Source organism: Phaeospirillum tilakii, assembly GCF_042683125.1.
GTDB classification, from domain to species: Bacteria; Pseudomonadota; Alphaproteobacteria; order Rhodospirillales; family Magnetospirillaceae; genus Phaeospirillum; species Phaeospirillum tilakii.
In genome coordinates this window covers 1-56,964 of record NZ_JBHUIY010000024.1, presented here as the reverse complement: position 1 = coordinate 56,964, position 56,964 = coordinate 1, and the positions used below count along the sequence as shown (strand labels likewise).

The following is a 56,964-nucleotide window of genomic DNA, read 5'->3' as shown; positions in this document are numbered from 1 at the left end:
GGCCCTGACCGCGCATCAGGTCGAGGACTGGCTGGTGGAAGCCGGCCCCGGCCGGGTCGCGGTCGAGGGCGAGGTCCGCTTCGCCCCCACCCCCGGCCCGCTGGTGGTGTCGGGCCGGCTGGAACAGGTCCGCGTCGCCGGTGCGCTCGATCTTGCCTTCGCCACCCTCGACCTCGCCCCGCTGGCCGGAGCCGGGCTGGCCCCGGTGGCCTGGGGCAGCCTGCCGGCCGGGCTGGCCGGGGTCGAACTGGTCGCCGCCGGCTGGCCGCACGGCCATGAACGGCTGCACGCCGCCGCCGGCCGCGCCCAGCTGTTCCGCGATTACGACCAGGAAACCTACACCTCGCTCGGCCATGCCGGGGCCGACGGCCGCTTCCTGTGCAAGGTGATGGCGCGGATCGACGCCCATCCCGGCATGTCGGGCGGCGGGGTGTTCCTCGACGGCGCCTTCGTCGGCATCGACAACGCCAACGGCCCGGCCGACGACATCCCCGACCTGCGCTTCACCCCGGTCTGGGCGGTGTGGGACGCCTACCGCAAGCTCTACCCCGACCGCGCCGCCACCGTCGCCTTCGCCGGCCCGCTGCGGCCGGACCAGACCGCGATGCCGCTGTCCTGCCGGGGCGAGCCGGAGATTTTCTTCCCCGCTCCCTGACGTTTCGCGCGCTTTCCGCTTGGGCGCCGACGCGGTATGGGCGAAAAAAGGAAAGGGATCCAAGGGCCTTCCGGCCCTTGGCGGGTGCGGGCGGAGCCCGCGCGGACGGGGGATCGGCGTGACCGGAATCAGTGCGGTCTTGTTGGGCATCACCGGCCTGCTGGCGCTGGTGACATTGCTGGTGCCGCTGGCGGCGCGGGCCAATGTCGCCTTTTCGCTGGTGCTGGCCGGAGCGGGGATCCTGCTCGGTCTGGTCGGCGACGCGGCGGCGCTGCCGGGCGGGCTGGTGCTGCCGCCCGAGGCGCTGATCGAGATTTTCCTGCCGGTGCTGCTGTTCGAGACGGCGGTGGCGATCGACGGCCGCCGCCTGCTCGACGATCTCGGCCCGATCCTGCTGCTGGCGGTGGGGGCGGTGCTGATCTCGACCTTCCTGATCGGCTGGTCGCTGGCGGCGGTGGCGCCGGTCGGGCTGGTGGCCTGCCTGCTGCTGGCGGCGATGGTCTCGACCACCGATCCGGTCGCGGTGGTGGGGATCTTCCGCGATCTCGGCGTGCCGCACCGGCTCAGCCTGCTGATCGAGGGCGAAAGCCTGTTCAACGACGCGGCGGCGATCGCCCTGGTGGCGCTGTTCCTCGACATGCTGACCGGCGGCCGCTCGCCCGACGCCCTGGCCGGGGCGCTGGCGTTCGGGCGCGGCTTCCTCGGCGGGCTGGCGGTGGGGGGGCTCGGCGGCCTGCTGGTGTGCGGCGGCCTGACCCTGCTGCGCGGCCAGCGTTTCGCCGAGATCACCCTGACCGTCGCCGCCGCCTATCTGGTGTTCCTGGCCGGCGAGCATGTCCGGGTGTCGGGGGTGGTGGCGGTGGTCACCGCCGCCTTGGTGATCGGCTATTACGGCCGCACCCTGGTCACCGCCGAGACCTGGTCCAGTCTGGTCGATGTCTGGCGCCAGCTCGGCTATTGGGCCAGCGTGCTGGTGTTCCTGCTGGCGACGATGCGGGTGCCGGGGCTGCTGGCCGGGATCGGCGCCGGCGACCTCGCCTTGCTGGCGGTGGTGGTGGTGGCCGCGCTGGCAGCGCGCGGGCTGGTGCTGTTCGGGCTGTTCCCGCTGCTGACCCGGCTCGGCTGGGCCGAGCCGATCGCCCCCGGCCTGCGGCTGGTGGTGGTGGCGGGCGGGCTGCGCGGGGCGATCTCGCTGGCCCTGGCCCTGGCGGTGATCGAAACCCCGGCGGTGCCCGAGCCGGTGCGCCATTTCGTCGCCGTGCTCTGCACCGGCTTCGTGCTGTTCACCCTGTTCGTCAACGCCCCGCTGCTGCGGCCGCTGATCCGGCTGCTCGGGCTCGACCGCCTGTCGCCGGCCGATCAGGCGATGCGCCGCCGCGCCATCGCCACCGCGATCGGCGCGGTGCGCGACCGCCTGCGCGCCGCCGCCGGCGAATACGGCCTCGCCCCCCGGCTGGCCGAGGAGATGGCCGCGGGCTGCTCCGCCCGCCTTGCCGCTCTCGAGGCGGCCGAGCCGGCCGGCCCGGCCCTGGGCGACGAGACCCGGGGCGCGCTGGCGATGCTGACCGCGCGCGAGACCGCGCTTTATCTGCGCCATTACCGCGAGGGGGTGGTGTCGGGGCGGATCACCCGCACCCTGCTCGCCAACGCCGCCCGGCTGGAGGACGCGCTGAAGACCGGCGGCGTCGCCGCCTATCTGGCCGCCGGTACCGCCTGCCTCGGCTTTTCCCGGCCGTTCCGCCTCGCCTTGGCGGCGCAGCGCCGGCTCGGGCTGGGCGGGCCGCTGGCCGGCGAGATCGCCACCCGCACCGAGACCCTGCTGATGACCCAGGCGGCGCTGGGCGAGATGCGCGCCTTCGCCGCCGAACGGCTGCCCGGTTTCGGCGGCGCGGCCCCGGCCCGCGCCGTGGCGCGGATCCTCGACCGCCGCGCCGCCGGGGTCGAGACCGCCCTGGCCGCGCTGCGGCTGCAATATGCCGATTTCTCCAAGGCGCTGGAGCGCCATTACCTCGAACGCGCCGCGCTCCGGATCGAGGCGGCCGAGTTCCGCCGCCTGCGCGCCGAGGGGGTGATCGGCCAGGAGGTGTTCGTCGATCTGATCGCCGATCTCGGCCACCGCGCCGCCCGGCTGTCGCGCCGGCCCAAACTCGATCTGCGGCTCGACCCGGCGGCGCTGGTGGCCCGGGTGCCGGCCTTCGCCGCGCTGGATCCGGCCCAGCGCGCGGCGCTGACCCGGCTGCTGCGGCCCCGGCTGGTGGTGCCGGGCGAGCGCATCCTGCGCCGGGGCGAGCCGGGCGACGCGATGTATTTCATCAGCTCCGGCGCGGTCGAGGTGCGGTTGAAGCCCGATCCGGTGCGGCTGGGCAGCGGCGAGTTCTTCGGGGAAATGGCGCTGCTGGCCCATGCACCGCGCAATGCCGACGTGGTCGCGCTCGGTTACGGCATGCTGCTCGGGCTCAAGGCCCGCGATTTCGACGCCCTGCTCGCCGCCGGGCCGGCCCCGCTGCGCCGCCAGATCGGCGAGACGGCGCGGGAGCGGGGTGGGGGGAGAGGTTAGGAAGGACGCGGGCTTTGCCCGCACCCACACGCGGGCTTTGCCCGCACCCACCAGGAACCTGAGGTTCCTGGACCTCCCTGAAGGGGGGGCTACTCGTTGGGGGCGCTGTTTTCCGTCTTGCGATGCACGCAAAACCGGTGCAGATAATGTTCCTCTTTCTGAGGGAGGCAGGCGATGACCATCACCATCCACTGCCCCGTTCGCGGGGCCTAAGCCCGACCTTCACCTCACGGTGGTTCGGGCATCAACGGTTCGGGCCGACATATTCGTCGGAACGACCGAATGATCATGCCTGTTTCCACGAGGAACCATGGGCAATTCTGACTTTTGCGAGCGCGGATGCGCCATCCGTGTGGTCGCTGGCCTGTCCACTTGGGTTGAGGGCGAGGCCCTGCGCCAACTCGACGCCGTATCCCGTTACCCCGGCATGGTGGCCTGTGTCGGCCTGCCGGACATCCATCCCGGGAAAGGAACGCCGATTGGTGCCGCCTTCCTGTCCCAGGGGGTGCTTTACCCTCATCTGGTCGGGAACGACATCGGCTGTGGGATGGGGCTATGGATGACCGAATTCCCCGTCCGGAAGGCCAAGGCGGACAAGCTGGCCGCCAAATTGAATGGCCTCGACGGCCCCATCGACGACAGCGGCGAAAGCCAGCGTAAAAAGCTGGCCGACGCCGGGCTGCCCGAGGACTTCGCGCACGCCCTGGGCACGGCGGGCCGAGGCAACCATTTTCTTGAACTGCAACAGGTTCACGCTGTGGTCGACGCGGCGGCCTTTTCCGCCCTTGGTCTGGACCGGGAGTACGTGTTTGCCCTCGTCCATACCGGGTCGCGTGGTTTGGGCGAGGCGATCCTCTGGCGTCACGCCCAACACCATGGCGCCCAAGGCTTGCCCGAGGATTCGGAGGCCGCCGCCCTCTACCTTGCCGACCACGCCCAGGCCGTGGCCTATGCGGAACTGAACCGCCGCGTCTGCGCCGAGCGGCTGTTCAGCGCCATCGGCACCGAAGGGCGACGGATTCTCGATTCCTGCCACAATCAGGTGTCCCGGTCCGGTCGGCAGGGACAGAGTGGCTGGCTGCACCGGAAGGGCGCCAGCCCGGCGGAAGGTCCCGCCGCCATCATCCCGGGGTCGCGGGGGGACATCAGCTATCTGGTGGCTCCCGTCCCGGGCCAGGAGGACACCCTGTTCTCCCTGGCCCACGGGGCAGGCCGGAAAATTGCCCGCCAGGAAGCCAAGGACAGGCTCCAGCACCGTCACAGGCGGGGGGATCTGGGCACGACCCCCCTTGGCGGCCGTGTCGTCTGTGGAGACGAGCGGCTGCTGTGGGAGGAGGCGCCGGATTGCTACAAGCCCGCCGCCTCGGTGGTGGCGGCCTTGGTGGAAGCGGGCCTCTGCCGGGTCATTGCCACCCTGGCCCCTGTCGTCACCTTCAAGACCTCCCTGGAACCGGCGGACGAAAGGCGCCGCGCCAGCCATGACCGGCGCGAGCGGCACCAGGCGCGCGCCCTGAAGGAAGGTGGCTGGCGATGATCTGGGTCTTGCTGTCGGCCGGGCGTGGCCCCGGCGAATGCCAGTTGGCGGTGCGCGGCCTGACCACCGCCTTGTGCGCCGAGGCGGCCCAGGCGGGGATCGACGCGGAATTGCTGGAAACCGAGGATGGTCCCCACGGCCCGGTTTCCGCTTTGCTGGCCTTGAAGGGAGGTGAAGCCGAAGCCTTGGCCCGGGACTGGGAAGGAACCGTGCGCTGGACGTGTCCCAGCCCGCTGCGGCCGGGGTGGAAGCGCAAGAACTGGTTCGTCGGCGTCTCCCTCCTGGCCCCACCCCCGGCCGGCCCGGCATGGGACGAACGGGATCTGCGGTTCGACACCTGCCGCGCCTCGGGCCCCGGCGGACAACATGTCAACAAGACCAATTCCGCCGTCAGGGTCACCCATCTCAAGACCGGACTCACCGCCTTCGCCCAGGAGGAGCGAAGCCAGCACCGGAACAAGGCCCTCGCCGTGGCCCGGCTTGCCGCCCAATTGGCCGAACGGGACGAAAAGGTCAAGGCCTCCGCCAACCAGGACCGCCGCAATCGCCATGACCAGTTGGAGCGGGGAGGCGAGCGGCGCGTCTATGCCGGGCCTGACTTCCGTCGCATCGGTTGATACCGGCCGCCCTTTGCCATGATCCGTTCGGCGGCCGGCCAGCCCGCGCGGCGCTTGAGCGTCATCGTCTACGCCCGCGCGGCGCTTGAGCGTCATCGTCTACGCCCGCGCGGCGCTTGAGTATCGTCTCGGCCTGACCTGACCCGACGGGTCAGGTCAGGGGCCGGGCGGTATAATATCCGTCTGGGAGCGTCAGCGGGGTGTGGGTCACCTGTTCGATCAGTTCGCCGGCTTCGGCAAGCGCGTCTGTCTGACCAAAGAAGTACACCGTGCCATCCAGAATCCCCAGACGGCGTCCCGGCTCCGCATGTTCCCCTGCCAGATAGAAATGCCATTCAAACATCAACCCGAAGAATATCATCAGGGAAACGGCTTCATGATTGTTCGCCGCGTCGCCAGAATCGACCAGAATAATCCTCTGGCGTGTGATATCCCATCGTTCTCCAGGCGCGAGAAAGATAAAGCTTACCGTATCAATCTCGACATCAAGCGGTAGAGTTGAGTTGTCGAAATGAATCAGAACCCATCCATTCCTCGCGACCCATTTTGAAAGATGGCGGGCCAGAACATAAAGCTCAGATTGACCTCGGCCCGGGTGAAATTGGATATGTCGAGACAAGACGCCATCCATCTCGGCAAGCTGATTCCACCCGCCAATACGCAGGCCAACGGAGATGAGCAAACTCTCCGCTTTCTCCCGAGAAATAAATAAAATTTTATCCCGCGTTGAGCTCATTTTTCAGTCTTTATTTCTGAATTAAGGCGGCGCGGGGTTCCCGGGCATCATCGTGGACCGAATGCCCAGATGGCGACCTGGGGGATGCAAGCACGGGGGAGAGAGGATGACTCCTCGCACGTCACCCTTCGGCTAAAATCGCGTCACGCAACGTGGAAAATTTCTGAACAGCAGAATCATCCCCATCGCTCAATAAATCAAAAAAATATTTCTCCCTGAACTCGTCCGGCCATATATTAATTCCGTCTCCTTCATTCGATATGCGCCATCTTGAGAATATTCTTCCGTCTTTTATTTCAAACAGATCTATTGGCTCTGTCGCTATTACGCCGGAATCATTGACGATCTTTACGAAGAGTCCCTGGCCAAAATGTTTTGAATCCAGATAAAAGCTTAGGCCGTAAACATCGTAGGACTTTCCGACGGTAATATCGTGGCTTGGGTGAAAAGATAGATTGTCAAGAGCGCCGGAGAGGCATCGATTTGATAGGCATCTCACTTTCACAATAACACCGCTTCATTTTGTTGAAATGGATTTCCGCCAAATCAAATTTTTTGATTATTTGTGAAAATGCCGAGCCCCGCTCGGGCCGTCTTGTTTGGCCCGAGTGGACTCGGCTCCGGCGCGGCTCGGGGACGGGCGCGGGTTGTCGCCGTTCATCCCTGATGCCGCTATTTCTTCTCCGGCAGGTTCTTCTCCGGCAGGCTGGCGCGCTCGACTCCCTCGTGGAACGGGATCGGGATGCCGTCGCGGCTGGTGTCGCCGCGGCTGAGGTCCTTCAGCGCCGGATGCAGCCGGGTCAGCGCGCCGAAATTGGCCGCGATCGCCCGCATCAGTTCCTCGACCTCCTCGGCCGGCAGCCGGGTGGTCACCAGCAGCGTCTTCAGCCCCAGCGCCGGCACCTCGGTCTTCTGGCCGTCATAGGTGCCGCCGCGCAGGGTGAAGCGGGCCAGCCACGGCGTCTTGCGCAGATAGGGCTCGATCGCCTTGTCGCGGATCGGCACCAGGGTGGCGCCGCATTCCTCGATCGCCGACTGCACCTCCGGCATCGGGTGGATGCCGGTGAACACCGCCGCGTCGATGTTGCCCTCGCACAATTGCGTCACCTGCTCGGCCAGATCGAGTTCGACCAGCACCGACAGGTCGCCCTGCGAGATTCCCGCCGCCTCCAGCACCGTTTCCGCCATCATCCGCTGGAACGAGCCGGGCCGGCCGAGATTGACCCGCTTGCCCTTGAGGTCGGCCAGCCGCTCGATCCCCGATCCCGGCCGCGCCGCCACCACCGCCACCTCGCCATGCAGCGCCATCAGCGCCTTGAGGTCGGGCAGGGGGCCGGCCTCGCGGAAGCCTTCCTCCCCCTTCAGCGCCAGCAGCGCCGCCCGCGACTGCACCAGCGCCAGATCGACCTCGCCGTTGCGCAGCGCGGTCAGGTTGGCGGCCGAGCCCGACGACGGCATCACCGCGCAGGTCCGTCCGTGCGGCCGTTCCTTGTTGATCACCCGGCACAGCGCGCCGGCCACCGGGAAATAATAGCCGGTCACCTCGCCGCCGCCGATCACCAGCGGTGCCGGCTCGGCCGCCCGCGCGGCCGGCAGGGGAGCGGACAGGACGGCCAGCGCCAGCACGGCCGCGCCGGCCAGGATCGAACCACGTCGCGACAGAATGCAATCCTCCAGTAGCGGGGGACCGATCATAGCCCGCCCGGTTCCCCCCCGGAAGACCCGATCGCCGCGAAGAGAAACGCCGGGGTTCGACACGCCAGGGACAAGGAAAGGGCGTCAACCGCCCGGTGGCCCCTGGCCGGCGGGAGCGGAGCCCGCCTCCATTCCTTCCGCCGCCGCCGGGATCATGGCGTCGGTGCGGCGAAAATGTGACGGAGATCACAAAAAGGGGTTGCCATCGGGTTTTTGGATTGACACAATCGGCCCTGCCAATAACCGGAGGGAGGAGACCGGTGCGGACCAAGACCATGCTTCCCGCGGCCCTGACCGTGGTCGCGACGATGGCCCTGGCAGTGCCTCAATCGGCCGAAGCCGCCATGCAGTGCGTCACCTATGCCCGTGACGCCAGCGGACTCAATCTCAAGGGCGACGCCTGGCGCTGGTGGGATGCCGCCGCCGGCGTTTACGAACGCGGCACCGCGCCACGCGAAGGGGCGGTGCTGGTGTTCAAGCGCCAGGGACGGATGTCGCACGGCCACGTTTCGGTGGTTCGCCGGACGATCAACAGCCGCGAGGTGCTGGTCGATCACGCCAACTGGGCGCCGCATCGCAGCCCCGGCCGTGGCCAGATCGCCGAATCGGTGCCGGTGATCGACGTTTCCCCCCGCAATGACTGGTCGCAGGTGCGGGTGTTCTACCGTCCCGCCGGTGAACTCGGCACCCGGGTCTACCTGACCCAGGGCTTCGTCTACCGCCCCGGTTCGTCCTCGCGCCGGGCCCTGCTGCCGCAGGCGGCCAGCCTCACCCCCGCCGCCCCGGCGGTGGTCGAGCCGGCCCCCGCTCCGCGCGCCGAGCCGGTCGCGGTCGAGGCCGCCGCCGCCCCGGTCCACCCGGCCGCGACCCTGCCGGTCATCGCCGCCCCGGCCGCGATCGCGGCGCCGGTCAAGGCCGCGCCGCCGGCCCCGGTCAAGACCGCCGCCCCGGCGCCGGCCCCGACTCCGGTGGCGCCCGCCGTGGTCCCCGCCGCCCCCAGCCGGGTCGATGTCTCGCGCTGGGCCGAGCAGGCCTGATCCGTCCCGCCGGACGCCCGCCTGATCCGGCGGGCGTCCCGGCCTTTCCCCCGCCGTCCGTCCCCTCCATCCGCGCCGCGCCGGTTGCCCTGGCGCGGTGATTTTCGCGTCTTCGTTCCGCCCCCGCCGCCGGCCGCCGCCCGGTCCGGCCCGCTTTTCACGCTTTGTGCCTTTGCGAAAACCGGCATTCGCGCTATCTATTACGGCCCGAGTGGGTAGGGTCGGAACGACCCCGTGGGAGAGAATGCCGTCCATGCCTGGTGCTCAGAACCGACCGATCGCCGTCGTTATCGCGGAAAAGAACCCGCTGTTGCAAAGCAGTCTGGTCAAATTGCTGGAAGGCGACGAGCGGTTCGTCATCGCCGGGGTCGCCAATGACGGCCAGCGTTTCCTTGAACTGCTCGACAAGCTGTCGTTCCGCGTCGGCGTGATCGGCTGGGAAATGCCGACGGTCGATGGACGGGGCGTGCTCCAGTCGCTGCGCGGCCGGCCCGAGGCGCCGCGGGTGATCGTCTATACCGGCAGCGCCAATCCCGACGTGCCGCGTCAGGCGATGACCCTGGGCGCCGCCGGGTTCTGTTCCAAGCGCGAACCGCCCGAGCAACTGGTCGACACCATCATCGCGGTGGCCGGCGGGCGGATGGTGTTTCCCTTCATCGACGTCGCCAGCCTCGCCAGCGATCCGCTCGCCGGCCTGACCCCGCGCGAGCGGGAATTGCTGGCCGCGCTGGCCGGCGGCCTGACCAACCAGCAGATGGCGACCCAGCTCGACATCTCGCTCAACACCGTCAAGTTCCACCTGAAGAACCTCTACGACAAGCTGGCGGTCGGCAACCGCGCCCAGGCCGTGGCGTTTTTTCTCAAGGGCCGCGAGCCGCGCTGATCGTCGGCGGTTCGCTTCCGGTTCATCTCGGGTGGGCTATCCTGCGAATTCCGTTTGTGGAGAACCGAAGATGACCCATGACAAAAAGACGCGATTGCTCCACCGCCTGCTGGCGGCTGGGGTGATCCTTCAGTTGCTGCTGAGCCTGGTGATGGTCCACCCCAGCCCGAGCCATGCCGGCAATTTCTTCTTCACCATCCATGAGTTCCTTGGCCTCGCCGTCGCGGCGGTGCTGGTGGCGCACTGGGCCTACATGCTGCCCAAGTACCGCGCCACCCCCTATTACCTGTTCCCCTGGACCAAGGCCGAGGACCGCGCCGCCCTGATCGCCGACGCCAAGGCCACCCTTGAGTCGCTGCGTGCGCGCAAGCTGCCCGAATCCGACGTCCCCACCCCGCTGGTCGGCGCGGTGCAGGGCATCGGCCTGATCGCCGCCAGCGCGATGGCGGTGACCGGCGTGCTGATGTTCCTCTTCGCCGGTCCTGACGGGCTCGGCCTGATCGGCGGCCTCGCCAAGGGGATCCACGAACTGGTCGCCCCGGTGCTGTGGACCTACCTGATCATCCACGTCGCCGCCGGGGTGCTGCATCAGGCGTTCGGGGCCCCGCTGCTCTCGCAGATGTTCATCAACAAGGACTGACCCGCCGGCCGGTTCCCCGCGCGGGAACCGGCCTCGGCTCCGGTCGTGACGCCCCCGGCCGGGGGCCGGGAGGCTGCCCGGCCCCCGGTTGTCGTCTCCGCCTCCCGCCCTCCCCGATTGTGAGCGGATCCATTGGCCCGCCCCCCCCGGCGACGCTAGCCTGGGACCCTGGTCGCGGCAGGGAGTGCGCAGCGGATGGCGGTTCGGGTCCGGTTCTGGGGGGTGCGGGGCTGTGTCCCCAGTCCAGCGGCCGATCATCTCGGCTATGGCGGCAACACCTCCTGCTTCGCCGTCACCATCGGCTCTCGGCTGGTGATCTTCGACGCCGGCACCGGCCTGCGCCCGCTTGGCGCCGCCATCGCCGCCCACGGCCCGGCCGAGGCCGACCTGTTCCTGTCGCATTATCATTGGGACCACATCGCCGGCCTGCCGTTCTTCGCCCCCGGCTACGATCCGTCCTTTCGCCTGCGGATCCACGGCCCCCGCCTCGACGGCGATTGCGGGCCGCTGGCGGCGCTGGCCCGCCAGATGGAGCCGCCCAATTTCCCGGTCACGCTGGGGCGGATGGGCGGCATCGCCGCGATCGAGGAGTTCGAGATCGGCACCACCCTGACCCCCGCCCCCGGCCTGCGGATCGTCACCGCGCCGCTCAACCATCCCGGCGGCGCCTGCGGCTACCGGCTGGAGGCCGAGGGCCACGTCATCGCCGTCGTCACCGACACCGAACACCGCCCCGGCGCCCCCGATCCCGCGGTGCTGGCCCTGATCGCCGGCGCCGACCTGATGCTCTACGACGCCACCTACGACGATGACGGTTTCAGCGACCGCGTCGGCTGGGGCCATTCCACCTGGCAGGAAGCCATCCGGCTGGCCCGCGCCGCCGGAGTCCGCCGGCTGGTGCTGGTCCATCACGATCCCGACCGCGACGACCGCGCCCTCGACGCCGCCGCCGCTGCCGCCGCCGCCCAATGGGACGGCGCCGCTTTCGCCCGCGAGGGAACCGAAATCATCCTCGACTGAGGCACGCGTCCGGCAACGAATGACGCGGGCTCTGCCCGCGGACCCGCCGGGGCGATGCCCCGGACCCCCTTCTTTTTTGTTACATCGCGGATTGGCGGGCGGCAGCCCGCCTAACCTTCGGATCAGGCGGCGGGAAGGTCGATCCAGAACACGCTGCCCTGGCCGGGGACGCTTTCGACTCCGACCCGTCCGTTCATCGCCTCGACGATGCGGCGGGTCAGGGCGAGGCCGATGCCGGTGCCCTCGGTGCGGGTATATTCGGCGCCGAGGCGGTTGAACGGGGTGAACAGTTCGGCCAGCCGTTCCGGCGGGATGCCGCAGCCGGTGTCGATCACCCGCAGCCGCAGCCGGTCGGGGGCGAGGGCGCGGGTTTCCAGCCGGACCCGGCCGCCGGGATGGTTGTATTTGACCGCGTTGGACAGCAGGTTGACCAGCGCCTGCTTCAGCCGGGTCGGATCGGCCAGCACCGCCGGGGTGTCGGCGGCGATGCCCTGTTCGATCGCGACCTGCCGCCGCTCCGCCTCGGGGCCGATCAGTTCGAGGCAGTCGCGCACCGGTTCGTCGAGGCCGATCGGTTGCAGCGTCAGATCGATCTGGCCGGATTCGATCCGGGCGAGGTCGAGGATCTCGCTGATCAGGTCGAGCAGATGGCGCCCGGCCGAATGGATCGCCCCGACCCGGTCGCGCTGGGGCGCGGTCAGCTCGGGATCCATCTCGATGAACTGGGAAAAGCCGAGGATGGCGTTGAGCGGGGTGCGCAGCTCGTGGCTCATATGGGCGAGGAAGGCCGATTTGGCCCGGCTGGCCTGCTCGGCGGCGTCGAGCGCGTCGCGCAACTCGCGCTGGTGGGTCAGTTCGGGGGTGTAGTCGCTGAAGATGTTGAAGCGGAATTGCGGCCTTCCGTGGCTGTCGAACACGCTGCCCATGTGGCCGAGCGAGGTGAAGCGCGAGCCGTCGGCGCGGCGGATGTCGAGCAGGCCGCACCATTCGCTGCCGTCGCCTTCCTCGGCCCCGATCGACACCAGATCGGGCGGGGCGGGGTGGACCAGCCCGTGCGGCCGGCCGATCACCGCCTCGCGCCGGTAGCCGGTCAGCCGCAGGAACGCCTTGTTGACGAAGATCAGCCGCCCCTCGGCGTCGGAAATCGCGATGCCCTGGCCGGCGGAATCGAAGATGCGGCGGAACAGGCCAAGGTCGGCATTGGCCTGTTCGCGCTCGGTGACGTCGATGATCGCCCCGACCGCGCGCACCGCCGCGCCCCGGGCGTCATGGAACACCCGCGCCCGCATCAGGACGTGGCGGATCTCGCCGTCGGGGCGGCGCAGGCGGAAGGTGGCCTCGCCCTCGCCGGTCTCGCGGGTGTGGCGGCGGAAAGCCTCGAACGCCGCCCGGTCGTCGGGGTCGAGCAGGTTGGTCAGGAACGGATCGAGTTCGGGGACATAGCTGGCCGGATCGCGCCCGACGATGGCAAAGGCGGTGTCGGACCAGATGATCCGTCCGGTGACCAGATCGAAATCCCAACTGCCCAGCCCGGTCAGACGCTGCGCCTCCTCCAGCCGCAGCCGGGTTTCCCACGCCTGATCGCGGATGCGGTACAGCTCGCTGCTGTCGCTGACCACCGCGACGTAATGGGTCAGGCGGCGGCGGCGGTCGCGGATCGCGCTGATCGAGGCCAGCAGCGGACGCTCGCCGCCGCCGCGATGGCGGATCCAGATCTCGCCGCGCCAGCCGCCCGGGCCGCGCAGGCTGGCCAGGATCCGGGCGTAGAACCCCTGGCTGTGGCGGGCCGCGCGCAGGATCTGGAGCGACTGGCCGGGCAGCTCGGCCGGGTCATGGCCGGTGATCCGGGCGAAGCCGGGATTGGCGGCGATGATCCGCCCGGTCAGGTCGGTCACCACGATGCCGTCATGCGACTGCTCGAAGATCTGCAACACCACCCGCCGGCTGCGCTCGGTCCAGCCATGGAACAGATGGAGGAAGGCCAGCACGGTTGCGGCCAGACCGGTGAAGCCGATGGCGTAGAGCACCGCCTGCCGGGTCCAGCCCGACAGGAATTCGCTCGGCGCCCGCCCGATCACCAGCACATAGGGCAGCCGGTCGAGCTTGCGGTAGACGAACTGCCGCCGGATTCCGTCGAGCGGGGAGGGGAATTCCAGCACCCCCTCGGTGCTGCCGGCGGCGAGGGCGGCGACCAGTTCGGGACAATCGATCCGCTGCCCCAGCCGTTCCGGCAAGGCCGGCAGCCGGGCGAGGAAGTTCATCTCGGTGTCGAACAGGGTGATGGTGCCGGCCCGGCCGACATCGAGGGTGGCGAACAGCGCCTGGAAATACTCCGCCCGCAGGCTGGACAGGGCGACGCCGAGAAAATGGCCGTTCGGGGCGACGACCGGGCGGGCCAGCGAGATCTGCCATTGGCCGCTGAAGCGCGAGCGGATCGGCGGCGAGGCGATCAGCCCGGACTCGGGATGGTCGCGCAGATACTGGAAATAGGGCCGGTCGCCGATCAGCACCCGGGCGGACACCAGGGGCTCGCGCCCGGTGAACACCTCAAGCCCGCGGGCGTCGGTCACCCGCAGCCCGTCCTCGCGCACCTCGGGGACGAAATCGGCCCAGGCCTGGAGGATCGCCCGCGCCTGACGCGGGTCGGTCCGTCCCGGCGCGGCCAGGATCGGGGCGAAATCGAGCGCGGTGTGGTTGAGCACCACCTCGATCTTTTCGGTCGAGGACAGGATGTGCCGTTCCAGCAGCCGGGTCAGATTGTCGGAATCCCGCCGGGCGATCTCGTAGTTCTGGTGATAAGAACGGACCAGATCATGCGCCAGCAGCCCACCGAAGCCCGTCAGCATCAGAAGAATGCAAATCGCCGAGGCGCCAACCCGCCAATCACGGTGGTATATGCTTGGGATGTATCGCAATTTCGTAGGTTTGACGGCGAGGGCGGTCCGCGGGGAGGGGTGGGATCAACCTAAGGGTGCAATGTACGCTATCATCTTTCCATTCCGTCAACAACGCGGGAAATTCGTCCGTTCCCGGATCGATCCTGTGGCATAAGGACGCTCCACTCCAGGGGAACCGAGACGGCATGATTCGCTTTGAGTCCATCAGCAAACAGAACAGCCACCGGATTCTGTTCTTCGAGGCCTCGGCCGTGCTCAATCGGGGCGAGAAGGTCGGGCTGGTCGGCCCCAACGGCGCCGGCAAGACCACCCTGTTCCGGATGATCGCCGGCGACGAGGCCCCCGATGACGGCCAGGTCTCGATCGAGAAGCAGGTGACGATCGGCTATTTCAATCAGGAGGTCGGCGAGATGTCCGGCCGCAGCGCGGTGGCCGAGGTGATGGACGGGGCCGGGCCGGTCAGCGCGGTGGCAACCGAGCTGGCGGCGCTGGAGGCGGCGATGGCCGATCCCGACCGCGCCGACGAGATGGAAAGCATCGTCGAACGCTATGGCGAGGTTCAGGCCCGGTTCGAGGAACTGGGCGGCTACGAGCTGGAGGGCCGGGCGCGCGAGGTGCTGGCCGGGCTCAGCTTCAGCCAGGAAATGATGGAGATGGATGTCGGCCGGCTGTCGGGCGGCTGGAAGATGCGGGTGGCGCTGGGGCGGATCCTGCTGATGCGGCCGGACGCGATGCTGCTCGACGAGCCGAGCAACCACCTCGACCTCGAAAGCCTGATCTGGCTGGAGGAGTTCCTCAAGGGCTATGACGGCGCGCTGCTGATGACCTCGCACGACCGCGAGTTCCTCAACCGGATCGTCACCAAGATCATCGAGATCGACGGTGGCACCCTCAACAGCTATGCCGGCGATTACGAATTCTACGAGCGGCAGCGGGCGCTGAACGAGAAGCAGCAGCAGGCCCAGTTCGACCGGCAACAGGCGATGCTGGCCAAGGAGATCAAGTTCATCGAGCGGTTCAAGGCGCGGGCCTCGCACGCCGCCCAGGTGCAGAGCCGGGTCAAGAAGCTCGACAAGATCGAACGGTTCGAGCCGCCGCGCCGCCGCCAGACGGTGGCGTTCGACTTCCCGCCGGCGCCGCGCTCGGGCGAGGACGTGGCGGTGCTGCGCGAGGTCCACAAGGGCTATGGCAGCCGGCGGATCTATCAGGGGCTCGATTTCAAGATCCGCCGCCGCGAACGCTGGTGCGTGCTCGGGGTCAACGGCGCCGGCAAATCGACCCTGCTGAAGCTGGTGGCCGGCGCGGCCGAGCCCGACCAGGGCAGTGTGACGATCGGCGGCAGCGTGCGGATGGGCTATTTCTCGCAGCATGCGATGGACCTGCTCGACGGCGACGCCACCGTGTTCGAATCGCTGGAATCCTCGTTTCCGCAGGCCAACCAGGGTTCGTTGCGGGCGCTGGCCGGCTGCTTCGGCTTTTCCGGCGACGATGTCGAGAAGAAATGCCGGGTGCTGTCGGGCGGCGAGAAGGCCCGGCTGGTGATGGCGACGATGCTGTACAACCCGCCGAACTTCCTGGTGCTCGACGAGCCGACCAACCATCTCGACCTCGACACCAAGGAAATGCTGATCCGGGCGCTGGCCGAGTATGACGGCACCATGCTGTTCGTGTCGCACGACCGCCATTTCCTGGCGACTTTGTCGAACCGGGTGCTGGAACTGACCCCGGACGGGGTGCATCAATATGACGGCGGCTACAGCGAATACGTCGCCCGCACCGGCCAGGAAGCCCCCGGCCTGCATCCCTGAGGCTTATGCCGATGAGCGAAGAGGACGACATCACCCTGGCCCCGGTGGCGGCGGGAGAGTGGCCAGCGTTCAAACGGGCGTTGCAGGCCGCCTTCGCCCCGGCGGCGATCGCGGCATTCGGCCCGCTGGACGAGCCGATTCCGTCCGACGCTGACCTCGACGGCGCGCGGGCGGCGCCGGGCGCCGAGGCGCTGCACATCCGCCAGGGCGGCGCCCTGGTCGGCGGCGCGGTGGTCGGCATCGACGTGACGACGCGGCACAACACGCTGGATTTCTTCTTCATCACCCCGGCGGCGCATGACCGGGGCCTGGGTCTGGCGGCGTGGCGGGCGATCGAGCGGCGCTATCCGCAGACCCGGGTGTGGCGGACCCACACCCCCTATTTCGAGAAGCGGAACATCCACTTCTACGTCAACAAATGCGGTTTCCGGATCGTGGCGTTCTACAACGCCCATCACCCGGACCCCCACCGCCCCGACGGCGACGATCCGCCCGGCCTCGACGAGGCGTTCCTGTTCGAAAAGATCATGTGACGGGGTGGCCACGGCGCTTCTTCTCCCGCCGCCAAAGCGCCCCTCACCCTGAGATGAGGCAGGGCTGCCGCCCCGCACCCTGCCGGGAGGCGCCGCCTCCCGACCTCCGGTTTTTTCTTCAATCACTCGGGGGATGACGGAGTCGTTCCTGTTCCGCCCGCAGCTTCGCCGCCCGCTCGCTCCAGCCCAGCCTCTCCGCCGCCGTCGCCGCGCGGTCAAACACCGCCAGTGCCGCTTCGGTCTCACCGCGCGCCGCCAGAACCTGACCGAACAGCGATCCCACCTCGACTAGGCCCGTCGCGACCCCGGTCTTCTGCACTAGGGCGAAACTCTCGGCCAGATCGTCGTGGATCGCCTCTGCATTGCCCTCGGTCAGGCCGTTTTTCTTCATTAAAAGTCGGGCCCGATTGAATCGGACATTGGAGAGGCCGTCTATGTATCCTAGCCGCTGATAGACCGGCAGTTCTTCCTCCTGGCGGATCTTCAACGCGGCATCGAGCTCGCCGCGGGCCTGAAGGATGTCGGCGATCTGGCCCATCGTCACCGCGCGCTCCCGCACGGCGCCGAGGCGCTCAAACGCCGGAAGCATCTCCTCCTGGCGGATCTTCAGCGAGGCATCGAGCTCGCCGCGGGCCTGAAGGATGTCGGCGATCTTGCTCATCGTCACCGCGCGCTCCCGCACGTCGCCGAGGCGGTCAAACGCCGGGAGCATTTCCTCCTGGCGGATCTTCAGCGCGGCATCGAACTCGCCGCGGGCCTGAAGGATGTCGGCGATCTTGCCCCTCGTCACCGCGCGCTCCCGCACGTCGCCGAGGCGGTCATAGACCGGCAGTTCTTCCTCCTGACGGATCTTGAGGGCGGCATCGAGCTCGCCGCGGGCCTGAAGGATGTCGGCGATCCGGCCCATCGTCACCGCGCGCTCCCGCACGTCGCCGAGGCGGTCATAGACCGGCAGTTCTTCCTCCTGGCGGATCTTGAGGGCGGCATCGAGCTCGCCGCGGGCCTGAAGGATGTCGGCGATCCGGCCCATCGTCACCGCGCGCTCCCGCACGTCGCCGAGGCGGTCATAGACCGGCAGTTGTTCCTCCTGGCGGATCTTCAGCGCGGCATCGAGCTCGCCGCGGGCCTGAAGGATGTCGGCGATCTTGCCCATCGTCACCGCGCGCGAGCGCACGTCGCCGAGGCGGTCATAGACCGGCAGTTCTTCCTCCTGGCGGATCTTCAGCGCGGCATCGAATGCGCCGCGGGCCTGAAGGATGTCGGCGATCCGGCCCATCGTCACCGCGCGCTCCCGCACGTCGTCGAGGCGGTCATAGACCGGCAGTTGTTCCTCCTGGCGGATCTTCAGCGCGGCATCGAGCTCGCCGCGGGCCTGAAGGATGTCGGCGATCCGGCCCATCGTCGCTGCCCGCGAGTACTCGTCGTCGAGAGCGGTGAAGGCCGGGACGGCATGGTCCCGCAGGATCGCCAGAGCCGCCTCGTATTCTCCCAACCCGGCCAGCAGATCGGCCTGTTCAAGCCGCAACGCGGCGATCAGGGCGGGGTTGGCGTCGTCGCCGGCCCCGTCGAGATAGGCCTCCAGTTCGGCCAGACGAACCCGCCGCTCCGCTGCGGTGCGGTTGTCGAATTCGGCCCAATGCGGCAGCGGAGCCGATGCTTCCCCCCCGATGGCCGCGCTGGGCGGGACCGGGCTGTCCTCCAGGAAGCGATCGACTCCCGCCCGCCACGACCAGACGTCCGGGGCCAGGGTGGCCAGATCGCGGACCTGGAGCGGACGCAGCCAGAACAGCACCGGCACCGGCACCGCCCGGGCAAAGGCTTCGCGCCGGCGGTTGAGGCCGCGCAGCCGTTCCGCCGTTTCCGTCGCCTGCAACGGATCGAGCCAGCTTTCGAGACCGAACAGTTCGACGCAGCCCGCCCCCGCCGCCGCTGCGACGATCGCCTGTTCCAGGCTCGGCCAGTCGGGATGGTCGGCCGGGTCGGCCCGCAGCCGCCGGGGGGTGGCGCCGCCTTGTTCGATCGCCGCCGCGACCCGGTCGCGGCTGGCGGCATGCTCGAATTCCAGGATGAACAGGCCCCAGCGCCCGCGATGGGCCGCCAGTTCCTTGCCCAGCCGGCGGAAGGCCGACCGCAGCCCGTCCGGCAGATCGGCGCCGGCCTGGAACCAGCGGTCCAGGTCGATCTCCTCCGTCATCGGTCGCTCAGCCCGCCGCCCGCAGGTAGGCGGGCAGCAGGCGGACCACCGGATGGGGCTGGCGCCAGCTCCCGCTGTTGTATTCGAGCAGCGCCCCCCCCTCCACCAGCCGGGTCACCGCCTCGCTGACGCCGAGATTCTGCGGCTGCCGCGCCGCTTCGACCAGGATCGGATAGTCTTCGGCCAGCACCCAGGAGCGATATTCGCTTGCCAGTCGTTGCGCGGCGGCCTCGACGCTGGCCGAGTCGAGTACCGCCCCTTCGGCCTCGATGCAGGCGAAATAGAGCAACCGCAACAGGTCGCGCAGATGGCCGCCGGAAAATTCAATCAACCGGTCGAGGGTTTCTAGCGAATCGAACAGGCGGTAATGGCACCGTTTCAGCACCACCTGGCGCATCGCGGTGAATCCGGCCTCGCGCCGGCTGTTGGCCGCGTCGAACTCGTGGAGCTTGACCATCGGCAGCACCAGCGAATCGAACAGGTCCAGCCGCGCTCCGGACGATTTGAGGGCCATCGGCGCGGTATAGACCGCGATGCAGCGCACCAGCACCAACTGGTTGACCTCTTCGACGAAGAAGCGCCGCCAATCCTCGCCACGGAAACGGTCGGCGCCGTCGATGACGAACAGGATCTCCTGGCCCTTGCCGGCAGCCCGGATCTTGGCGGCGGCATTGGTGATCAGCAGGTTGAGCGCGGCGACGAAATCGCCATAGCTGTTGCGCATCACCGTCCGCAGGGTTTCCCGATAGGAACTGCCGACCTTGACCGAAGTGGTGAAACGGGCCAGCAATTTGGCAATCAGCGGCAGCCCGGCGCCGGCACTGGCCTCGAAATCGATCCCGGCCTTCAATTCGCCCAGTTCTTCATGGGTCAGCACCCGCTCGGCGAACCAGTTCCTCAACCGGTTCAACACCACCGGTTCGACCCCGATCCCCTGCTCCTCCAGCTTGTCGACCAGCTTCTGCGCCACCGCCAGCCAGACATCGCTATAGCGGGCGTCATGCGCGTCGATCAGTTCGAGCAGATCGATCCGCACCACCCAGTAACGGTGCGGATCCTCCAACTCCTGGCACATCCGGCTCAGTTCGGTGCTTTTGCCGCAGCCGACATGGCCGAAGAACAGGACATGCTTGCCCTGGCCCGGCGGCAGGAACCCACCGCTGTGTTTGTCGTAGCCGAAGGTGGCGTGGAAATGGCGGACGAACTTCTCTGCCCGCGCCTCGGCGGTCGGGACGTAGCGGGGATCGCCCGGGGCCAGCGCGTCGCGGTAATCGACCCGGCTGCTGACCGCCAGCAGTGAGGCCGGCGCGGTTTCGAACGCCTCGCGCGGACCCTCGGGAAACAATATGGTCGGATCGATCATCGGCTCACCCTGGCACACACCCCCGGCGACCCTGGGCCGCCCGGTCGGGATCGCCGGTACTCTATCACGGCCGCGTCGGCCGCGCGCGCCGGTTTGCCGTCCTCCGCGATCCACCGACCCCGGAAACGGCGAAGGCCCCAGCGGGATTACCGCTGGGGCCTTCAGAATGGCGCGCCCGGAACGACTCGAACGTCCAACCCTCAGATTCGTAGTCTGATGCTCTATCCAATTGAGCTACGGGCGCCTGTTCCCGCCGAAATGTCCCGGCGAGGTGGCGGAACTTACACAAAGGCCGAGGGGCGCGCAAGCAAAAAAAACCGCGCCCGGACCAAGACGCTCCTACCCCAAACGCTATGGAGTCCTTTGCTCCTTACGTACCACCAATCGAAAAGCGGGCTTGTGGCGACAGGGGCGTTTGCGTAGAATTCGGCCCAAAGTTTCCGGGGGAGCTGGGGGTAGGTTTCGGGCTGCTTCCGGTTCAGCCCCCGGTGGTCTGTGTCCAAACCGGCCAACCTGTAAGGATCTGCTATTCCAATGGCTCTGAACAAGACCCACGCCGTTGCGCTGTGCGCGGCTCTGCTCGCAGGCGGATGCTCCTTCGCCGAGGATTCGCTGTTTCCCGCGACGGACGCGACCGCGGCCAGCAAGGCGGGGAACCGTGGCGGAGCCCCCGGAGCCGCGACGGCCCCGGCCGGCGGCTACGATACCCTGGCGGTCACGCCGGGTTCGGCCACCGGCACCTATGTCGGGGTCAAGGTCGCCGCCTTGCGCAACGACCTCCAGGGTCTTCAGGGCACCCTGGCCCGCCAGAACCAGGCGCTCCAGCAGATCCGCGGCGAGACGGTGCAGGATTCCCAGCGCTATCACGGCACCGTCGCCGCCATCAATGCCCGCCTCCAGGTCGGCACCACCCCGGGCAACCCGATCCTGGCCCAGCAGTGGAACGCCGCCCAGGGCGAACTCGACCGCATTTCCGAGGACATCCTCAAGATGAACCGGCTGGCCAACGAGGTCACCGCTTCCTCGACCATGGCCGGCTATCTGCTCGAATCCGTCCGCGCCGCCCGCCTGCTGTCCGGCGCGGTCGACGAGGACCACCGCCAGCTCAGCGTGCTGGAGGACGAGACCAACCGCACCGTGGTGATGGTCGAGCGTCTGCTGACCGAGCTGACCGACGATGCCGCCCGCCAGCAGCAATATGTCGCCTCGGAAAAGCAGAGCCTCAACACCCTGGCTCTCGGCATCAAGAACGGCGCGCTGTTCAGCGGCAGCCTCAGCTCGGCGCCCTCGATCGCCGGCTTCGTCGAGCCCGCCGCGCCGGCCCGCGCCAGCTATGCCCCGTCCGAGCCGCCGCTGGTGATCATCCGGTTCGACAAGCCCAACGTCAATTACGAGCCGGCGCTGTATGCCGCGGTCAAGAGCGCGCTCGACCGCCGCCCCAACGCCGTGTTCGACATCGTCGCGGTGTCGCCCGACAACGGCAATACCGCCCAGCAGACCCTGGCCGCAGGCAATGCCCGCCGCAACGCCGAATCGGTGCTGCGCTCGCTGACCGCGATGAACATGCCGCCCAACCGGGTCCGGCTCAGCTCCAGCACCAGCCCCAACGCCTCGGCCAACGGCGAGGTCCAGGTCTTCGTCCGCTGAGGACATTCCCACGGATGCGCGGATCAAGTCCGCGCATGACGTGATCCTCCCCACTCAAAAAAATGAGGGGCTTGGGGAGCTGTGCTCCCCAAGCGGGGTGCGGGGCGGCCGCCCCGCCTGCTTTCGCCTCACCCCGCCCGGATCTCGGCGATGAAGCCGCCGACTTCCTGGGCCAGTTGGTCCGACGCCTGTTGCAGGGCGGTGGCGGCATCGGTGACCTGATCCGACATCAGCTTGGTTTCCTCCGCCGCCGCCGAGACATTCTCGACGTTTTCGGCGGCGGTGGCGGTGCCGTGCGCCGCCTGTTCGACCGAGCGGGCGATTTCGCCGGTGGCGGCGCCCTGTTGCTCGACCGCCGCCGCGATCGCCGCCGACACCGCGCTGATGGTCTCGATGGTGGCGGAAATCTGGCGGATCGCCTCGACCGCCGCGCCGGTTTCGCTCTGGATCGCCTCGACCTGGGCGCCGATCTCCTCGGTGGCGCGGGCGGTCTGGTTGGCGAGATGCTTGACCTCGGTCGCCACCACCGCGAAGCCCTTGCCCGCCTCGCCGGCGCGCGCCGCCTCGATGGTGGCGTTCAAGGCCAGCAAATTGGTCTGCGCCGCGATGTCGTTGATCAGCGCCACCACCTCGCCGATCTTCTGCGCCGCGTCGGCCAGCCCGCGCACCATCCGGTCGGTGGCGCCGGCCTGGCTCACCGCGTCGTTGGCGATGCCGACCGCCTGGGTGACCTGACGCGAGATCTCGCCGACCGAGGCCGACAATTGGTGGGTGGCGGCCGACACCGCCTGGACGTGGTTGGTGACCTGATTGGTCATCGCGGTGACGCTGCTGGCCTGGGTCATGGTCTGGCGGGCGTTGCCGGACAGGGTCTGGGCGTTGCCGAGCAGCGAGCCGGCCGAGATCTCGATCAGATCGACCACCCCCTTGACCCGGTCCTCCAGCGAGCCGGCGACGCGGGCGAGGTCGGCGCGGCGGTTTTCCTCGGCCTGGCGGTCATATTCGGCCTTTTCCAGCAGGGCATAGCCGAGCTTGGCCTTCAGCGCCCGCAGCACCGCATGCAGCGGATTGAATTCCTCCATCGCGGCGGTGGGGATCGGGTGGCGCAGATTGCCGCTGGCGATGGCGTCGCAATGGGCCTGGGCCTCGGCGATCGGCCGCCGCACCCCGCGCATCAGCCACAGCGCCAGCACCGTCATCACCGTCACCGCCACCACCAGCGTCGCCAGCATCGCGGCGATCAGCCGGCCGGATTCCTGGGCGGCGGCGGTCTGGAGATCGCGGGCCTCGCGGTTCTGCTGGGCGATCAGGGCTTCGAGTGCCTCGCGCGCGGCCTGATAGCGCGGCGCGATCGAGTCGGTCAGGGCGCGGGCCAGCCCGGTTCCGTCGCCGGCGCGGGCCAGCGCCAGCGCCGGCTGCACCGTGCCCACGCGCAATTGTTCGCGCCGTTCGGTGAAGCGGTCGGCCAGCCGGCGGGATTCGGCCGACATCGGCCGCGCCAGCACCGCGTCCCACAGCCGGGTGGTGGCGGCGATGTTGTCCTCGATCCGGGCGATCCGGCCGGCGACCGGGGGGGTGGTCTGGCCCTGCAATAGGTCGAACGCGGCCTGGGTCAACTGGATGTCGCTGTCCTGCATCCGGCTGGCGAGATCGGCCAGGGTGGCGGCAACCTCGGTGTTGGTGGCCGACACCCGCTCCAGCCGGTCGGCATTGTCGGCGATGCCGAGCGCGCCCAGCCCGCATTCCAGCACCAGCAGCAGCACGGCGATGCCGAGGGTGGTGCCGAGCCGGCCGAGGATGCTGGCGCGCCAGCGGGCGAGGCGGGCGCCGAGCCGGCGTGAGATCACCCGCCCGTCCTCCAGCCGCAGCCCGGCGGCGCGGCCGGTGCGGAACAGGGCGTAGGCGGCATCGGCCTCGGCGATCTGGGCCCGGCTCGGCTTGGCGCGGATCGAGATGAAGCCGACGATGCGGTCATCCTCGACGATCGGGGTGACGTTGGCGCGCACCCAGTAGAAATCGCCGCTCTTGGTGCGGTTCTTGACCAAACCTTCCCACGGCCGGCCGGCCTTGATCGTCCGCCACATGTCGGCGAACGCCTCCTTCGGCATGTCGGGGTGGCGGACCAGATTGTGCGGCGCGCCGATCAGTTCCTCTTCGCTGAAGCCGCTGACGGTGACGAAGGCCTGGTTGACGAACACGATCCGCCCGGAGGGATCGGTCTTTGACACCAGCAGATCGTCGTCGCCGAGTTCGATTTCCCGGGTGGTGACCGGGCCGTTGTCGCGCATCGCGGGGGCCTTTCTGACGGACGGGCGGGAGCGCGCCCAGGCATATTCGTTGGAGATATGTCGTTTCCGTCCGGGACGATCAATGGGGGGCGGCAAAAACGCCGTCCCGCCGGCCCGCAGGAAACCGTGGCGGCGGCGGCCGGCCTCCTGCTATAGCAGGCCGATGAGCGACGTTCAGACTGTCACCGTCACCGCCGACGAGGCCGACCTTCGCCTCGACCGCTGGTTCAAGCGCCATTTCCCCACCGTCGGGCATGGTCTGCTGGAAAAATGGCTGCGCACCGGGCAGGTGCGGGTCGATGGCGGCCGGGTCAAGGCCAATCACCGCCTTGTTGCCGGCCAGAGCGTGCGGGTGCCGCCGCTGCCGGCCGAATCCGCCCCGCCGCCCGCCGCCGCGCCGCGCCCCCCGGTCGATCCGCGCGACGCCCAGGCCCTGCGCGACGCGGTGCTGTACCGCGACGCCGACGTGATCGTGCTCAACAAGCCGGCCGGGCTGGCGGTGCAGGGCGGCACCGGCATGGCCGACCGCCATCTCGACGCGATGCTCGACGCGCTGTGCTTCGAGCTGCCGGAGCGGCCTCGGCTGGTCCACCGCCTCGACAAGGACACCTCGGGGGTGCTGCTGCTCGGCCGCACCGCCCAGGCCGCCGCCAAGCTGACCGCCGCGTTCAAGAGCCGCGCCGCCCGCAAATGCTACTGGGCGCTGGTGGTGGGGGTGCCCAACCCGCGCCAGGGCCGGATCGACGCCCCGCTGGCCAAGCTCGGCGGCAAGGGCATCGAGAAGATGGGAGTGGACGAGGAGGAGGGGCTGCGCGCGGTGACCTATTACCGCGTGGTCGATTCCGCCCTCAAGCGCGCCGCCTGGCTTGAACTGGAGCCGCGCACCGGCCGCACCCACCAACTGCGCGCCCATTGCCTGCTGCTCGGCACCCCGATCCTCGGCGACGGCAAGTATGGCGGCAAGGAGGCGATGATCGAAGGCATCGGCCTGTCGCGCAAGCTGCACCTGCACGCCCGCGCCCTGCGGCTGCCCCATCCCCGCACCGGGGCGCCGTTGCAGGTGATGGCGCCGCTGCCGTCCCATGTCGCCGCCAGCTTCGAGGCGCTCGGGTTCAATGCCGGCGATGCCGGCGCGCCGTTCGTCGCCTTCGACGCCGAGTAGACGCGGGCTCCGCCCGCACCCGTGAGGCAGCCAGCGGCTCCTGGACCTGCTTCGATGGTCGGGCACGGCAAGGACAAGGGAAAGGGATCCAAGGGCCCCCGGCCCTTGGCGGGTGCGGGCAGAGCCCGCTTTTACCCCTTGCCGGCGGCGGCTTTCGCCCCGGCGCGGGCCAGGGCGTCGGCGCGTTCGTTCTCGGGGTGGCCGGCATGGCCGCGCACCCAGTGCCAGTCGATGCGGTGGCGCGCCGCCGCCTCGTCGAGGGCGCGCCACAGATCCTCGTTCTTGACCGGCTTCTTGTCGGCGGTCTTCCAGCCGCGCGCCTTCCAGCCGCGCAGCCACTCGGTCATCCCTTTCTTGACGTATTCGCTATCGGTGTAGAGATCGACCGCGCAGGGGCGGGTCAGCGCGGTCAGCGCCGCCAGCACCGCCTGCATCTCCATCCGGTTGTTGGTGGTCAGCTTCTCGCCGCCCGACAGTTCCTTCTCGGTGCCGCGACAGCGCAGGATCGCCCCCCAGCCGCCCGGGCCGGGATTGCCCGAGCAGGCGCCGTCGGTGTAGATCTCGACCCGATCCTCGCTCATGGCGCGATGCCGTAGCCGCCGGGGCCGGTCAGCCCCTGGTGGAAGCGCAGCTTGCGCAGATATTCGAGCGGGTCCTTGCGCTTGACCAGGGCGCCGGCCGGGGTGTTGAGCCAGTCATAGGCCCGGGTCAGCAGGAAGCGCAGCGCGGCGCCACGCGCCAGCAGCGGCAGGGCGGCCAGTTCGGGCTCGGACAGCGGGCGGCGCTTGCGGTAGGCCCCCAGCATCAGCCGGGCCTTGGTGGCGTTGAAGGCGCCGTCGGTCTCGAAGCACCAGGCGTTGAGGCAGATCGCCAGATCATAGGCCAGGATGTCGGTGCAGGCGAAATAGAAGTCGATCAGCCCCGACACCCGCTCGCCGCCGGCGTCGGTCGGCAGGAAGAACACGTTGTCGGGGAACAGGTCGGCATGGATCAGCCCGACCGGCAGGTCGCTCGGCCAGGAGGCTTCGAGCAGGTCGAGTTCGTCGGCCACCAGCGGGGCGAGGCTGGGGTCGATCTGGCCGGCGCGGGGGCGGATCGCCTCGAACAGCGGCCGCCAGCCGGCCACCGACAGGCTGTTGGGGCGGCGGCCGCCGAAATCGGCCCCCTTCAGATGCATCTCGGCCATCGCCTCACCCAGGGCGGCGCAATGCTCGGGGCGGGGGCGGGCGTGCCACACCCCGGCCAGGAAGCTGACGATGGCGGCGGGGCGGCCGCACAGGCTGCGCAGCGCCCGCCCGTCCCGCCCCGGGATCGGGGTGGGGCAGGCGAGGCCGCGGGCGGCGAGATGCTCCATCAGGCCGAGGAAGAACGGCAGCTCGGCCGGATCGACCCGCTTCTCGTAGAGGGTCAGGATGTAGCTGCCCCGGTCGGTCTGGAGCAGGTAATTGCTGTTCTCGACCCCCTCGGCGATGCCCTTGCAGGACACCACCCGGCCGATATCGTACTCGCGGGCGAAGCTGTCGAGCTCGTCGTCGGGGACCTCGGTGTAGACCGCCATTTGTCGCTTATTCCGGGACCGACAGCGACTGGGGCAGCTTGAAGGTGACCATCTCGGTGGTGACGCGGACCTCCTCGATGGTGACGTCGAACCGCTCGCGGGCGGCGGCGACCACCTCCTCGACCAGCAGCTCGGGGGCCGAGGCGCCGGCGGTGATGCCCAGCCGCTCGACCCCGTCCAGCTCGTCCCAATGCACGTCGGCGGCGCGCTGGACCAGCACCGAGCGGGCGCAGCCGGCCCGGGTGGCGACCTCGACCAGCCGGCTCGAATTCGACGAATTGGGCGAGCCGATCACCATCAGCGCGTCGCAGCGCGGGGCGATGGTCCGCACCGCCGCCTGCCGGTTGGTGGTGGCGTAGCAGATGTCCTCGCGCTTGGGCGAGATGATGCGGGGGAAACGCTGTTGCAGCACCTTGATCACCTCGGCGGCGTCATCGACCGACAGGGTGGTCTGGGTGATGTAGGCCAGCTTCTCGGGGTCGATCGGCTCGACGGTGCGGGCCTCCTCGGGATTGCCGACCAGCAGCACCGCGCCGTCCGGGACCTGGCCGATGGTGCCGATCACCTCGGGGTGGCCGGCATGGCCGATCATGATGATCTGGCGGCCCAGTTCGTGATGCAGCTCGGCCTCGCGATGGACCTTGGTCACCAGCGGACAGGTGGCGTCGAGCGAGGTCAGGCCGCGCCGGCGCGCTTCGAGCGGCACCGTCTTCGGCACGCCGTGGGCGGAGAACACCACCGCCGCGCCGTCGGGCACCTCGTCCAGTTCCTCGACGAACACCGCGCCCTTGCGGGCCAGTTCCTCGACCACGAAGCGGTTGTGGACGATCTCGTGGCGGACATAGACCGGGGCGCCGAATTTCTCGAGCGCGCGCTCGACGATGTGGATGGCGCGATCGACCCCGGCGCAGAAACCGCGCGGGCTGGCCAGCAGCAGGGTCATCGGGCGTTTGGGCTGGGTGGTGTGGTCAGGACTGGTCACTGGGGCTCCCCTCGGCGGGCGTCAAGCCGGCTTGTGCCGGACTGGTGCGTTCACTACAGTCGGGGCGAAGGTTTAACAGATCCTGGTCCGTCGAAGGAAGATTCGGCATGCGCGAACCCGCCGCTCCTTTTCATCTCCCGTCGCCCTGGCGGCTGGTGCCGCCGTCGCCGTGGCGGCTGGTGCCGCTGCTGGCGCTGGTGGCGCTGGCCGGCTGCGCGTCGCTGACCAACAAGAAAGAGCCGCCGCCCTGTCCGCCGGTCTACATCCTGGGCGACACCCAGCACGTCACCAAATACCGCCAGGGCGCCGGCCGCGACCTGACCGACGTTGAACTGGAGGCCGAGGTGGTCGGCTTCAAGGGCGAATGCCATTATGACGACAAGGGGGCGATCGTCGATCTCGGCGTCAGCTTCCAGGTCAAGCGCGGCCCCGGCGCCGCCGGGCGCGATTCCGAACTGAGCTACTTCGTCGCCATTCCCAAATTCTATCCCGCCGAATCGGCCAAGGCGGTGCTGACCACCCCGGTCCATTTCCCCGACGGGGTCGAGACGGTGCGGGTCGATGACGAGGGGGTGACGATGCGGATCCCGGTGCAGAACCGCGAAGTGATCGACCAGTACGAGATCTATGTCGGCTTCCAGACCACCCCGGAACAGCTCGAACTGAACCGCAAGATGCGGCGATGAGCGCCGCCCTGGCCGCCGCCACCGTCGCCGCCGCGCGCGAGGCGGTGGCGACGCGGGGCCGGCCCCGGCTGCTGCTGTCGGGCAGCCTCGATCCGGCGCTGGCCCGCGCCGTCGTCGCCGCCTTTCCGCCGCTGCCCGGTCTGGTCGAGACGCTGGCGCCCGATCCGCTGCTGATCGAGGACCTGCTCGGCCGGCTCGACGAGGATTTCGCCGCCCTGGTGGTGCAGACCCCCGACCCGTTCGGCGCCTGCCGTCCCCTCGACGCGCTGGCGGCGGTCTGCCGCGTGTTCGGGGTGGCGCTGATCGTGGTGGTGGCGGAAAAGCGGCTGCTTGAGCGCGACGGGCCGCCGCCGGCCGATCTGCTGGTGGTGGCCGAGGATTCCGCGTTGCCGGACGGGGCCACGGCAGAGCAGCTGGCCGAGGCGACCGGGGCGTTGGTGGCCGCGCTGCGCCGGATCCCCGGCCTGCGCGTCGTCACCCGCGCGCCGTTCGGCACCGTCGCGGTTCATCTCGGCGACGACCGCTCGGCCGATGCGGTGGCGCCGGCTATCGTCGGGCTCGCCGCGACTCCGTTGCGGCGGCTGTGGCCGGAATGGAGCGAACTCGACCCGGTGCTGGCGCTGCGCCTGACCGCGCTCGGGCCGCTGCCCGATCTGACCCCGCTGCGGCGGTGATCGTCTGGTCGCGGGCTCTGCCCGCACCCGCCAAGGGCCGCAAGGCCCTTGGAACCCGTTCCTTGTCCTTCGCGCGGCCAGCGCCCGCGCTCACTCCCCGGCGCGGGCGAGGCGGTTGCGGCCGGCCTGTTTGGCCTGATACAGCGCCTGATCGGCCCGGCGCAGCAGCGATTCCATGCCCTCGCCGGCGACATGGGCGGCCAGACCGGCCGACAGGGTGAGCTGGCCCAGGCTTTCGCCGGTGCGGCGGTTGGTCAGGGTGCGGGTGGCGACCCGCTGCCGCAGCGCCTCGACCAGGGCGGTGGCGTCGGCGAGGTCGGTGTCGGGCAGGATCAGGGCGAATTCCTCGCCGCCATAGCGGGCGGCGCTGTCGCGCGGGCGCAGCCCGTCGAGCAGCATCCGTCCGATCAGCTTCAGCACCTGATCGCCGAGCGGGTGGCCGTGGCGGTCGTTGAAACGCTTGAAATGATCGAGGTCGATCATCGCGAGGCACAGCGGCCGGCCGCCATACTCGGCCTGACCGACCGCCTGGGCCAGGGCGGCGTCGAAGCTGCGGCGGTTGGCGAGCTGGGTCAGCGCGTCGGTGGCGGCGTCGGCCTCCAGCGCCCCCAGCGCCTCGCGCAGCCGGGCCAGTTCGCGGGCCGAGGCGGCAAGGTCCTGTTCCAGCCGGCGGCTGGTGGCGGCGGCGGCGCGGCTTTCGGTCCGCAGGATTTCGGCCAGTTCGGCCAGCAGGGCGGGCGAGGGCGGCGGGTCGAGCCGGGCGGCGGCGGCCTCGATCGCGGCGGCATGGCCGGCGGTGCCGGTGACGGCGGTGGCGGCGGTCTCGCCCAGGCGGCGGAAGGTCTCGTCGGCGCGCTGGCTCAGTTCGCGCAGGGCGCCGCGCTCGGGGCCCTGGGCGGCGAAACGCTCGAACAGGGCGTCGTTGACCTCGGGGCCGAAGCCGTCGCCCCGGCGCAGGATCTCGTTGATCGCCTCGGTCAGTTCGGGGTTGCGGCCGCTGACATAGGCGTACCACACCGAAAAGTTTTCCGGCTGGGGCGGGATGTCCTGGCGGGCCATCATGCCGAGCGCGGCATCGGCGCAATGGCGGGCCTGATCAAGCGGGTCGGGTAATCGGGTGTCGGCCAAGGGGGGCCTCGTGACGCGGTCGCGGGGGGGACGGGACAGGGCGGCGGGGCGGGGTCAGTTACACTGGCCGAGCGAGCCCTCCGCACAGATGTGGGTACCGTCGATCCATTTCGCTCCCGACAAATCGGCGCCGAGCAGTTCGGCGGCGGAAATCTTCGCGCCGCTGAGGTCGGCGCCGCGCAGGGTGGCGTGGAAGAAGCGGGCCCGGCGCAGGTCGGCCCCGGCCAGCGAGGCGCCGTCGAGATCGGCCTTGGTGAAATCGGCGTCGCTGAACACCCCGCCATCGAGGCGGGCGCCGCGCAGTTTGGCGCTGACGAAGCGGACCCGGTAGCCATCGGCGCGGGTCAGGTCGGCTCCCGACAGGTCGGCGCGCTGGAAGCTGGTCTCGCGCAGGCGGGCGCCGGTCAGGCGGTGGCCGACGAAGCCGCGCCCGTCCATGTAGCAGCGTTGCCAGTCCACCCCCGGCGCGGCCGGGGTGGTGCAGTCGGCCGCCAGGGCCGGCGCGGCGGCCAGCGCCAGCAGCAAAGCGGCGGCGAACGCCACCCTCACCAATGCATCCACCCGCCCAGCCACAGCCAGGCGACGGCGATCGCCATCGTCACCAGGGTCAGCGGCACCCCGGCGCGGGCGAAATCGCCGAAGGACAGCCGGGCGCCGACGCTGGCGGCGCGCTCGGCGACGATGATGTTGGCGAGGCTGCCGACCAGCAGGAAATTGCCGGCCAGGGTGGTCAGCAGGGCCAGCCCGGTCAGGGCGCCGGGGTCGGGGGTGTGCCACACCGACAGGATCAGCATCACCGCCGGGACGTTGCCGATCGAGTTCGAGGCGGCCAGCGCCAGCGGCAGCATCGAGCCCAGCGTGTCGGGGAACAGGCCGCGCTCGGCCAGATCCTCGACCCACTGGCGGGCGAGGTCGGTGTCGGCAAAGGCACCGGTGACGACGAACAGGCAGGCGAACAGCAGCAGCAGGTGCCAATCGACCGAGCCGATCATCTCGCGCGACGACATCCGCCGGCTGGCCAGCAGCAGGCCGGCGATCACCATCGCCCCCACCTCGCGCGGCAGCGGGGCGGCGAACAGCAGGGCGAGGCCGGCCAGGGCGCAGACGCCCTTGGCCGCCTGCCAGCGGTGCAGCCGGCGCCCGGGGGCGGCGGCGAGGCCAGCGGGCGGGACCGGGGCGGCGTCGAGTTCGGCCCGCCAGATCCAGGCGATGGCGAGATGGACCACCAGCAGCGACAGCGCCGCCGGCACCGCGCAGGCGGCGAGGAAGTCCCAGAAATCGAGTCCGCCGACCTGTCCGATCAGGATGTTCTGCGGATTGCCGATCAGGGTGGCGGCGCTGCCGGCATTGGCGCCGCCGACCAGCCCGAGCAGATAGGGGCGGGGGTCGAGGCCCCGGCGGCGGATGCCCTCGGCGACGATCGGGGTCATCGCGAAGCAGACCACGTCGTTGGCCAGCACCGCCGACAGGCCGCCGGCGGCGAGGATCACCAGCCCGAGCAGCCGGCGCGGCGAGCCGGTGCCGGAGGCCACCCGGGTGGCGACGGTCTCGTAGACCCCGGCGAGCTGGAACTGGGCCGAGACGATCATCATCGCGAACAGCAGCAGCAGGGTGGGGACGTCGATCGAGCTGCCCATGGCGCGGACGCCGACCTTGCCGGAAACCAGCAGGGCGACGACGGCGACCAGGGCGATGCCGGTGCGGTCGATCTTGAGGCCGGGCACGCTGCCGAAGGCCATGCCGAGATAGGTGAGGACGAAGACGGCGATGACGAAGCTATCCATGCCTTGGTTATCGCCCGTCCCTCCGGGACGATCAAGAGGGGTTCGCCACACCCTCCCGTGCCGCCGCCCCCCCCGGTGGCGGGAGAGGGGGGCTGACGGGACGGCATGCCGGCCAGGGCGGCCGCGCTGCTATCCTTGGCTGTGGCACTTCCAGACCAGGACGCCCGGCGCGGCGCGGGAGGGAACGATGGGTGAATTTCTGAGCGGACCTGATTTGTCAGAGGCGATCCGGGAGATCCGGCGCCAGCGGCCGCTGTGTTGCGCGGTGGCCTATTGGGGGCCGCGCGCGCGGAACTATTTCCGGGCGAAGGACCTGACCGGGGTGCGGATCGTCTGCGACCTGGGCGCCAACGGGACCGATCCCAACACCATCGCCGCGCTGATGGCGGCTGGGGCCGAGGTGCGCGACCGGCCGGAATTGCATGCCAAGGTCTATCTCGGGGGCGGCAAGGCGATCGTTGCTTCGGCCAACGCCTCGGCGCGCGGCCTGGAGGAGGGGGGCTTCGCCGCCAGGATCGAAGCCGGGGTACGGCTGACCGAGTTCGCCGAGGTCACGGCGTGGTTCGAGCAGGTTTTCGACGATTCGCGCCGTGTCGGCCCGGAGCTGATCGCGAACGAGAAGGCCCGGCGGAGCCTTTTGCCCGCGGCGGCTCCCACCAAGGCGCTTCCCTTTGGCCGGTATCAGATTCCGCCCGATTTTCCGGAATGTCCGATGTTCTGTTGGTATGACGGGAGAGAGGAGGGGAGGAAAGACAGGACGGGCGAACGCGCTGGCAATTTTTCAGAGGAGGCGGTGCGGGATTTTTTCGGCGAATACCCCCCTGAATACATCTCTGCATTAGCCAATCGCCTTGACATTGATACAATTCCTTTTAACGATTTTCACAACGCCATTCAGTTTAAGTCTGGCTCTTTTCTTTGGCTTGTTAAGGATGGTGACGAAATATCAGGCAATGATTGTTTCTTTTCACATAGTTTACCGGGATGCTTTATTTTTCCGAAAGCGAAATTATTCAATGGTGAGTGGACTGATGCTCTTTACTCCGTCGAGAACCGGGGGCTTGATCCCTGGGACGCCACCGACCCGATTTTTCGGGCGGCCTTGCTGAAAGTTCTGGGGACGGATGAATTCAAACCGCTGATTTCGGATTATGACGGTCCGTGGGGTACCGTTGAAAGACTGGCCCTGGTCAAGAAACTGTGGCCGGCGGTGCAGAAGGAGTATCTGCGGCCGACCGCCTGATGACGGCGCGCCCGCCCCCCCCTTGTTAAAAACAAAGGGGGTCCGGGGCATCGCCCCGGTTGGGTTTGGGCGAAAGCCCAATGAGACCCACCCGGGGCGCCAGACGTTCACGACAGTCGTTTTTCGGCCTGGATCTGGGCTTCGGCCAGCCTTTGGGCGATCAGGGCGTCGTGATCTCCGCGTCTGGTATCCTCGGCGTCCTTTTCGCGGCTGAGGATATAGCCGACCGGATTGTAATGCCGGGCCGGCCGGCGGTTGAGGCGGAGGCGGCCGGCGGTGATTCGTCCGGCGGCGTGCAGGGCGGCTTGCAGGCTGGCGAGGATCTCGTCGCGGTTAAGGACGCTGCTCCGGTCATGCAGGCCGAGGATGGGTTTGGTCATGACCGTGTGGTGGCGAAGGAACGAGGTCATCACCCGGAGGGGGGTGCTGTCGAGCGCGGCGGCTTCCTGGAGGATCAGGGGCGCGACCACCTGATCGGACCAGATGTAATCGCTGCGGCGGAGATAGCGGGTGCGTTCGACGAAGGTCTGATAGGCGCTGACGAGGCGTTCCCGCCGCCGCGAGGTGACCAGCACCGGCACGATCAGGTCGTGATGCAGCAGGGCGGGGTGGAGGCGGGGCATGGCGTCGTTGGCCGAACTGATGATGCAGCGGTAGTCGCGGTCCGGGCCGACATGGGTGGGGCAGATGTCGCAGGCGATGCAGCGGCTGACATTCTGGCGGGCGACGTCGAGGCAACTGATTTCGGCCTGATCGCCGAGCTGTTCGCCGAGGCGGTGGATCTCGGCGAGGCCGAGGCCGTCCTGGTCGTCCTGGAGCAGCAGGAACAGCAGCCGGGGCGGGTCGAGGATGGCGGCGCCGCTGCCCAGGAAGCCCAGGACGTTGGCGACGCGTCGTCCCAGTCCCATCGCGGTGTCGAGGCCGTACAGGTCCTTGTGCATGGTGCCGACATCGCCGGCATGGCCGGTGCCGCCATATTGGGCGGTGGTTTCGCTGTCGTTGCCGACGGCCAGCAGGCCCAGCTCCAGCAGGTCGAGCATCTGATAGATCAGGGTGGTTTCCTGGCCGCCATTGCGTTTGGCGCCGACGGCGATGCCGCCATAGAGCTTGCCTTGCAGGGCCTGGCGCAGTTCGGGATCGCGGGCGATGAAGTCGAGCAGGCTTTCGGCGAGGCTGCCGCGATCGCCGAAATAGACCGGACCGGAAATGATCAGGCCGTCGGCGGCCAGAAGATGTTGGCGCAGCGCCTCGCCCTGGCGGAGGTCGCCGTGCGGGGTGAAATATTCGGCCAGGGACAGATGGTCGATGCCGGCGCCGAGGTCCTGCGCCGCCCACAGGGCGGCGGCCAGGGCGACCTCGGAATTGGACAGCCCGACCGTGCCGGCGTTCTTTTGCAGATTGCGGGAGATGGCGGTGAAGTCGAGGCCCTGGGCCCGCCCGGCCTGGAGAAAATTCTCCAGGTGCAGTTCCGACTGCCGGGTGAGGTAGGCCAGCAGCGCCGGCTTGTCGGGACATCGGGCGAGATCCTCGACCAGGGCCTGGCCGCCAGCGCCCCAGCGGGCGTTGCGGAGGCTGGCGGCGATGCCAAGGATGCGCGGGGGGTGATCCGTCATGGCGGTGATCCGTTCTGCTTGAGGTTGAGGGGGCTCCCGTCCGTCAGGCTTCGCGAATGTTGGTGAGGAAGGTGTGGATGTCGCCGCGCAGGTCGTCGGCGTGGCGGCTGACGGTCTCGGCCGAGGTCAGCACCTTGTTGGAGGTCTCGCCGGTCTGCACCGCCGCCTGATTGACGTTGACGATGGTCTGCGACACCTGCCCGGTGCGCTGGGCGGCCTCCTGGATGTTGCGGGCGATTTCCTGGGTGGCGGCGCCCTGTTCCTCGACCGCCGAGGCGATGGCGGTGGTGATTTCGTTGATCGAGGCAATGGTGCCGCCGATGCCCTGGATCGCCTGGACGGCGTCGTTGGTGGCGTCCTGCATCGCCTTGACCTGCTCCGAGATTTCCTCGGTGGCGCGGGCGGTCTGGTTGGCGAGGTTCTTGACCTCGGAGGCGACCACGGCGAAGCCCTTGCCGGCCTCGCCGGCGCGGGCGGCCTCGATCGTCGCGTTCAAGGCCAGCAGGTTGGTCTGGCTGGCGATGGCGCTGATCAGCTGCACCACGTCGCCGATCTTCTGGGCGGCGGAGGACAGGCCCAGCACGGTCTGGTTGGTGCGGTTGGCGGCGGCGACCGCCTCGCCGGCGATCTGGGTCGAGCTGGTGACCTGACGCCCGATCTCGGAGACGGAGGAGGACAGTTCCTCGGTGGCCGAGGCGACGGTCTGGACGTTGGCCGAGGCGGCCTCGGCGGCGACCGCGCCGACCTTGGCCTGTTCGCTGGTTTTCCGGGCGATGCCGGACATGTTTTCCGAGGTCGAGCGCATGTCGGTCGAGGCGTGGCTCAGCCGTTCCAGCGACTGGCCGACCCGGTGCTCGAATTCGACCACGAAGCCTTCGATCGCGTTCTGGCGGCGGATCTTGGCGTCCTGTTCCGCCTGCTGGGCGGCGGCCATCTGGTCGGCGCGCCGCATGTTCTGGCGGAAGACGTCCACCGCCTTGGCCATCGCGCCGGTCTCGTGCGGCCAGTCGGTATAAGGCACGGCGAGGTCGGTGTTGCCCTGGGCCAGGACCTGCATCGATTCGCGCAGGTGGTTGATCGGGCGGCTGATGCTGCGGGCGATCGTCATCACCAGCACCGCGGTGATCAGCATACAGAGGGCGCCGAGCCCGATCATCCACACCAATTGTCCGCGGATGGTCTGGTCGATGTCGTCGATATAGGCGCCGGTGGAGACCACCCAGTGCCAGGGAGCATAGGCGGAGGCATAGAGAACCTTGGGGGTGGGGACGGTCTGGTTGGCGCGGGGGACGACGGTATCGACAAAGCCGCCGCCGGCCTTGGCGGCCTTGATCTCGGCCTCGATCACCCGAAAGCCGTTGGCGTCGGTCCAGTCGATGCGGTTGACGTTGACGTATTTCGGGTTGGGGTGAACCAGGAAAAGGCCGTCCTCGTTGAAGATGACGAAGTAGTCTCCTTCGTCCCACCGCATGCCCCGCACCATCCGCTGGACTTCCTTCTGGGCCTCATCGAGACTCATCCGCCCGGCCTTGACCTGTTCGTCATAGCTCTTGATCGAAGCGATGATGCTTTCGGTCATGTCGTGAATCTTGTCTTTTCTTTCGCTCATCATCGAATGGTATTGCACTGTCGTTTCCAGGCTGACCAATCCAATGATGGTCATGACCAGAAGGGCGGCGATCAGCATCAGCCGCTGGGTAATGCTGAGTACTTTCATGCCGTGACGCTCCGTTGCACATGATTGTGGCCAGGATAGGCGGCGTTGTGTCGGTTGGTTCGGTGGGGACGCGGACTTTTACCTGAAGTTCGTCCATTTTCATGGGCGAGCCCCGTGTGTTCCCTTGCGTTCCGTGTCAGAATTGGTGGCGATTCCTGATGAAAGATTCAAGGAACGGATGCCGTTATGTATATGTCCTTAGTCTTGGGCAAGGTCTATGCCCACAGGCAGATTGTGCCTATGTCGGGCGGTGGTTGCGACGGGATCGGCGCCGGCCTTCCCCCCCCGCCAACCCATGAGGAAGCGAACAGGAAGGGGGTCCGGGGCATCGCCCCGGTTGGGCTTGGGCGAAAGCCCAACCGGCCGGCGCGGGGTTGCTCAGGCCTTGGGCAGATAGGGCAGGATCGGCCGCACCGGGCGTCCGTCGGACCAGACCCCCATGTCGAACGTCAGTTGATCGGCCCGGGCGCCATCGCGGATCACCCGGTCAAGGGCGAACCAGAGGTAGCGCCAGTCGAGATCGTCCTCGCTGCCGACCCCGTCGAGCAGCAGCGCCGCCAGCAGCGGCGGGAAGAAGCTGGTGTCGGTGGTGGCCTGCTCGTGGTTGGCGAACAGGCCTGGGCAGCCGTGGAGGTCGGTCTGGGACAGCACCATCCGCTTGTGCGGGGTGGCGATCCAGCCGAACGGGGTGTCCCACTGGCTCTTGGGGACGATCCAGTCGGAATCGCCGTGCAGGATCGCCACCGGCATGGTCAGGGCGGTGCCGGTGACCTGGAGATCGATGTCGGTCTGGACGCGGCTCCAGGCCTTGCCGAGTTTGCCGGGGAGGGTGGGGGTGGTGCCGCTGGGGATCGGGTCGGCGGTCACCACCTGGAGCGGCAGCAGGTTGGCCGGGGCGCCGTCGGCGGTGACGTACCAGGGCCAGCTCAGGGCGAACAGCCCGCCGAGGGAATGGCCGTAGACGTAGGTATCGACCGCGGCGCCGGGGCCGAAGCCGCAGCGGGCATAGGCGTCGGTGACGCTGGCCAGCGCGTTGCGCAGCCAGCGTTGCTGCGAGGGCACCCCTTCGCCGAACACCTCGTCGAGCAAAGCGGCGACGGTCATCAGGCCGGTGGGGGGAAAGGCGCAGAACCCGGTCTGGAAGTTGGGAAAGAACACGGTGTAGCCCTGCCGGGCGAGGTGAACCAGATGGGCCTCGTAGATCCGGGGCGCGCCCAGCACGAAGCCGTGCAGGAAGATCACCGCCTTGGGCCGGCCGTTGTCGCCGAGGAACGGGGTGGCGGGGCGGTAGACCCGGATGTAGCTGCCGGCCTGACACCGGCCGAAGTCTTCGACGGTGAAGTCGGGCGAGGTGTAGACCGCGCCGTAATCCGGCCGGTCCGGCGGCTTGGGCCGGCAGGGGCCGAACAGGCGGCACAGCCCGGTCTGGGCGAGATAGACCAGCGTCGTGCGCAGAACGGTGGCCAGAATCGACATCCCCGTCGCCTCCCCAAGGGTTCACCAACCATTGGAGGACTGGTTTATAATGTCGTCAAGTTATAGTTTAGACAGGCGGAAATCGATTGCGCTTGCGCCGGGGGTGGGTTTGGGTTAGCCACCAGCCGAAGCCAGATTTTCGGGGAACCAGCATGACCGAACTTTCCGCCTTGGCCGACCGGGTGGACCGGTTGCAGGGCGTTTCCGTCCTGTGTGTCGGCGACGTGATGCTCGACCGCTTCGTCTATGGCTCGGTCGATCGGATCAGCCCCGAGGCGCCGATCCCGGTGCTGCGGATCGAGCGCGAGACGGCGATGCTGGGCGGCGCCGGCAACGTGGTGCGCAATCTGGTCGCGCTCGGCGCCCGTCCGGGCTTCGTCGCGGCGGTCGGCGACGATCCGGCCGGGGCCGAGATCGGCCGGCTGGTCGCCGCCCATGCCGGCATCGATGCCGGGCTGGTGGTCGAGGCGGGCCGCCAGACCACGATCAAGACCCGCTTCTTCGCCTCCAACCAGCAATTGCTGCGCGGCGACCGCGAAAGCCGGGGCGCGGTGGGCGCCGCGACCGGGGCGGCCCTGCTCGACGCGGCGGCGGCCCGGCTGGGCCGCGCCGGGGTGATGGTGCTGTCCGATTACGGCAAGGGGGTGCTGACCGCCGAGGCGGTGGCGGCGCTGATCGCCCGCGCCGCCGCCGCCGGCACCCCGGTGGTGGTCGATCCCAAGGGCAATGATTATTCGGTCTATCGCGGCGCCACGGTGGTCACCCCCAACCGCAAGGAACTGCACGAGGCGACCGGCCTTGCGGTCGACAGCGACGACGAGGTGGTCGCCGCCGCCCGCCGGCTGATCGAGACCTGCGGCATCCACACCGTGCTGGTGACCCGCAGCCAGGACGGGATGACCCTGGTCGAGGGCGGCGGCGCGGTGCATCACCTGCCGGCCGAGGCGCGCGAGGTGTTCGACGTGTCGGGGGCCGGCGACACGGTGGTGGCGACGCTGGCCGCCGCGCTGGCCTCGGGCGCCGGCCTGCCGGAGGCGGCGCGGCTGGCCAATGTCGCCGCCGGGATCGTGGTGGCCAAGGTCGGCACCGCGGTGGCCTATGCCGACGAGCTGGTGAGCGCGCTGCATCACGACGATCTCACCGCCGGCGACACCAAGATCGTTCCCCCCGCCGTCGCCGCCGACCGGGTGGCGCGCTGGCGGGCCAAGGGGTTGAAGGTCGGCTTCACCAACGGCTGTTTCGACCTGCTCCATCCCGGCCATGTCGCGATCCTCACTCAGGCCCGCGCCGCCTGCGACCGGCTGGTGGTCGGGCTCAACAGCGACGCCTCGGTGCAGCGGCTGAAGGGGCCGACCCGGCCGGTCCAGTCCGAGGCGGCGCGGGCCACCGTGCTGTCGTCGCTGGCCCCGGTCGATCTGGTGGTGATCTTCGGCGAGGACACCCCGCTGGCCCTGATCGAGACCCTGCGCCCCGACGTGCTGGTCAAGGGCGCCGATTACACCGTCGCCACCGTGGTCGGCGCCGAGCAGGTGCTGGGCTGGGGCGGCCGGGTCGTGCTGGCCGACCTGATCGAGGGCCAGAGCACCACCAACACCATCCGCCGGATGAAAGCGGGAGAACCGGAATGAGCCTGACCCAACTCGGCCACGCCACGCCGCTGCCGGCCGATCCCGAGACGGCGGTGCTGGAAACGGTGCCCAATCCCCATCCCGGCAGCCTCTATCTGGTCCGCTTCACCGCGCCGGAATTCACCTCGCTGTGCCCGATCACCGGCCAGCCCGACTTCGCCCATCTGGTGATCGATTACGCCCCCGACGCGGCGCTGGTCGAAAGCAAGTCGCTGAAGCTGTTCCTCGGCAGCTTCCGCAATCACGGCGCCTTCCACGAGGATTGTACGGTGGGAATCGCCAAGCGTTTCGTCGCCGCCTGCGTGCCGACCTGGCTGCGGATCGCCGGCTACTGGTATCCGCGCGGCGGGATTCCGATCGACGTGTTCTGGCAGACCGGACCGGCCCCGGCCGGGCTGTGGCTGCCCGATCCCGGGGTGCCGCCCTATCGCGGCCGGGGGTAGAGGCGGGCTCTGCCCGCACCCGCCAAGGGCCGCAAGGCCCTTGGAACCCGTCGATAAAAGGTTCATCGCGGAATTCCGGCGAAGAGAGGCAGGTCGTCATGGCCGGGCTTGACCCGGCCATCCACGTGCCAACTCAGGGCAAGGCGTCAGGCGGCTCCCATGGATGCGCGGATCAAGTCCGCGCATGACGGAAAAAACGGGGGCCGTCCCCCCGCTTGTCCTTGATGAACCATGAAAAGGGGGTACCTTCCTCCTGGAAGGTCCGGGCTTGGTCGGTATCATCGGCGCTCTGAATTTCGGGGAAGAGAGGCAGGTCGTCATGGCCGGACTTGACCCGGCCATCCACGTGCCAACTCAGGGCAAGGCGTCAGGCGGCTCCCATGGATGCGCGGATCAAGTCCGCGCATGACGGAAAGGACGGGGGCCGTCCTCCCGCTCATCCCTGATGAACCATGAAAGGGGGGGGGCACAACCTGGAAGCGTCCGGGCTTGGTCGGTATCATCGGCGCTCTGAATTTCGGGGAAGAGAGGCAGGTCGTCATGGCCGGGCTTGACCCGGCCACCCACGTGCCAACTCAGGGCAAGGCGTCAGGCGGCTCCCATGGATGCGCGGATCAAGTCCGCGCATGACGGAAAGGACGGGGGCCGTCCCCCCCCGCTCATCCTTGATGAACCATGAAAAGGGGGGCACCTTCCTCCTGGAAGGTCCGGGCTTGGTCGGTATCATCGGCGCTCTGAATTTCGGGGAAGAGAGGCAGGTCGTCATGGCCGGGCTTGACCCGGCCATCCACGTGCCAACTCAGGGCAAGGCGTCAGGCGGCTCCCATGGATGCGCGGATCAAGTCCGCGCATGACGGAAAGGACGGGGGCCGTCCCCCCCCGCTCATCCTTGATGAACCATGAAAAGGGGGGCACCTTCCTCCTGGAAGGTCCGGGCTTGGTCGGTATCATCGGCGCTCTGAATTTCGGGGAAGAGAGGCAGGTCGTCATGGCCGGGCTTGACCCGGCCATCCACGTGCCAACTCAGGGCAAGGCGTCAGGCGGCTCCCATGGATGCGCGGATCAAGTCCGCGCATGACGGAAAGGACGGGGGCCGTCCTCCCCCGGCTCATCCCTGATGAACCATGAAAGGGGGGGGCACAACCTGGAAGGGTCCGGGCTTGGTCGGTATCATCGGCGCTCTGAATTTCGGAGAAGTAGAGGCAGGTCATGGCCGGGCTTGACCCGGCCATCCACGTGCCAACTCAGGGCAAGGCGTCAGGCGGCCCCCATGGATGCGCGGATCAAGTCCGCGCATGACGGAAAAAACGGGGGCCGTCCTCCCCCGGCTCATCCTTGATGAACCATAAAAAGGGGGGGCACACCGTCTCGGCATGAACTGCCCGTTGGGTCAGTTCATGCCGAGACGGTTACGCTCAGACGCCGCACGGGCTGGCCGGCCGCCGAACGGATCAGTTCAAAGGGGGGCCGGTATCACAACCTCCTGGAAGGTCCAGGCTTGGTAGGTATCATCGCCGCTCTGGTCGTTCCACTGGATGACGTAATGGTTTTCCTGGACCGAGCGGCCCTGCGGTCCGATGAACCGGTTGGAGTGGAGATTTTGGATCAGCCAGGTCTGGTTGTCCTGCTGAACAAAGTTCCATTGCTGGAAGGAAAGACCTTCGGTGTGATACTGGATCGCCGTCGCGCCATTGTCGGTGCTGCGGTCGCGAATGCAGGCGACTTTCATACTGAACTGGTTGAGCATGATCCAACCGGCCGGCCGATACTGAATGATCGACCACACCTGCGGACTTTCGAGGTCAGGGTGGGAGGAATCCAGCTGGCGGATGGCAAGGCTGGTGTCGTCTCCGCTCCAATTGTCCTCTTTTCCTTCGAGGCCAAGATAGAGCCCGCTCTTGTTGTTGAGGATCCGGACACGGGAAAAGGGCTTGCGAGGGTCAAATGACATCGTCTCCTCCTAAGGGGGTTCCGACCGAAAAAAATTATCAAAAATTGCTTATATTTGCAATTTTTCTCGTTTTTGAATTCTTTCGTTGAAAGATCGCTGCGACGTGAGGTCGGAGGCGGCATGAGTCTGAAGGACGAGATCCGCGCCCAGGCGCAATCGCTGGGCTTCGTCGCGGTGGGGTTCGCCCCGGCCGGCGGCGAGCCGCGCTGGGGCGCGGATCTGGCCGCCTTCGTCGCCGCGGGCCGGCACGGGGCGATGGGCTGGCTGGCCGACAGTGTCGAGCGCCGTTCGGCGCCCTCGGCGCTGTGGCCGGCGGCGCGCAGCGTGATCGTGCTGGCGGCGCGCCATGCCCCGCCCGGGCCGACGCCGGGGCCGGGGCAGGGGGCGATCGCCGCCTATGCCCGGGGGCGCGACTATCACGACCTGATCAAGAAACGGCTGAAGGCGCTGGGGCGCTGGCTGGCGGCGCGGAGCGGGGCCGAGGTGCGGCCCTATTGCGACACCGCGCCGGTGATGGAAAAGCCGCTGGCGGTCCAGGCCGGGTTGGGCTGGCAGGGGCGGCACACCCTGCTGGTGGCGCCGGGGGCGGGGGGCTGGCTGCTGCTGGGCGAGCTGATGACCGATCTGGAGCTGGCGCCCGATCCCCCCGATCCGGGCGGCTGCGGCGCCTGCCGGGCCTGCGTCGCGGCCTGTCCGACCGGGGCGCTGGCGGAAAGCGGGCGGATCGATCCGCGCCGCTGCCTGTCCTATTACACGGTGGAGGGCAACGGTCCGTTGCCCGAACCGCTGCGTCCCGCCCTGGGCAACCGGATCTTCGGCTGTGATGCCTGTCAGGCGGCCTGCCCGTGGGCGCGGCGGGCGGTGGGGCCGGCCGATCCGGCCTTTGCGCCCCGTCCGGAGCTGGTGGCGCCGGACCTGGGCGAGCTGGCCGGACTCGACGATGCCGGGTTCCGCGCCCTGTTCGCCGGCACCCCGGTCAAGCGGGTCGGACGCGACCGTTTCGTTGCCACCGTGCTGGTGGCGATCGCCAACGGCCACCGCCGCGAGCTACGCCCTTTGGTAGAGCGGCTGCGCGACGACCCAGCCGAGCCGGTCCGGGCGATGGCCGATTGGGCCGCCTCAAACCTCGGCGGCGAGGGCGCGGGCGAGCTGTGACAGGGCTTCCTGATGGCGCTCGTTGGAAATAACCGCGAAATTACGGGCAAGTTCCAGGCACATCCGCTGACGCGAATTGAGGTCGCCGCCGCGATCGCCGTCGAGGCCCTCGAAGAAGTAATTGACCGGCACCGACAGGGCCTGACCGATCTCGTAGAGGCGGCCGGCGGAGATGCGGTTGATGCCGCGCTCGTATTTGTGGGCCTGCTGGTACGTCACGCCGATCAGATCGGCCATCTGCTGCTGCGACAAGCCAAGCATGATGCGGCGTTCGCGAATTCTGGCCCCAACATGGCGATCGATATCGTTGGCACGGTTCATAGTCTGATTTGGCCTCATTCTATCCCGTTGCGATTATTTCTTTGGAAATAGTCGCGGGATCCTGTGGTTCTAGACAATACCCACCCCGGAGGAGAGGGTCTCACCCCGGGTTTGGAATAGGCCGATTCCCCGAGGGCGGCAACCCGAAACTACCCTTACTGTGGAAATCCGTAATACCCAGGGGTGTGCGAGGGCCGACAATATGAGCCGGTTTTAATATGGATGCGGCGCAGCATCACACCGGGTCGGCGGCTTCGATCCAGCCGCCGCCCAACACGCGATGATTGTGATAGATCACGCAGGCCTGGCCGGGGGCGACGCCGTATTCGGGCTGGTCGAGCCGGATTTCGGCGTGGCCGCCACCGCCGCGCACCAGCCGGGCCGGGGCGGGCGGGCGGGTCGAACGGACCTTGACGCTGACCTCGGCCTCGGTTTCCGGCCCGCCCAGCCAGTTGAGGCCGGACAGCCGGATCCGCCGCCGCGCCAGCGCCGCGCGCGGGCCGACGATCACCCGGTTGGCCCCGGCGTCGAGCCCCAGCACATAGAGCGGCGGCCCGCCGCCGATCCCCAGCCCGCGCCGCTGGCCGACGGTGAAATGGACGATGCCGGGATGGTGCCCCAGCACCCGGCCGTCCGGATCGACGATCTCGCCCGGCCGCAGGGTTTCGGGGTGGTGGGTGCCGACCAGCCCGACATGGTCGCCGTCGGGGACGAAGCAGATGTCCTGGCTGTCCGGCTTGGCCGCCACCTTGAGGCCGTGGCGGGCGGCAAGGGCGCGGGTCTCGGCCTTGTTGCTCATCCCGCCGAGCGGAAAGCGCAGAAAGTCGAGCTGGTCGCGGGTGGTGGCGAACAGAAAATAGGACTGGTCGCGCCCGGGATCGGCCCCGCGCCACAATTCGGCCCCGTCCGGGCCGGGGCGGCGGCGGACATAGTGTCCGGTCGCCAGCGCGTCGGCGCCGAGGTCGCGCGCCAGCCCGATCAGGTCGCGGAACTTGACGGTGCGGTTGCATTCGACGCAGGGGACCGGGGTCCGCCCGGCGGCATAGCTGGCGGCGAAGGGCAGGATCACGTCGCGGCGGAACTCGGCTTCGAGATCCTGGACGTAATGGGGAATACCGAGCTGGTCGGCGACGGCGCGGGCGTCATGCAGGTCGCGCCCGCCGCAGCAGCCGACCGCCGTGTCGCACGGGTCGTGCAGCCGCAGCGTCACCCCGATCACCTGATAGCCGCGTTCCAGCAGCAGCGCGGCGGTGGCCGAGGAATCGACCCCGCCCGACATCGCCACCACCACCCGGGTCTCGGCCGGCGGCCGGTCCGGGCGGATCGGATCGAGATCGATCTCGTCGAGACTCATCCTGTCTGACCCTGGGTTAAGGTGGGCTCCGCCCACGCCCGCCAGGGGCCGCAAGGCCCCTGGACCCCGTTCCCTTGTCGCGCGCGCCCCCGACCATCAAGGGGTTCCAAGGGCCTTGCGGCCCTTGGCGGGTGTGGGCAGCGCCCCCGTCTTACGGCTTCAGCCGCGCCGCGATCTGCTCGTAGGACTCGACCTGGCCGAGCGGCCCGATCGCGGCGACGGTGGGGGTGGTGGCGAACAGGCGGCGGGCGACCCGGGCGCAATCGTCGGGGGTGACCGCCTCGATGCCGGCAACCACCTCGGCGACGCTGACCGGGCGGCGGTAGATCGCCATCTGGCGGGCCAACTGCTCGCAACGCGACGAGGTGCTTTCAAGGCTCATCAGGATCGAGGCCTTGAGCTGGGCGCGGGCGCGCTGGACCTCGATCTCGCGCACCCCGGCGCCGACCTTGACGATCTCGTCGCACATCACCGGGATCAGTTCGGCCACCTCGTCCTCGCCGGTGCCGGCATAGACGCCGAACAGGCCGCCATCGTCATAGGACGAGGCGAAGGAATAGATGGTGTAGACCAGCCCGCGCTTTTCCCGCACCTCCTGGAACAGCCGGCTCGACATCCCGCCGCCGAGCAGGGTGGACAGCACCGAGGCGGCGTAATAATCCGGGTCCTGATAGGTGACGCCGTCGAAGCCGACCACGATGTGGACCTGTTCGAGGTCGCGTTCCTCGCGGAAATCGCCGCCCCGGTAGCGGGCCGGGTCGGTCGAGGAGGTGCGCGGCGGCGGCAGGGCGGCGAAGGCGCGTTCCGCCGCCGCCACCAGCTTGTCATGGTCGATCCGGCCCGAGGCCGACAGCACCATCGCCGGGGCGGAATAATGGTCGCGCATGTAGCCGAGGATGGTGTCGCGTTCCATCCCGCGCACCACCGCCTCGCTGCCCAGCACGGCGCGGCCGAGCGACTGGTCGGGATAGGCGGTGGCCTGGAAATGGTCGAAGATGATGTCGTCGGGGGTGTCGATCGCCTGATTGATCTCCTGCACCACCACCGCCTGCTCGCGCGCCAGCTCCTCGGGGTCGAGGGTCGAGTGCTGGAGGATGTCGGCGATGATGTCGAGGGCGAGGCCGGCGTCCTCCTTCAGCACCTTGGCGTAATAGGCGGTGTGGTCGCGGGCGGTGTAGGCGTTGAGATGGCCGCCGACCGCGTCCATCTCCTCGGCGATGTCGAGCGCGCTGCGCCGCTCGGTGCCCTTGAAGGCCATGTGTTCGAGCAGGTGCGACACGCCGTTGACCGCCACCGGCTCGTGGCGGGTGCCGGCCTCGACCCACACCCCGAGCGACACCGTCTCGACCGTCTCCATCGGATCGGTGACGACGCGCAGACCCGACGCGAGGCGGGTTTCCCGGATCGCCTCGCTCATGCGCGGTTGCGCCCGGCGAAGGCGCGGACCACGCTTTTCAGCGCCTCGGCGTCGTTGGCGACCGGCTCGACCCGCTCCGGCCGCGCGAACAGGTCGGCGAGATGGGGCGGCAGGCCGGGGCGGGCGCCGGTGGCGCGCTCGACCGCGTCGGGGAACTTGGCGGGATGGGCGGTGGCCAGCGCCACCAGCGGCAGCCCGTCCGGCACCTCGGCCCGCAGCGCGGCGGCGACGCCGATCGCCGAATGGGGGTCGAAGGTCTCGCCGGTGGTCTCCTTCAGCCGGCGCATCGCCGCCAGGGTCGCCGCGTCGTCGAGCCGGTCGGCCGAGAACACCGCGCGCATCGCCTGCCACGCCGTTTCGGGCAGGGTCATCGCCCCGCTCTGGCGGAAGGTGGCCATCAAGTCGGCCACCGCCGCGCCGCCACCGGGGACGGTCAGCGCCATCAGCCGTTCGAAATTGCTGGAAACCTGGATGTCCATGCTGGGAGACAAGGTGGGGACGACGCCGCTGGTCCGCATCACCCCGCTGGCGAAAAAGCGGGTGAGGATGTCGTTGCTGTTGGACGCCACCACCAGCCGCTCGACCGGCAGGCCCATCAGCCGGGCGGCATAGCCGGCGAAGACGTTGCCGAAATTGCCGGTCGGCACCGAGAAGCCGACCGGACGGTCGGGGGCGCCCAGCGCCAGCGCCGCCCAGAAATAATAGACGATCTGGGCCATCACCCGGGCCCAGTTGATCGAATTGACCGCCGAGAGATGGACCTCGTCGCGGAAGGCGTGGTCGGCGAACAGCGCCTTGACCAGATCCTGGCAGTCATCGAAGGTGCCGGCGACGGCGAGGTTGCGGACGTTGCCGGACAGCACGGTGGTCATCTGCCGCCGCTGCACCTCGGACACCCGTCCCTGGGGGTGGAGGATCAGGATATCGACGGCGGCACGGTCGCGGCAGGATTCGATCGCGGCCGAGCCGGTATCGCCCGAGGTGGCGCCGACGATGGTGACGCGGGCGCCACGCCGGGCCAGCACCGCGTCGAACAGGCGGCCGACCAGTTGCAGGGCGTAATCCTTGAAGGCCAGGGTCGGGCCGTGGAACAGCTCCATCACCCAGCGGTCGGCGTCGAGCTGCTTGAGCGGGGCGACGGCGGGATGGGCGAAGCCCTGATAGGACTCGAGACAGAGCCGGGGCAGCTCGGCCTCGACCGCGCTGCCTTCCATGAACGGCCGCATCACCCGGGCCGCCAGTTCGGGATAGGACAGGCCGCGCATCGCCCGGATCTCGGCCGGGGAGAAATGGGGCCATTCGCGCGGCAGATACAGGCCGCCATCGCCGGCCAGACCGGCCAGCAACACGTCGTCAAACCCAAAACCCGGCGCAAGGCCGCGCGTACTGACGTAATCCAAGGACAAGGCTCCCGGGGAACTTCTGAAAATGGGCAGGTACACTAGCCCGGATTCTTCCCGCTGTCACGACCGGCGGGCATGCGGGAAAGGCGGGCGCCGCCCGCACCCGCCAAGGGCCGAAGGCCCTTGGATCCCATTCCTGGTTCTTCGCGCTGCCGGCGCCCGCGCCCAAGCCGACAGGTGTGCGCCACGCCCGACCATCGACGGGATCCAAGGGCCTTGCGGCCCTTGGCGGGTGCGGGCAGAGCCCGCTTTTTTCACCGCAGCTTGCGCGAACCGTGGCGGCGGAGATGAACCAGCCGGCGGTAGGTCGGATCGTCCGGGTTCTTCGCCAGCGCCGCCGCCTCGTCGCGATAGCGGCGCAGCGGCAGCGGGGTGAAGTGTTTACGGTCCTGGCCGATCGGGCAGACCTTGGCGCAGATGCCGCAGGGCCAATGGCCCTCGTCGCGCAGGACGATGTGGTGGCGGGTGCATTCGTCCTTGTCGAGATCGCCGAGGATGCCGTCGTCACGGGTGCGGATCGCCCGGGCCGGGCAGGTCTTCTCGCACAGGCCGCACTTGGTGCACAGCTCGTCGGCCAGCAGCGGGTCGGGCGGGATCTCGGCCGAGGTGATCACCGAATTGAGCCGCAGCCGCGGGCCGTATTCCGGCACCAGCAGGTTGCGCGACACTCCGACCGTGCCGAGCCCGGCATATTTGGCGGCGTAGGTGTGGCTGAACGAGCCGAACGGGTTGATCAGCAGCGCCTCCAGGCTGGCATAGCCGTCGCGCGGCAGGCACAGGGTGGGGTGGCCCTGGCGGTTGAGTCCGGTGGCGAGGCGGTAGGCGATCTCGTCGAGCAGCCGGTTCGAGGTGTCGTACATTTCCTGGTAATTGATCGACGGGGTCGATTCGATCACCGGCAGCAGCATCGGCACCCCGACCACGATCACCGAGCGGGCGCCGGGAAAGATCGCCTCGGGGCGGTAATCGGGCGGGACCTCGCCGATCTCGGCCCAGCGTTCGACCGGGGCGAAGCCGACCAGATCGGCGCCGAGCGCCAGCGCCTGGTCGCGCAGGGCCTGCTTCAGCGCCTCGGCCGGGGTCTGGGCGGGACGGGGGAGGGGTTTGACGGCCATCGGGGGGGAAGTCCTCTTGTCGGATCAGGCGAGGGTGGCGGCGTCGAGCGCGGTGGCGAGGTCGGTCCACAGATCCTCGACCGCCTCGATCCCGACCGACAGGCGCAGCAGGTCGTCCGGCACCGGCGAGGTCGGTCCCTCGATGCTGGCGCGGTGCTCGATCAGGCTTTCGACCCCGCCGAGCGAGGTGGCGCGGCGCCACAGCTCCACCCGGGCGGCGGTGGCGATCGCCCGTTCGCGCCCGCCCTTGACCCGGATCGACAGCATGCCGCCGAAGCCGCCGTTCATCTGGCGGGCGGCGATCTCGTGGCCGGGAAAGTCGGGCAGGCCGGGATACAGCACCGCCGCCACCGCCGGATGGGCCGACAGGCGCTCGGCCAGGGTCAGCGCCGAGGCCGACTGGGCCCGCACCCGCAAAAACAGGGTGCGCAGGCCGCGTTGCAGCAGCCAGGCCTCGAACGCGCCGGGCACGCCGCCCTGCTGGACCTGCACCGCCTTGATCGCCGCCCAGAATTCGTCGGCGCGGGCGGCGGTGACGGTGCCGGCGATCACGTCGGAATGGCCGTTGAGATATTTGCTGGCCGAATGCACCACCAGATCGGCGCCCAGGCTCAACGGCCGGGTCAGCACCGGGGTGGCGGCGGTCGAATCCACCGCGAGGCGGGCGCCGGCGGCGTGGGCCAGTTCGGCCAGCGCGGCGATGTCGCTGACCGTCCATAACGGGTTGGCCGGGGTTTCGGCCCAGATCAGCTTGGTCTGGCCCGGCCGCAGCGCCGCCCGCACCGCATCGAGGTCGGCGGTATCGACGAAGCTGACGGTGAGGCCCCAACGGCTGGCCGCCCCGGTCAGCCACGCCCGCAGCGCCCAGTACATCACCCGCCCGACCACCACATGGTCGCCGGGGGCCAGCGCCTGGAACACGGCGGTCGCCGCCGCCATGCCCGAGGCGAACAGCAGGGTGCCGGTGCCGCCCTCCAGCCCGTCGAGGGTGGCGGCGGCGGCGTCGAACGACGGATTGTCGGCGCGGGCGTAACAGCGGCCCCGGCCATAGCCGAGATCCTCGTCCCGCTCGTAGGTGGTGGAGAGATGCAGCGGCGGGATCACCGCCCCGGTCAGCGGGTCGGGATGGCTGGCGGCATGGGCGGCGACGGTTTCGGGGCGGCGGGGATTGCTCATCGGGGGGCCTCGGGCGGGGGAGGGACGGGGAGGGGATCAGATCGCCACGGCGGGGAAGGCCTCGTCGCGCGGCAGCGGGCGGGCGGCGGCGCCCAGTTCGGTCAGCAGCCGGGTCTTCCAGCCGAGCAACTCGCCGTCGAGCCGGTCGCGCGGCCGCGCCAGCGGCAGCGGCAGGTCGAGCCGGATCCGGCCGGGATCGGGCTGCATTACCACCACCCGGTCGGCCAGCACCAGCGCCTCCTCGATGTCGTGGGTGACCAGGATCAGGGTCGGGCGGTCATAGGCCCACAATTCGAGCAGATGGTCCTGCAACCCGGCCCGGGTCAGGGCGTCGAGGGCGGAGAACGGCTCGTCGAGCAGCAGCACCCGGGGCCGCCGCACCAGGGCGCGGGCCAGCGCCACCCGCTGCGCCTGTCCGCCCGACAATTCGCGCGGCCAGTGGGCGCGGCGGTCGAGCAGGCCGACCCGCTCCAGCGCCTGTTCGACCCGCGCGCGGTAGTCGGCGGCGGGCAAAGCGCGGATGCCGAAGCCGACATTGTCCTCGATGCTGAGCCAGGGCATCAGCCGGGGCTCCTGGAACACCACCGCGACGTCGGGATGGGGTTCGGCGATCGGGGCGCCGTCGAGGGCGATCCGCCCGCGCGACGGCGCGTCGAGCCCGGCGATCAGCCGCAGCAGGGTGCTCTTGCCGCAGCCCGAGCCGCCGACGATGGCGAGGATCTCGCCGGCCGGAATCGACAGGGTCAGGCCGGACAGCGCCAGCGTGCCGTTGGGGTAGCGCTTGTCGAGTTGGGTCAGGGTCAGCATGGCGCGCTCATTTCGCCGGGGTGAAGGAATCCTGCCAGGTCAGCAGGCGGGCGGACAGGGCGGCGAGCAGGCTGTCGCTCAGTTTGCCGAGCAGGGCGAAGGCGACGATCGAGGCCAGGATCACCGCCGGCCGTCCGGTCTGCTGGCCATCGACCAGCAGGAAGCCCAGCCCCTGCTCGGCGCCCATGAACTCGGCGGCGACCACGAACATCCAGCCCAGCCCGAGGCCGGCGCGCAGGGCGACCAGATAGCTCGGCAGGGTGGCCGGCAGCAGGATCCGGGTGATCATCTCGCGGAGGCTGAAGCGCAGGCTGCGGCCGACCTCGACCAGCTTGCGATCGACCCCGAGGATCGCCGCGCCGAGGCTGAGATAGATCGGGAAGAACACCCCGACCGCGATCAGCGTCACCTTCGAGGTCTCGAAAATGCCGAACCACAGGATGAACAGCGGCACCCAGGCGATCGAGGGGATGTTGCGCAGCGCCTGAAGGGTCGGGTCGAGCAGCCGCCGCGCCAGCGGCCAATAGCCGCTGAGGGCGCCGAACAGGGTGCCGGCGGCGACGCCGAACAGGAAGCCGAGCGCCACCCGTTGCAGCGTCGCCAGCACATGCGGCCCCAGTTCGCCGCTTTGGGCCAGCGCGGCCAGGGTGGCGAGGATCCGCGACGGGGTCGGCAGCAGCCGGTCATCGGCCCAGCCGAGGGCGACCACCGCTTCCCAGCCGAACGCCAGCCCGAGCGGCAGGATCAGGCCGAGGGCGAGGCCGCCCGCCGCCCGGCCGGCGCCGCGCCGCCCGGGCGCCGCCGCCAGCACGGCGGCGGGAGCGGTCAGGGCGCCGCCCATCTCACTTCACCCCCAGGCGGGCGCCGAAGGACGGCTCGATCAGCGCGGCGGCGGTGGCGGGGACATCGACATTGGCCGGGATCACCCCGGCCTGCTGGAGGGCCAGCCCGGCCTGGGTGATGGTGTCGCGCTGACGCTCGCCGATCGCGGCGGTGGCGAGATCGGTGCGTTCAAGCTGGCGGGCGGCGACCGCCTCGCTCAGCTTGGCCTGCTCGACGATCACCCGCTTCAGCTCGGCCGGATTGGCCTGGGCGAAGGCGCGGGCGCGCTCATAGGCGCGGATCACCGCCTCGACCAGCTCGGGATGGGCGGCGGCGAACGCCTCGCGGGTGTTGAGCACCCCCCAGGTGTTGAGGTCGGGATTGCGGTAGAAGATGTGGGCGTGATCCTCCAGCTCGGCCTGGGCGAACAGCGGATCGAGCCCGGCCCAGGCATCGACATCGCCCTTGGCCAGGGCCAGCCGCCCGTCCTGATGCTGCAACAGCACCAGCTTGATGTCCTTTTCGCCGAGGCCGACCCCGGCCAGGGCGCGGATCAGGAACACATGCGGATCGGTGCCGCGCGTCGCCGCCACCCGCTTGCCCTTGAGGTCGGCGACACCCTGGACCGGCGAGCCGTCGCGGGTCAGCAGCGCGGTCCATTCCGGCCGGGAATAGACATAGATCGACTTGACCGGATTGCCGTTGATGCGGGCCAGCAGCGCCGCCGAACCGGCCGACGAGCCGAAATCAAGGCTCTGGGCATTGAGGAATTCCAGCGCCTTGTTCGAGCCCTGCGACAGCACCCAGCGCACCTTGACGCCGTCCTTGGCCAGCTCTTCCTCCAGCCAGCCCTTTTCCTTCAGCACCAGACTGACCGGGTTGTAATAGGCGTAATCGATGCGGACCTCCTCGACCTTGTCGGCGGCGAGGGCGGGGGCGGCGAGGCCGACCAGGGCGAGCAGGCCAACGGCCAGCGGGCGAAGACGGGACAACATCGGAGACGCTCCGTTCTGACGGGGGGAACCGGAGGCCGACCCTAGTCAGCGCCCCGATCCGGGTCAAGAACAAAGCCACTAGAATAGTAGATAAGTAGCTAATAGGGGCAGGGCGGTCGGGCCAGCTCGCGTCCCGGGCGGGGCTGCCGCCCCGCACCCCGCCCGGAGGCTGTCGCCTCCGGACCTCCCCCCTTTTTGGGGGGGAGTTCATCATGGATTGACCAGGGGCTCTTTTCCGTCATGCGCGGACTTGATCCGCGCATCCATGGGAGCCGCTGACACAGGGATGGCCGGGTCAAGCCCGGCCATGACGAGGAAAACAAAGGGGGTCCGGGGCATCGCCCCGGCCGGGTGCGGGCGGGAGCCCGCCAATGCAAACGCCCCTCTCCCGGGTGGGAGAGGGGCGCGCAGCATACGCAACTGACGTCGAGGCTTACTCGGCCGCGTCCGACAGGCCGGCGAAGCGGCGCAGCAGGGCGAAGCGGCGCTTGATCGCGTCCTCGGCGTGGTGGACCAGATGGTCGTACCGCTCCGGATTGGCCCGCTGGACCATCTGGAAGCGGGCCTCGCCCTTCATGAAGTCGGCGAGGCTGCCCGACGGTTCCTTCGAGTCGAGGGACAGCGGGTTCTCGCCGGCGGCGAACTTGCGCGGATCCCAGCGGAACAGCGGCCAGTAGCCGGCGTCCACCGCCATCTTCTGCTGATGCAGCCCGTTCGACAGGTCGTAGCCGTGGGCGATGCAGTGGGCATAGGCGACGATCAGCGACACGCCGGGGTAGGACACCGCGTCCTGGAAGGCGCGGACGGTCTGGACGTCGCGGGCGCCGAAGGCGACGTTGGCGACGTAGACGTCCCCGTAGGCCATCGCCATCATGCCGAGATCCTTCTTCGGCAGCGACTTGCCGGCGACGGCGAACTTGGCGGCGGCGCCGATCGGGGTGGCCTTCGACTGCTGGCCGCCGGTGTTGGAATACACCTCGGTATCCATCACCAGGATGTTGACGTTGCGGCCGGAGGCGAAGATGTGGTCGAGGCCGCCATAGCCGATGTCATAGGCCCAGCCGTCGCCGCCGACGATCCACACCACCTTCTCGCTGAGGTAGTCGGCGACCTGTTCCAGCCGGCGGGCGCGCGGGTCGTCGAGGCCGGACAGGATCCGGCGCAGGTCGTCGATGCGGGCACGCTGGGCGGCGACCGCCACCTCGCTGTCCTCGACGGCATGGGCCAGTTCGTTGACCAGCTTCTCCGGCAGCTTGCCATCGGTGGCGAGGCTGGTCAGCAGCAGCTTGGCGTGGGTCTTGTGGTTGTCGAGGCCGAGGCGGAAGCCGAAGCCGAACTCGGCATTGTCCTCGAACAGCGAGTTCGACCAGGTCGGGCCCCGGCCTTCGCTGTTGCAGGTGTAGGGGGTGGTCGGCAGGTTGCCGCCATAGATCGACGAGCAGCCGGTGGCGTTGGCGATCATCAGGCGGTCACCCCACAGCTGCGACATCAGCTTGAGGTAGGGGGTCTCGCCGCAGCCCAGGCAGGCGCCCGAGAACTCGAACAGCGGCTGGAGGAACTGGGCGGTCTTGACGGTCGGCGCGCCGAGCTTTTCCTTGTCGACCTCGGGCAGGGTCAGGAAGAAGTCCCAGTTGGCGGCCTCGGCCTCCAGCAGCGGGATCTTGTCTTCCATCTTGAGGGCGCGGCGCGACGGGTCGGTCTTGTCCTTGCCGGGGCAGACCTGGACGCACAGGGTGCAGCCGGTGCAATCCTCGGGCGCGACCTGGAGCAGATACTGGCTGCCCTTGAACTCGCCGCCACGGTAATCGGCATGCTTGAACCCGGCCGGGGCGTTGGCCAGCGCGTCCGGCTCGGCCACCTTGGCGCGGATCGCGGCGTGCGGGCAGACCATCACGCACTTGTTGCACTGGATGCAGGGGGCGGTGTCCCACACCGGGATCTCGGCGGCGATGTTGCGCCGCTCGAACCGGGCGGTGCCGGTCGGCCAGGTGCCATCGACCGGGAAGCACGACACCGGCAGCAGGTCGCCCCGGTTGGCCAGCATCGGCGCGGTGACGTTCTTGACGAAGGCGGGGGCATCGTCCGGCACCATCGGCGGGCGGGTGCGGTTGGCGGTGACCCGGCCGGGGATGGTCACTTCCTGGAGGTACTCCAGGCTGCTGTCCACCGCGGCGAAGTTCTTGAGGACCAGCTTTTCCGACTTGCGGCCGTAGGTCTTCTTGATCGCTTCCTTGATGTGGGCGATCGCCTCGTCGCGCGGCAGCACGCCGGAGAGGGCGAAGAAGCAGGTCTGCATGATGGTGTTGATGCGGTTGCCCATCCCGGCGGCCAGGGCCACCTTGCGGGCGTCGATCACATGCAGCTTGAGCTTCTTTTCGAGGATTTCCTCCTGCACCTCGCGCGGCAGGTGATCCCACACCTCGTCCTTGTCATAGGGCGAGTTGAGCAGGAACTTGGCCCCCGGCGCGGCGTAGCGCAGCACGTCGTACTTGTCGAGGAAGACGAAGTGGTGGCAGGCGACGAAATCGGCCTCGTCGAGCAGGTAGGCCGACTGGATCGGATCGTTGCTGAAGCGCAGGTGCGAGATGGTGATCGCGCCCGACTTCTTCGAATCATAGACGAAATAGCCCTGGCCCTGGAAGCCGGCGTTCTCGGCGATGATCTTGATCGAGTTCTTGTTGGCGCCGACCGTGCCATCGGCGCCGAGGCCGAAGAACACCGCCCGCTTGACGCCGGGATGGTCGAGGCGGAACTCGGGATCGACCGGCAGCGACAGCTGGGTGACGTCGTCGATGATGCCGACGGTGAAATGCGGCTTGGGCTGGGGCTTGGCGAGTTCGTCGAACACCGCCTTGACCATCCCCGGGGTGAATTCCTTCGAGGCGAGGCCATAGCGGCCGCCGATCACCACCGGATCGGTCGCGGTCGGGCGCTGGCCGGCGGCCTTGGCCTCGTGCAGCGCGGCGACGACGTCCTGGTAGAGCGGCTCGCCCACCGCGCCCGGCTCCTTGCTGCGGTCGAGCACGGCGATGGCGCGGGTGGTGGCGGGCAGGGCCGAGATCAGCGCGTCAACCGAGAACGGACGGTAGAGGCGGACCTTGATCACGCCGACCTTCTCGCCCTTGGCGGTCAGCGCGGTGACGGTCTCGTGGACGGTCTCGGCGCCCGAGCCCATCAGCACGATCACCCGCTCGGCATCGGGGGCGCCGTAATAATCGAACAGCCGGTAGCGGCGCCCGGTCAGGGCCGCGAAGCGGTCCATCTGCGCCTGGACGATGCCGGGACAGGCATCGTACCAGCGGTTGCGGGCTTCCTGCATCTGGAAGAAGGTGTCGGGATTCTGCGAGGTGCCGCGCAGGGTGGGGTGATCGGGCGACAGCGCGCGGGCGCGATGCGCCGCCACCGCGTCGGGGTCGATCAGCGACAGCAGATCCGCGTCGGTCAACTCCTCGATCTTGGTCACCTCGTGCGAGGTGCGGAAGCCGTCGAAGAAATGCAGGAACGGCACGCGCGAGAGCAGGGTCGAGGCGTGGGCGATCGCGGCGAGGTCGTGGGCTTCCTGGCCCGAGCCCGAGGCCAGCATGGCGAAGCCGGTCTGGCGGCAGGCCATCACGTCGGAATGATCGCCGAAGATCGACAGGGCATGGGTCGCCAGCGTGCGCGCGGTGACGTGCATGCAGTAGCTGGTGAGCTCACCCGCGATCTTGTACATGTTGGGGATCATCAACAGCAGGCCCTGGCTGGCCGTGAAGGTGGTCGCCAGCGCGCCCGACTGCAACGCGCCATGGACCGCGCCGGCGGCGCCGCCCTCGTGCTGCATCTCGGCCACTTCCAGGACCTGGCCCCAGATGTTCTTCCGCCCTTCCGCCGACCATTGATCGGCCAGCTCTCCCATCGTCGAGGAAGGGGTGATCGGATAGATCGCCGCCACCTCGCTGACCCGGTAAGCCACCGAGGCGCACGCCTCGTTGCCATCGACCGTGATCAAAGCCCTCTCTGTCATTTCTTGTCCCGTTTGTTTGCACTGCCGGTCCCCGCGCCGCCGCCAAGGGGGCGGGCGGAGCGCAGGGAGCGGCAGCATAGTCAAGGCAACGGTGCCGAAGCAAGTCCCTTACTCAAAAGCTAGAGCGCGTTGACATTCATTTGGTCCAGATGAATGCGCTGACGAGGCTGAGGAAGGACAAGAAGGCCCTTGGCGTCTGGTCGTAGCGGGTGGCAATGCGCCTGAAGTGCTTGATCTTGAGGAAGAA

The 56,964-nt window shown here is 68.9% G+C and carries 45 protein-coding genes and 1 tRNA gene (1 of these 46 only partly in view); 18 read left to right on the top strand and 28 right to left on the bottom strand.

Going from position 1 to position 56,964, the window contains the following annotated elements; translation table 11 throughout:
• The 4 genes from ACFSNB_RS12425 to prfH all read left to right on the top strand — a co-directional run.
• Window positions 1-655, top strand: partial view of a S1 family peptidase gene (locus tag ACFSNB_RS12425; protein ID WP_377317003.1) — the 3' portion only. The gene continues 308 nt to the left of window position 1, outside the view; the window shows 655 of its 963 coding nt (coding positions 309-963); its start codon lies off the left edge, out of view; it ends in the stop codon at window positions 653-655.
• 118 nt (window positions 656-773) lie between these two features.
• Entirely contained in the window at window positions 774-3,212 is a 2,439-nt protein-coding gene (locus ACFSNB_RS12420) for a cation:proton antiporter (RefSeq protein WP_377317001.1), read from the top strand.
• Window positions 3,213-3,522: 310 nt separating this feature from the next.
• On the top strand, window positions 3,523-4,746 hold the full coding sequence (locus tag ACFSNB_RS12415) for an RNA ligase RtcB family protein (protein WP_377316999.1): 1,224 nt from the start codon (window positions 3,523-3,525) through the stop codon (window positions 4,744-4,746).
• Complete coding sequence (gene prfH, locus ACFSNB_RS12410) at window positions 4,743-5,363, top strand: peptide chain release factor H (RefSeq protein WP_377316997.1); 621 nt, start codon at window positions 4,743-4,745, stop codon at window positions 5,361-5,363. Before ACFSNB_RS12415 ends, prfH begins: the two co-directional genes overlap by 4 nt.
• A gap of 151 nt (window positions 5,364-5,514) precedes the next feature.
• On the opposite strand, the gene ACFSNB_RS12405 is transcribed toward prfH, so the two are convergent.
• From ACFSNB_RS12405 to ACFSNB_RS12395, 3 genes are all read right to left on the bottom strand, one after another.
• Window positions 5,515-6,099, bottom strand: coding sequence for a hypothetical protein (locus ACFSNB_RS12405; RefSeq protein ID WP_377316995.1), 585 nt, complete (start codon window positions 6,097-6,099; stop codon window positions 5,515-5,517).
• Between the two features lie 121 nt (window positions 6,100-6,220).
• Entirely contained in the window at window positions 6,221-6,604 is a 384-nt protein-coding gene (locus ACFSNB_RS12400) for a hypothetical protein (RefSeq protein WP_377316993.1), read from the bottom strand.
• A 167-nt stretch (window positions 6,605-6,771) separates the two neighbouring features.
• Window positions 6,772-7,794, bottom strand: coding sequence for a TAXI family TRAP transporter solute-binding subunit (locus ACFSNB_RS12395; RefSeq protein ID WP_377316991.1), 1,023 nt, complete (start codon window positions 7,792-7,794; stop codon window positions 6,772-6,774).
• 275 nt (window positions 7,795-8,069) lie between these two features.
• Between ACFSNB_RS12395 and ACFSNB_RS12390 the strand changes: the two genes are divergently transcribed.
• From ACFSNB_RS12390 to ACFSNB_RS12375, 4 genes are all read left to right on the top strand, one after another.
• Complete coding sequence (locus ACFSNB_RS12390; protein WP_377316989.1) at window positions 8,070-8,831, top strand: CHAP domain-containing protein; 762 nt, start codon at window positions 8,070-8,072, stop codon at window positions 8,829-8,831.
• A gap of 244 nt (window positions 8,832-9,075) precedes the next feature.
• Window positions 9,076-9,714, top strand: a complete 639-nt coding sequence (locus ACFSNB_RS12385) for a LuxR C-terminal-related transcriptional regulator (RefSeq protein ID WP_377316987.1) — start codon at window positions 9,076-9,078, stop codon at window positions 9,712-9,714.
• A 70-nt stretch (window positions 9,715-9,784) separates the two neighbouring features.
• Window positions 9,785-10,354: a cytochrome b/b6 domain-containing protein gene (locus tag ACFSNB_RS12380; protein WP_377316985.1), complete on the top strand. Its 570-nt coding sequence runs from the start codon at window positions 9,785-9,787 to the stop codon at window positions 10,352-10,354.
• Between the two features lie 195 nt (window positions 10,355-10,549).
• Window positions 10,550-11,374 (top strand): MBL fold metallo-hydrolase, encoded by an 825-nt coding sequence (locus ACFSNB_RS12375; protein ID WP_377316983.1) that lies wholly within the window; start codon window positions 10,550-10,552, stop codon window positions 11,372-11,374.
• A gap of 122 nt (window positions 11,375-11,496) precedes the next feature.
• Here ACFSNB_RS12375 and ACFSNB_RS12370 read toward each other — a convergent pair whose 3' ends face one another.
• Window positions 11,497-14,220 (bottom strand): PAS domain S-box protein, encoded by a 2,724-nt coding sequence (locus tag ACFSNB_RS12370; protein ID WP_377316981.1) that lies wholly within the window; start codon window positions 14,218-14,220, stop codon window positions 11,497-11,499.
• A 236-nt stretch (window positions 14,221-14,456) separates the two neighbouring features.
• Between ACFSNB_RS12370 and ACFSNB_RS12365 the strand changes: the two genes are divergently transcribed.
• Together ACFSNB_RS12365 and ACFSNB_RS12360 are read left to right on the top strand one after the other, a co-directional pair.
• Complete coding sequence (locus ACFSNB_RS12365) at window positions 14,457-16,079, top strand: ABC-F family ATP-binding cassette domain-containing protein (protein WP_377316979.1); 1,623 nt, start codon at window positions 14,457-14,459, stop codon at window positions 16,077-16,079.
• Between the two features lie 11 nt (window positions 16,080-16,090).
• Complete coding sequence (locus ACFSNB_RS12360; RefSeq protein WP_377316977.1) at window positions 16,091-16,612, top strand: GNAT family N-acetyltransferase; 522 nt, start codon at window positions 16,091-16,093, stop codon at window positions 16,610-16,612.
• 118 nt (window positions 16,613-16,730) lie between these two features.
• Here the strand turns inward: ACFSNB_RS12360 and ACFSNB_RS12355 are convergent, their stop codons facing one another.
• The 3 genes from ACFSNB_RS12355 to ACFSNB_RS12345 all read right to left on the bottom strand — a co-directional run bounded on the left by ACFSNB_RS12355 (window position 16,731) and on the right by ACFSNB_RS12345 (window position 20,413).
• Window positions 16,731-18,806: a hypothetical protein gene (locus ACFSNB_RS12355; RefSeq protein WP_377316975.1), complete on the bottom strand. Its 2,076-nt coding sequence runs from the start codon at window positions 18,804-18,806 to the stop codon at window positions 16,731-16,733.
• Between the two features lie 7 nt (window positions 18,807-18,813).
• Window positions 18,814-20,169 (bottom strand): hypothetical protein, encoded by a 1,356-nt coding sequence (locus tag ACFSNB_RS12350; protein WP_377316973.1) that lies wholly within the window; start codon window positions 20,167-20,169, stop codon window positions 18,814-18,816.
• A gap of 167 nt (window positions 20,170-20,336) precedes the next feature.
• Window positions 20,337-20,413 (bottom strand) — tRNA-Arg (locus ACFSNB_RS12345).
• A gap of 290 nt (window positions 20,414-20,703) precedes the next feature.
• Here ACFSNB_RS12345 and ACFSNB_RS12340 point away from each other — a divergent pair.
• On the top strand, window positions 20,704-21,816 hold the full coding sequence (locus ACFSNB_RS12340; protein ID WP_377316971.1) for a hypothetical protein: 1,113 nt from the start codon (window positions 20,704-20,706) through the stop codon (window positions 21,814-21,816).
• Between the two features lie 128 nt (window positions 21,817-21,944).
• Here ACFSNB_RS12340 and ACFSNB_RS12335 read toward each other — a convergent pair whose 3' ends face one another.
• Window positions 21,945-24,104, bottom strand: coding sequence for a methyl-accepting chemotaxis protein (locus ACFSNB_RS12335; protein WP_377316969.1), 2,160 nt, complete (start codon window positions 24,102-24,104; stop codon window positions 21,945-21,947).
• Between the two features lie 163 nt (window positions 24,105-24,267).
• Between ACFSNB_RS12335 and ACFSNB_RS12330 the strand changes: the two genes are divergently transcribed.
• The gene (locus ACFSNB_RS12330; protein WP_377316967.1) at window positions 24,268-25,266 is read left to right on the top strand and encodes an RluA family pseudouridine synthase; all 999 of its coding nucleotides are present in this window, start codon (window positions 24,268-24,270) and stop codon (window positions 25,264-25,266) included.
• A 131-nt stretch (window positions 25,267-25,397) separates the two neighbouring features.
• Here ACFSNB_RS12330 and rnhA read toward each other — a convergent pair whose 3' ends face one another.
• From rnhA to ispH, 3 genes are read right to left on the bottom strand one after another with little or no spacing between them, the layout of a single operon-like run.
• A complete protein-coding gene (rnhA, locus tag ACFSNB_RS12325) occupies window positions 25,398-25,847 on the bottom strand; it encodes a ribonuclease HI (protein WP_377316965.1) in 450 nt (149 codons plus the stop codon).
• Window positions 25,844-26,824 (bottom strand): homoserine kinase, encoded by a 981-nt coding sequence (gene thrB / locus ACFSNB_RS12320; protein ID WP_377316963.1) that lies wholly within the window; start codon window positions 26,822-26,824, stop codon window positions 25,844-25,846. The genes rnhA and thrB overlap by 4 nt, the downstream gene beginning before the upstream one ends.
• Window positions 26,825-26,831: 7 nt before the next feature.
• Entirely contained in the window at window positions 26,832-27,767 is a 936-nt protein-coding gene (ispH, locus tag ACFSNB_RS12315) for a 4-hydroxy-3-methylbut-2-enyl diphosphate reductase (RefSeq protein WP_377317017.1), read from the bottom strand.
• Between the two features lie 146 nt (window positions 27,768-27,913).
• On the opposite strand from ispH, the gene ACFSNB_RS12310 reads away from it, so the two are divergent.
• Both ACFSNB_RS12310 and ACFSNB_RS12305 read left to right on the top strand, forming a co-directional pair.
• Entirely contained in the window at window positions 27,914-28,492 is a 579-nt protein-coding gene (locus ACFSNB_RS12310) for a hypothetical protein (protein WP_377316961.1), read from the top strand.
• Complete coding sequence (locus tag ACFSNB_RS12305) at window positions 28,489-29,166, top strand: hypothetical protein (protein WP_377316959.1); 678 nt, start codon at window positions 28,489-28,491, stop codon at window positions 29,164-29,166. Before ACFSNB_RS12310 ends, ACFSNB_RS12305 begins: the two co-directional genes overlap by 4 nt.
• Before the next feature lie 90 nt (window positions 29,167-29,256).
• Here ACFSNB_RS12305 and ACFSNB_RS12300 read toward each other — a convergent pair whose 3' ends face one another.
• The 3 genes from ACFSNB_RS12300 to ACFSNB_RS12290 are packed head-to-tail and all read right to left on the bottom strand — an operon-like array spanning window position 29,257 to window position 32,078.
• Window positions 29,257-30,294, bottom strand: coding sequence for a GGDEF domain-containing protein (locus ACFSNB_RS12300; RefSeq protein ID WP_377316957.1), 1,038 nt, complete (start codon window positions 30,292-30,294; stop codon window positions 29,257-29,259).
• A 54-nt stretch (window positions 30,295-30,348) separates the two neighbouring features.
• Window positions 30,349-30,843: a pentapeptide repeat-containing protein gene (locus ACFSNB_RS12295; protein ID WP_377316955.1), complete on the bottom strand. Its 495-nt coding sequence runs from the start codon at window positions 30,841-30,843 to the stop codon at window positions 30,349-30,351.
• Window positions 30,840-32,078, bottom strand: coding sequence for an anion transporter (locus ACFSNB_RS12290; RefSeq protein ID WP_377316953.1), 1,239 nt, complete (start codon window positions 32,076-32,078; stop codon window positions 30,840-30,842). Before ACFSNB_RS12290 ends, ACFSNB_RS12295 begins: the two co-directional genes overlap by 4 nt.
• Window positions 32,079-32,265: 187 nt before the next feature.
• Between ACFSNB_RS12290 and ACFSNB_RS12285 the strand changes: the two genes are divergently transcribed.
• Window positions 32,266-33,321, top strand: a complete 1,056-nt coding sequence (locus tag ACFSNB_RS12285; protein ID WP_377316951.1) for a phospholipase D family protein — start codon at window positions 32,266-32,268, stop codon at window positions 33,319-33,321.
• 107 nt (window positions 33,322-33,428) lie between these two features.
• On the opposite strand, the gene ACFSNB_RS12280 is transcribed toward ACFSNB_RS12285, so the two are convergent.
• The 3 genes from ACFSNB_RS12280 to ACFSNB_RS12270 all read right to left on the bottom strand — a co-directional run bounded on the left by ACFSNB_RS12280 (window position 33,429) and on the right by ACFSNB_RS12270 (window position 38,127).
• The gene (locus tag ACFSNB_RS12280) at window positions 33,429-34,934 is read right to left on the bottom strand and encodes an NAD(P)H-dependent oxidoreductase (RefSeq protein WP_377316949.1); all 1,506 of its coding nucleotides are present in this window, start codon (window positions 34,932-34,934) and stop codon (window positions 33,429-33,431) included.
• A gap of 43 nt (window positions 34,935-34,977) precedes the next feature.
• A complete protein-coding gene (locus tag ACFSNB_RS12275; RefSeq protein WP_377316947.1) occupies window positions 34,978-36,651 on the bottom strand; it encodes a methyl-accepting chemotaxis protein in 1,674 nt (557 codons plus the stop codon).
• 378 nt (window positions 36,652-37,029) lie between these two features.
• On the bottom strand, window positions 37,030-38,127 hold the full coding sequence (locus ACFSNB_RS12270) for a hypothetical protein (protein WP_377316945.1): 1,098 nt from the start codon (window positions 38,125-38,127) through the stop codon (window positions 37,030-37,032).
• A 152-nt stretch (window positions 38,128-38,279) separates the two neighbouring features.
• On the opposite strand from ACFSNB_RS12270, the gene rfaE1 reads away from it, so the two are divergent.
• The gene (gene rfaE1 / locus ACFSNB_RS12265; protein ID WP_377316943.1) at window positions 38,280-39,755 is read left to right on the top strand and encodes a D-glycero-beta-D-manno-heptose-7-phosphate kinase; all 1,476 of its coding nucleotides are present in this window, start codon (window positions 38,280-38,282) and stop codon (window positions 39,753-39,755) included.
• Window positions 39,752-40,198: a preQ(1) synthase gene (gene queF / locus ACFSNB_RS12260; RefSeq protein ID WP_377316941.1), complete on the top strand. Its 447-nt coding sequence runs from the start codon at window positions 39,752-39,754 to the stop codon at window positions 40,196-40,198. Before rfaE1 ends, queF begins: the two co-directional genes overlap by 4 nt.
• A gap of 1,456 nt (window positions 40,199-41,654) precedes the next feature.
• Here queF and ACFSNB_RS12255 read toward each other — a convergent pair.
• Window positions 41,655-42,149, bottom strand: a complete 495-nt coding sequence (locus tag ACFSNB_RS12255; RefSeq protein ID WP_377316939.1) for an RICIN domain-containing protein — start codon at window positions 42,147-42,149, stop codon at window positions 41,655-41,657.
• A 120-nt stretch (window positions 42,150-42,269) separates the two neighbouring features.
• Between ACFSNB_RS12255 and queG the strand changes: the two genes are divergently transcribed.
• Entirely contained in the window at window positions 42,270-43,304 is a 1,035-nt protein-coding gene (queG, locus tag ACFSNB_RS12250) for a tRNA epoxyqueuosine(34) reductase QueG (RefSeq protein ID WP_377316937.1), read from the top strand.
• On the opposite strand, the gene ACFSNB_RS12245 is transcribed toward queG, so the two are convergent.
• From ACFSNB_RS12245 to nifJ, 10 genes are all read right to left on the bottom strand, one after another.
• Window positions 43,269-43,625, bottom strand: a complete 357-nt coding sequence (locus tag ACFSNB_RS12245) for a helix-turn-helix domain-containing protein (RefSeq protein ID WP_377316935.1) — start codon at window positions 43,623-43,625, stop codon at window positions 43,269-43,271. The two genes, queG and ACFSNB_RS12245, sit on opposite strands and share 36 nt — an antisense overlap.
• 235 nt (window positions 43,626-43,860) lie before the next feature.
• Window positions 43,861-44,979, bottom strand: coding sequence for a tRNA 2-thiouridine(34) synthase MnmA (gene mnmA / locus ACFSNB_RS12240; protein ID WP_377316933.1), 1,119 nt, complete (start codon window positions 44,977-44,979; stop codon window positions 43,861-43,863).
• 151 nt (window positions 44,980-45,130) lie between these two features.
• Window positions 45,131-46,396 carry a M16 family metallopeptidase gene (locus ACFSNB_RS12235; RefSeq protein ID WP_377316931.1) on the bottom strand — a complete coding sequence of 422 codons (1,266 nt, stop codon included), beginning with the start codon at window positions 46,394-46,396 and terminating at the stop codon, window positions 45,131-45,133.
• The gene (thrC, locus tag ACFSNB_RS12230; protein WP_377316929.1) at window positions 46,393-47,796 is read right to left on the bottom strand and encodes a threonine synthase; all 1,404 of its coding nucleotides are present in this window, start codon (window positions 47,794-47,796) and stop codon (window positions 46,393-46,395) included. Before thrC ends, ACFSNB_RS12235 begins: the two co-directional genes overlap by 4 nt.
• Window positions 47,797-48,053: 257 nt before the next feature.
• Window positions 48,054-48,914 carry a 4Fe-4S dicluster domain-containing protein gene (locus tag ACFSNB_RS12225; protein ID WP_377316927.1) on the bottom strand — a complete coding sequence of 287 codons (861 nt, stop codon included), beginning with the start codon at window positions 48,912-48,914 and terminating at the stop codon, window positions 48,054-48,056.
• Between the two features lie 24 nt (window positions 48,915-48,938).
• Window positions 48,939-50,090: a trans-sulfuration enzyme family protein gene (locus tag ACFSNB_RS12220; protein ID WP_377316925.1), complete on the bottom strand. Its 1,152-nt coding sequence runs from the start codon at window positions 50,088-50,090 to the stop codon at window positions 48,939-48,941.
• Between the two features lie 36 nt (window positions 50,091-50,126).
• Window positions 50,127-50,897: an ABC transporter ATP-binding protein gene (locus ACFSNB_RS12215; protein ID WP_377316923.1), complete on the bottom strand. Its 771-nt coding sequence runs from the start codon at window positions 50,895-50,897 to the stop codon at window positions 50,127-50,129.
• Between the two features lie 7 nt (window positions 50,898-50,904).
• The gene (locus ACFSNB_RS12210) at window positions 50,905-51,738 is read right to left on the bottom strand and encodes an ABC transporter permease (protein WP_377316921.1); all 834 of its coding nucleotides are present in this window, start codon (window positions 51,736-51,738) and stop codon (window positions 50,905-50,907) included.
• A gap of 1 nt (window position 51,739) precedes the next feature.
• Complete coding sequence (locus tag ACFSNB_RS12205) at window positions 51,740-52,714, bottom strand: aliphatic sulfonate ABC transporter substrate-binding protein (RefSeq protein WP_377316919.1); 975 nt, start codon at window positions 52,712-52,714, stop codon at window positions 51,740-51,742.
• Between the two features lie 433 nt (window positions 52,715-53,147).
• Window positions 53,148-56,717, bottom strand: coding sequence for a pyruvate:ferredoxin (flavodoxin) oxidoreductase (nifJ, locus tag ACFSNB_RS12200; RefSeq protein ID WP_377316917.1), 3,570 nt, complete (start codon window positions 56,715-56,717; stop codon window positions 53,148-53,150).
• Window positions 56,718-56,964: the final 247 nt, after the last annotated feature.

What these genes read in the sequence shown, in the direction of transcription:
- ACFSNB_RS12415 (WP_377316999.1), top strand. Translation starts at nt 3,523, where the DNA reads ATGGGCAATTCTGACTTTTGCGAGCGCGGATGCGCCATCCGTGTGGTC.
- prfH (WP_377316997.1), top strand. Translation starts at nt 4,743, where the DNA reads ATGATCTGGGTCTTGCTGTCGGCCGGGCGTGGCCCCGGCGAATGCCAG.
- ACFSNB_RS12405 (WP_377316995.1), bottom strand. Translation starts at nt 6,099, where the DNA reads ATGAGCTCAACGCGGGATAAAATTTTATTTATTTCTCGGGAGAAAGCG.
- ACFSNB_RS12395 (WP_377316991.1), bottom strand. Translation starts at nt 7,794, where the DNA reads ATGATCGGTCCCCCGCTACTGGAGGATTGCATTCTGTCGCGACGTGGT.
- ACFSNB_RS12390 (WP_377316989.1), top strand. Translation starts at nt 8,070, where the DNA reads ATGCTTCCCGCGGCCCTGACCGTGGTCGCGACGATGGCCCTGGCAGTG.
- ACFSNB_RS12385 (WP_377316987.1), top strand. Translation starts at nt 9,076, where the DNA reads ATGCCGTCCATGCCTGGTGCTCAGAACCGACCGATCGCCGTCGTTATC.
- ACFSNB_RS12380 (WP_377316985.1), top strand. Translation starts at nt 9,785, where the DNA reads ATGACCCATGACAAAAAGACGCGATTGCTCCACCGCCTGCTGGCGGCT.
- ACFSNB_RS12375 (WP_377316983.1), top strand. Translation starts at nt 10,550, where the DNA reads ATGGCGGTTCGGGTCCGGTTCTGGGGGGTGCGGGGCTGTGTCCCCAGT.
- ACFSNB_RS12370 (WP_377316981.1), bottom strand. Translation starts at nt 14,220, where the DNA reads ATGCTGACGGGCTTCGGTGGGCTGCTGGCGCATGATCTGGTCCGTTCT.
- ACFSNB_RS12365 (WP_377316979.1), top strand. Translation starts at nt 14,457, where the DNA reads ATGATTCGCTTTGAGTCCATCAGCAAACAGAACAGCCACCGGATTCTG.
- ACFSNB_RS12360 (WP_377316977.1), top strand. Translation starts at nt 16,091, where the DNA reads ATGAGCGAAGAGGACGACATCACCCTGGCCCCGGTGGCGGCGGGAGAG.
- ACFSNB_RS12355 (WP_377316975.1), bottom strand. Translation starts at nt 18,806, where the DNA reads ATGACGGAGGAGATCGACCTGGACCGCTGGTTCCAGGCCGGCGCCGAT.
- ACFSNB_RS12350 (WP_377316973.1), bottom strand. Translation starts at nt 20,169, where the DNA reads ATGATCGATCCGACCATATTGTTTCCCGAGGGTCCGCGCGAGGCGTTC.
- ACFSNB_RS12340 (WP_377316971.1), top strand. Translation starts at nt 20,704, where the DNA reads ATGGCTCTGAACAAGACCCACGCCGTTGCGCTGTGCGCGGCTCTGCTC.
- ACFSNB_RS12335 (WP_377316969.1), bottom strand. Translation starts at nt 24,104, where the DNA reads ATGCGCGACAACGGCCCGGTCACCACCCGGGAAATCGAACTCGGCGAC.
- ACFSNB_RS12330 (WP_377316967.1), top strand. Translation starts at nt 24,268, where the DNA reads ATGAGCGACGTTCAGACTGTCACCGTCACCGCCGACGAGGCCGACCTT.
- rnhA (WP_377316965.1), bottom strand. Translation starts at nt 25,847, where the DNA reads ATGAGCGAGGATCGGGTCGAGATCTACACCGACGGCGCCTGCTCGGGC.
- thrB (WP_377316963.1), bottom strand. Translation starts at nt 26,824, where the DNA reads ATGGCGGTCTACACCGAGGTCCCCGACGACGAGCTCGACAGCTTCGCC.
- ispH (WP_377317017.1), bottom strand. Translation starts at nt 27,767, where the DNA reads ATGACCCTGCTGCTGGCCAGCCCGCGCGGTTTCTGCGCCGGGGTCGAT.
- ACFSNB_RS12310 (WP_377316961.1), top strand. Translation starts at nt 27,914, where the DNA reads ATGCGCGAACCCGCCGCTCCTTTTCATCTCCCGTCGCCCTGGCGGCTG.
- ACFSNB_RS12305 (WP_377316959.1), top strand. Translation starts at nt 28,489, where the DNA reads ATGAGCGCCGCCCTGGCCGCCGCCACCGTCGCCGCCGCGCGCGAGGCG.
- ACFSNB_RS12290 (WP_377316953.1), bottom strand. Translation starts at nt 32,078, where the DNA reads ATGGATAGCTTCGTCATCGCCGTCTTCGTCCTCACCTATCTCGGCATG.
- ACFSNB_RS12285 (WP_377316951.1), top strand. Translation starts at nt 32,266, where the DNA reads ATGGGTGAATTTCTGAGCGGACCTGATTTGTCAGAGGCGATCCGGGAG.
- ACFSNB_RS12280 (WP_377316949.1), bottom strand. Translation starts at nt 34,934, where the DNA reads ATGACGGATCACCCCCCGCGCATCCTTGGCATCGCCGCCAGCCTCCGC.
- ACFSNB_RS12275 (WP_377316947.1), bottom strand. Translation starts at nt 36,651, where the DNA reads ATGAAAGTACTCAGCATTACCCAGCGGCTGATGCTGATCGCCGCCCTT.
- ACFSNB_RS12270 (WP_377316945.1), bottom strand. Translation starts at nt 38,127, where the DNA reads ATGTCGATTCTGGCCACCGTTCTGCGCACGACGCTGGTCTATCTCGCC.
- rfaE1 (WP_377316943.1), top strand. Translation starts at nt 38,280, where the DNA reads ATGACCGAACTTTCCGCCTTGGCCGACCGGGTGGACCGGTTGCAGGGC.
- queF (WP_377316941.1), top strand. Translation starts at nt 39,752, where the DNA reads ATGAGCCTGACCCAACTCGGCCACGCCACGCCGCTGCCGGCCGATCCC.
- ACFSNB_RS12255 (WP_377316939.1), bottom strand. Translation starts at nt 42,149, where the DNA reads ATGTCATTTGACCCTCGCAAGCCCTTTTCCCGTGTCCGGATCCTCAAC.
- queG (WP_377316937.1), top strand. Translation starts at nt 42,270, where the DNA reads ATGAGTCTGAAGGACGAGATCCGCGCCCAGGCGCAATCGCTGGGCTTC.
- ACFSNB_RS12245 (WP_377316935.1), bottom strand. Translation starts at nt 43,625, where the DNA reads ATGAACCGTGCCAACGATATCGATCGCCATGTTGGGGCCAGAATTCGC.
- mnmA (WP_377316933.1), bottom strand. Translation starts at nt 44,979, where the DNA reads ATGAGTCTCGACGAGATCGATCTCGATCCGATCCGCCCGGACCGGCCG.
- ACFSNB_RS12235 (WP_377316931.1), bottom strand. Translation starts at nt 46,396, where the DNA reads ATGAGCGAGGCGATCCGGGAAACCCGCCTCGCGTCGGGTCTGCGCGTC.
- ACFSNB_RS12225 (WP_377316927.1), bottom strand. Translation starts at nt 48,914, where the DNA reads ATGGCCGTCAAACCCCTCCCCCGTCCCGCCCAGACCCCGGCCGAGGCG.
- ACFSNB_RS12220 (WP_377316925.1), bottom strand. Translation starts at nt 50,090, where the DNA reads ATGAGCAATCCCCGCCGCCCCGAAACCGTCGCCGCCCATGCCGCCAGC.
- ACFSNB_RS12215 (WP_377316923.1), bottom strand. Translation starts at nt 50,897, where the DNA reads ATGCTGACCCTGACCCAACTCGACAAGCGCTACCCCAACGGCACGCTG.
- ACFSNB_RS12210 (WP_377316921.1), bottom strand. Translation starts at nt 51,738, where the DNA reads ATGGGCGGCGCCCTGACCGCTCCCGCCGCCGTGCTGGCGGCGGCGCCC.
- ACFSNB_RS12205 (WP_377316919.1), bottom strand. Translation starts at nt 52,714, where the DNA reads ATGTTGTCCCGTCTTCGCCCGCTGGCCGTTGGCCTGCTCGCCCTGGTC.
- nifJ (WP_377316917.1), bottom strand. Translation starts at nt 56,717, where the DNA reads ATGACAGAGAGGGCTTTGATCACGGTCGATGGCAACGAGGCGTGCGCC.